Origin of the sequence: Burkholderia sp. WAC0059, from assembly GCF_002870125.1 — a bacterium.
GTDB lineage: Bacteria > Pseudomonadota > Gammaproteobacteria > Burkholderiales > Burkholderiaceae > Paraburkholderia.
Genome location: NZ_PNEO01000008.1, coordinates 112,974 through 169,762, shown reverse-complemented (window position 1 = coordinate 169,762; position 56,789 = coordinate 112,974). Strand labels below are relative to the sequence as shown.

Annotated in this window: 50 protein-coding genes, 3 tRNA genes and 1 riboswitch (1 of these 54 only partly in view); of the genes, 23 read left to right on the top strand and 30 right to left on the bottom strand. The window is 68.8% G+C overall.

From position 1 onward, the window contains the following. Positions 1-123 precede the first annotated feature (123 nt). Complete coding sequence (locus CY652_RS10560; RefSeq protein WP_102130645.1) at positions 124-1,329, top strand: MFS transporter; 1,206 nt, start codon at positions 124-126, stop codon at positions 1,327-1,329. Positions 1,330-1,446: 117 nt separating this feature from the next. Here CY652_RS10560 and CY652_RS10555 read toward each other — a convergent pair whose 3' ends face one another. After that, the gene (locus tag CY652_RS10555; RefSeq protein WP_102130711.1) at positions 1,447-1,989 is read right to left on the bottom strand and encodes a ferritin-like domain-containing protein; all 543 of its coding nucleotides are present in this window, start codon (positions 1,987-1,989) and stop codon (positions 1,447-1,449) included. 160 nt (positions 1,990-2,149) lie between these two features. Between CY652_RS10555 and CY652_RS10550 the strand changes: the two genes are divergently transcribed. Continuing rightward, positions 2,150-2,287 (top strand): entericidin A/B family lipoprotein, encoded by a 138-nt coding sequence (locus tag CY652_RS10550; RefSeq protein ID WP_102130644.1) that lies wholly within the window; start codon positions 2,150-2,152, stop codon positions 2,285-2,287. A 27-nt stretch (positions 2,288-2,314) separates the two neighbouring features. Here CY652_RS10550 and CY652_RS10545 read toward each other — a convergent pair whose 3' ends face one another. Beyond that, positions 2,315-3,253 (bottom strand): EamA family transporter, encoded by a 939-nt coding sequence (locus CY652_RS10545; RefSeq protein ID WP_102130643.1) that lies wholly within the window; start codon positions 3,251-3,253, stop codon positions 2,315-2,317. A 461-nt stretch (positions 3,254-3,714) separates the two neighbouring features. Then, a riboswitch (TPP riboswitch) is annotated at positions 3,715-3,844 on the top strand. A 140-nt stretch (positions 3,845-3,984) separates the two neighbouring features. Between CY652_RS10545 and thiC the strand changes: the two genes are divergently transcribed. The 5 genes from thiC to CY652_RS10520 all read left to right on the top strand — a co-directional run bounded on the left by thiC (position 3,985) and on the right by CY652_RS10520 (position 10,213). Beyond that, positions 3,985-5,916 carry a phosphomethylpyrimidine synthase ThiC gene (gene thiC, locus CY652_RS10540; protein ID WP_102130642.1) on the top strand — a complete coding sequence of 644 codons (1,932 nt, stop codon included), beginning with the start codon at positions 3,985-3,987 and terminating at the stop codon, positions 5,914-5,916. 199 nt (positions 5,917-6,115) lie between these two features. Further along, positions 6,116-6,340: a glycine zipper 2TM domain-containing protein gene (locus CY652_RS10535; protein ID WP_102130641.1), complete on the top strand. Its 225-nt coding sequence runs from the start codon at positions 6,116-6,118 to the stop codon at positions 6,338-6,340. Between the two features lie 338 nt (positions 6,341-6,678). After that, positions 6,679-7,173: a hypothetical protein gene (locus tag CY652_RS10530; RefSeq protein ID WP_258002267.1), complete on the top strand. Its 495-nt coding sequence runs from the start codon at positions 6,679-6,681 to the stop codon at positions 7,171-7,173. Positions 7,174-7,424: 251 nt separating this feature from the next. Further along, positions 7,425-9,023 carry an L-lactate permease gene (locus CY652_RS10525; RefSeq protein WP_102130640.1) on the top strand — a complete coding sequence of 533 codons (1,599 nt, stop codon included), beginning with the start codon at positions 7,425-7,427 and terminating at the stop codon, positions 9,021-9,023. A gap of 251 nt (positions 9,024-9,274) precedes the next feature. Next, a complete protein-coding gene (locus tag CY652_RS10520) occupies positions 9,275-10,213 on the top strand; it encodes a DMT family transporter (protein WP_102130639.1) in 939 nt (312 codons plus the stop codon). A 98-nt stretch (positions 10,214-10,311) separates the two neighbouring features. Here the strand turns inward: CY652_RS10520 and bamC are convergent, their stop codons facing one another. The 4 genes from bamC to CY652_RS10500 all read right to left on the bottom strand — a co-directional run bounded on the left by bamC (position 10,312) and on the right by CY652_RS10500 (position 14,137). Beyond that, complete coding sequence (bamC, locus tag CY652_RS10515; protein ID WP_102130638.1) at positions 10,312-11,556, bottom strand: outer membrane protein assembly factor BamC; 1,245 nt, start codon at positions 11,554-11,556, stop codon at positions 10,312-10,314. Positions 11,557-11,808: 252 nt separating this feature from the next. Continuing rightward, on the bottom strand, positions 11,809-12,375 hold the full coding sequence (locus CY652_RS24435; protein WP_180970518.1) for a hypothetical protein: 567 nt from the start codon (positions 12,373-12,375) through the stop codon (positions 11,809-11,811). A gap of 120 nt (positions 12,376-12,495) precedes the next feature. Further along, complete coding sequence (locus tag CY652_RS10505) at positions 12,496-13,356, bottom strand: D-amino-acid transaminase (RefSeq protein WP_102130637.1); 861 nt, start codon at positions 13,354-13,356, stop codon at positions 12,496-12,498. A gap of 214 nt (positions 13,357-13,570) precedes the next feature. Further along, positions 13,571-14,137, bottom strand: coding sequence for an acyloxyacyl hydrolase (locus tag CY652_RS10500; protein ID WP_102130636.1), 567 nt, complete (start codon positions 14,135-14,137; stop codon positions 13,571-13,573). Between the two features lie 516 nt (positions 14,138-14,653). On the opposite strand from CY652_RS10500, the gene CY652_RS10495 reads away from it, so the two are divergent. Next, positions 14,654-15,937, top strand: a complete 1,284-nt coding sequence (locus CY652_RS10495) for an acyl-CoA dehydrogenase family protein (RefSeq protein WP_102130635.1) — start codon at positions 14,654-14,656, stop codon at positions 15,935-15,937. A gap of 111 nt (positions 15,938-16,048) precedes the next feature. Here the strand turns inward: CY652_RS10495 and CY652_RS10490 are convergent, their stop codons facing one another. The 5 genes from CY652_RS10490 to CY652_RS10470 all read right to left on the bottom strand — a co-directional run bounded on the left by CY652_RS10490 (position 16,049) and on the right by CY652_RS10470 (position 23,420). Next, complete coding sequence (locus CY652_RS10490; RefSeq protein ID WP_102130634.1) at positions 16,049-17,905, bottom strand: ABC transporter ATP-binding protein; 1,857 nt, start codon at positions 17,903-17,905, stop codon at positions 16,049-16,051. A gap of 13 nt (positions 17,906-17,918) precedes the next feature. Beyond that, entirely contained in the window at positions 17,919-18,914 is a 996-nt protein-coding gene (locus CY652_RS10485) for an ABC transporter permease (RefSeq protein ID WP_102130633.1), read from the bottom strand. Positions 18,915-18,963: 49 nt separating this feature from the next. Then, entirely contained in the window at positions 18,964-19,944 is a 981-nt protein-coding gene (locus CY652_RS10480; protein ID WP_102130632.1) for an ABC transporter permease, read from the bottom strand. A gap of 70 nt (positions 19,945-20,014) precedes the next feature. Next, positions 20,015-21,622 (bottom strand): ABC transporter substrate-binding protein, encoded by a 1,608-nt coding sequence (locus CY652_RS10475; RefSeq protein WP_102130631.1) that lies wholly within the window; start codon positions 21,620-21,622, stop codon positions 20,015-20,017. Between the two features lie 490 nt (positions 21,623-22,112). Beyond that, a complete protein-coding gene (locus CY652_RS10470) occupies positions 22,113-23,420 on the bottom strand; it encodes an MFS transporter (RefSeq protein ID WP_374703649.1) in 1,308 nt (435 codons plus the stop codon). Positions 23,421-23,691: 271 nt separating this feature from the next. Here CY652_RS10470 and CY652_RS10465 point away from each other — a divergent pair, with 271 nt between their 5' ends. From CY652_RS10465 to otnI, 5 genes are all read left to right on the top strand, one after another. Continuing rightward, positions 23,692-24,534: a FadR/GntR family transcriptional regulator gene (locus tag CY652_RS10465; protein ID WP_102130629.1), complete on the top strand. Its 843-nt coding sequence runs from the start codon at positions 23,692-23,694 to the stop codon at positions 24,532-24,534. A 134-nt stretch (positions 24,535-24,668) separates the two neighbouring features. After that, the gene (gene denD, locus CY652_RS10460) at positions 24,669-25,649 is read left to right on the top strand and encodes a D-erythronate dehydrogenase (RefSeq protein WP_102130709.1); all 981 of its coding nucleotides are present in this window, start codon (positions 24,669-24,671) and stop codon (positions 25,647-25,649) included. 22 nt (positions 25,650-25,671) lie between these two features. After that, positions 25,672-26,973 (top strand): 3-oxo-tetronate kinase, encoded by a 1,302-nt coding sequence (gene otnK / locus CY652_RS10455; protein ID WP_102130708.1) that lies wholly within the window; start codon positions 25,672-25,674, stop codon positions 26,971-26,973. Continuing rightward, positions 26,970-27,638, top strand: a complete 669-nt coding sequence (gene otnC, locus CY652_RS10450; RefSeq protein ID WP_102130628.1) for a 3-oxo-tetronate 4-phosphate decarboxylase — start codon at positions 26,970-26,972, stop codon at positions 27,636-27,638. The genes otnK and otnC overlap by 4 nt, the downstream gene beginning before the upstream one ends. Positions 27,639-27,699: 61 nt before the next feature. Next, positions 27,700-28,476 carry a 2-oxo-tetronate isomerase gene (otnI, locus tag CY652_RS10445; protein WP_102130627.1) on the top strand — a complete coding sequence of 259 codons (777 nt, stop codon included), beginning with the start codon at positions 27,700-27,702 and terminating at the stop codon, positions 28,474-28,476. 110 nt (positions 28,477-28,586) lie between these two features. Here the strand turns inward: otnI and CY652_RS10440 are convergent, their stop codons facing one another. After that, positions 28,587-28,832 carry a hypothetical protein gene (locus tag CY652_RS10440; protein ID WP_102130626.1) on the bottom strand — a complete coding sequence of 82 codons (246 nt, stop codon included), beginning with the start codon at positions 28,830-28,832 and terminating at the stop codon, positions 28,587-28,589. Between the two features lie 368 nt (positions 28,833-29,200). Between CY652_RS10440 and CY652_RS10435 the strand changes: the two genes are divergently transcribed. Continuing rightward, positions 29,201-30,016, top strand: coding sequence for a formate/nitrite transporter family protein (locus CY652_RS10435; RefSeq protein ID WP_102130625.1), 816 nt, complete (start codon positions 29,201-29,203; stop codon positions 30,014-30,016). 140 nt (positions 30,017-30,156) lie between these two features. Here CY652_RS10435 and CY652_RS10430 read toward each other — a convergent pair whose 3' ends face one another. Next, complete coding sequence (locus tag CY652_RS10430) at positions 30,157-31,668, bottom strand: ATP-binding protein (RefSeq protein WP_102130624.1); 1,512 nt, start codon at positions 31,666-31,668, stop codon at positions 30,157-30,159. Continuing rightward, entirely contained in the window at positions 31,665-32,408 is a 744-nt protein-coding gene (locus CY652_RS10425; protein ID WP_102130623.1) for a response regulator, read from the bottom strand. Before CY652_RS10425 ends, CY652_RS10430 begins: the two co-directional genes overlap by 4 nt. 164 nt (positions 32,409-32,572) lie before the next feature. Between CY652_RS10425 and CY652_RS10420 the strand changes: the two genes are divergently transcribed. The 4 genes from CY652_RS10420 (at position 32,573) to CY652_RS10405 (ending at position 37,055) form a co-directional block, all read left to right on the top strand. Then, positions 32,573-33,778 carry an ABC transporter substrate-binding protein gene (locus CY652_RS10420; protein WP_102130622.1) on the top strand — a complete coding sequence of 402 codons (1,206 nt, stop codon included), beginning with the start codon at positions 32,573-32,575 and terminating at the stop codon, positions 33,776-33,778. 1 nt (position 33,779) lies between these two features. Next, positions 33,780-34,913 (top strand): FecCD family ABC transporter permease, encoded by a 1,134-nt coding sequence (locus CY652_RS10415; RefSeq protein ID WP_258002265.1) that lies wholly within the window; start codon positions 33,780-33,782, stop codon positions 34,911-34,913. After that, a complete protein-coding gene (locus CY652_RS10410; protein WP_102130620.1) occupies positions 34,910-35,728 on the top strand; it encodes an ABC transporter ATP-binding protein in 819 nt (272 codons plus the stop codon). Before CY652_RS10415 ends, CY652_RS10410 begins: the two co-directional genes overlap by 4 nt. A gap of 184 nt (positions 35,729-35,912) precedes the next feature. After that, a complete protein-coding gene (locus CY652_RS10405) occupies positions 35,913-37,055 on the top strand; it encodes a porin (protein WP_102130619.1) in 1,143 nt (380 codons plus the stop codon). Positions 37,056-37,126: 71 nt separating this feature from the next. Here CY652_RS10405 and CY652_RS10400 read toward each other — a convergent pair whose 3' ends face one another. Next, entirely contained in the window at positions 37,127-37,960 is an 834-nt protein-coding gene (locus CY652_RS10400) for an alpha/beta fold hydrolase (protein WP_258002264.1), read from the bottom strand. On the opposite strand from CY652_RS10400, the gene CY652_RS24650 reads away from it, so the two are divergent. Further along, positions 37,947-38,252 carry a hypothetical protein gene (locus tag CY652_RS24650; protein WP_219723723.1) on the top strand — a complete coding sequence of 102 codons (306 nt, stop codon included), beginning with the start codon at positions 37,947-37,949 and terminating at the stop codon, positions 38,250-38,252. The two genes, CY652_RS10400 and CY652_RS24650, sit on opposite strands and share 14 nt — an antisense overlap. Here the strand turns inward: CY652_RS24650 and CY652_RS10395 are convergent. The 3 genes from CY652_RS10395 to CY652_RS10385 form a co-directional block, all read right to left on the bottom strand. Continuing rightward, positions 38,249-38,710: a DUF2214 family protein gene (locus CY652_RS10395; protein ID WP_102130618.1), complete on the bottom strand. Its 462-nt coding sequence runs from the start codon at positions 38,708-38,710 to the stop codon at positions 38,249-38,251. The genes CY652_RS24650 and CY652_RS10395 overlap by 4 nt on opposite strands. A gap of 211 nt (positions 38,711-38,921) precedes the next feature. Beyond that, a complete protein-coding gene (locus CY652_RS10390) occupies positions 38,922-39,836 on the bottom strand; it encodes a hypothetical protein (protein WP_102130617.1) in 915 nt (304 codons plus the stop codon). 188 nt (positions 39,837-40,024) lie between these two features. Continuing rightward, on the bottom strand, positions 40,025-41,083 hold the full coding sequence (locus tag CY652_RS10385) for a glycosyltransferase family 4 protein (protein WP_102130616.1): 1,059 nt from the start codon (positions 41,081-41,083) through the stop codon (positions 40,025-40,027). A 639-nt stretch (positions 41,084-41,722) separates the two neighbouring features. Here CY652_RS10385 and CY652_RS10380 point away from each other — a divergent pair. Next, positions 41,723-43,561 carry an ABC transporter ATP-binding protein gene (locus CY652_RS10380; protein ID WP_102130615.1) on the top strand — a complete coding sequence of 613 codons (1,839 nt, stop codon included), beginning with the start codon at positions 41,723-41,725 and terminating at the stop codon, positions 43,559-43,561. A gap of 103 nt (positions 43,562-43,664) precedes the next feature. Here CY652_RS10380 and otsA read toward each other — a convergent pair whose 3' ends face one another. The 8 genes from otsA to uvrC all read right to left on the bottom strand — a co-directional run bounded on the left by otsA (position 43,665) and on the right by uvrC (position 50,244). Next, positions 43,665-45,113 (bottom strand): alpha,alpha-trehalose-phosphate synthase (UDP-forming), encoded by a 1,449-nt coding sequence (gene otsA / locus CY652_RS10375; RefSeq protein ID WP_102130614.1) that lies wholly within the window; start codon positions 45,111-45,113, stop codon positions 43,665-43,667. Between the two features lie 64 nt (positions 45,114-45,177). Beyond that, the gene (gene otsB / locus CY652_RS10370) at positions 45,178-45,930 is read right to left on the bottom strand and encodes a trehalose-phosphatase (protein WP_102130613.1); all 753 of its coding nucleotides are present in this window, start codon (positions 45,928-45,930) and stop codon (positions 45,178-45,180) included. Positions 45,931-46,148: 218 nt separating this feature from the next. After that, entirely contained in the window at positions 46,149-46,667 is a 519-nt protein-coding gene (locus CY652_RS10365) for a GNAT family N-acetyltransferase (RefSeq protein ID WP_102130706.1), read from the bottom strand. A 128-nt stretch (positions 46,668-46,795) separates the two neighbouring features. Then, positions 46,796-46,869 (bottom strand) — tRNA-Cys (locus tag CY652_RS10360). A 125-nt stretch (positions 46,870-46,994) separates the two neighbouring features. Then, positions 46,995-47,070 (bottom strand) — tRNA-Gly (locus CY652_RS10355). Between the two features lie 56 nt (positions 47,071-47,126). Continuing rightward, positions 47,127-47,202, bottom strand: a tRNA-Gly gene (locus CY652_RS10350). Between the two features lie 147 nt (positions 47,203-47,349). After that, positions 47,350-47,943, bottom strand: a complete 594-nt coding sequence (pgsA, locus tag CY652_RS10345) for a CDP-diacylglycerol--glycerol-3-phosphate 3-phosphatidyltransferase (protein WP_102130612.1) — start codon at positions 47,941-47,943, stop codon at positions 47,350-47,352. A gap of 105 nt (positions 47,944-48,048) precedes the next feature. Next, positions 48,049-50,244 carry an excinuclease ABC subunit UvrC gene (gene uvrC, locus CY652_RS10340; RefSeq protein ID WP_102130611.1) on the bottom strand — a complete coding sequence of 732 codons (2,196 nt, stop codon included), beginning with the start codon at positions 50,242-50,244 and terminating at the stop codon, positions 48,049-48,051. Between the two features lie 192 nt (positions 50,245-50,436). Between uvrC and earP the strand changes: the two genes are divergently transcribed. From earP to CY652_RS10325, 3 genes are all read left to right on the top strand, one after another. Further along, positions 50,437-51,639 carry an elongation factor P maturation arginine rhamnosyltransferase EarP gene (gene earP / locus CY652_RS10335; RefSeq protein ID WP_102130610.1) on the top strand — a complete coding sequence of 401 codons (1,203 nt, stop codon included), beginning with the start codon at positions 50,437-50,439 and terminating at the stop codon, positions 51,637-51,639. A 171-nt stretch (positions 51,640-51,810) separates the two neighbouring features. Continuing rightward, positions 51,811-52,368, top strand: a complete 558-nt coding sequence (efp, locus tag CY652_RS10330) for an elongation factor P (RefSeq protein WP_102130609.1) — start codon at positions 51,811-51,813, stop codon at positions 52,366-52,368. A gap of 406 nt (positions 52,369-52,774) precedes the next feature. Further along, positions 52,775-54,160, top strand: a complete 1,386-nt coding sequence (locus CY652_RS10325) for a sigma-54-dependent transcriptional regulator (RefSeq protein ID WP_102130608.1) — start codon at positions 52,775-52,777, stop codon at positions 54,158-54,160. A gap of 33 nt (positions 54,161-54,193) precedes the next feature. Here CY652_RS10325 and nagZ read toward each other — a convergent pair whose 3' ends face one another. From nagZ to recO, 4 genes are all read right to left on the bottom strand, one after another. Beyond that, the gene (gene nagZ, locus CY652_RS10320; protein WP_102130607.1) at positions 54,194-55,222 is read right to left on the bottom strand and encodes a beta-N-acetylhexosaminidase; all 1,029 of its coding nucleotides are present in this window, start codon (positions 55,220-55,222) and stop codon (positions 54,194-54,196) included. A 77-nt stretch (positions 55,223-55,299) separates the two neighbouring features. Continuing rightward, positions 55,300-55,695 (bottom strand): holo-ACP synthase, encoded by a 396-nt coding sequence (gene acpS / locus CY652_RS10315; protein ID WP_102130606.1) that lies wholly within the window; start codon positions 55,693-55,695, stop codon positions 55,300-55,302. Positions 55,696-55,813: 118 nt separating this feature from the next. Further along, complete coding sequence (gene pdxJ, locus CY652_RS10310; RefSeq protein ID WP_102130605.1) at positions 55,814-56,578, bottom strand: pyridoxine 5'-phosphate synthase; 765 nt, start codon at positions 56,576-56,578, stop codon at positions 55,814-55,816. Continuing rightward, positions 56,575-56,789: the 3' portion of a DNA repair protein RecO gene (gene recO / locus CY652_RS10305; protein ID WP_102130604.1), read on the bottom strand. The gene runs 667 nt beyond the window's last position; only the last 215 of its 882 coding nucleotides appear in the window; the start codon falls outside the window, past its right edge — the gene reads right to left on this strand; it ends in the stop codon at positions 56,575-56,577. Before recO ends, pdxJ begins: the two co-directional genes overlap by 4 nt.

Below are 56,789 nucleotides of genomic sequence, written 5' to 3'. Positions count from 1 at the left end.
TTGCGGTGAATGTCGGGCATATCCAGAACGCCGGGCGCCCCCAGCACGATCCGGCGCGCTCCGGTATGATCGGCTCGCCCGCAATCCGCCCGTGCCGCTGCCGGGCGTCATCGTTCACTATCCATGTCCAGTCCTGACTCCGCCTCCGCCGACGCCGACCGGTCCCTGCGCGGCCTGCTGCTCCTGCTCGCGACCATCGCGGGCATCTCGGTCGCGAACATCTATTTCAACCAGCCGCTGCTCGACGACTTCCGCAAGTCGTTCCCGTCGGGCGCCGCCTGGATCGGCGCCGTGCCGGCCTCGACCCAGCTCGGCTACGCCGCCGGCATGCTGCTGCTCGCGCCGCTCGGCGACCGCATCGACCGCCGCCGGCTGATCCTCATGCAGATCGCCGGCCTGTGCGTGGCCCTGCTCGTCGCGGCCCTCGCACCGAACATCGGCGTGCTGATCGGCGCGAGCCTCGCCATCGGCATCCTCGCCACCATCGCCCAGCAGGCCGTGCCGTTCGGCGCCGAGCTCGCGCCGCCCGAGGCGCGCGGCCAGGCGGTAGGCACCGTCATGAGCGGGCTGCTGCTCGGCATCCTGCTCGCGCGCACGGCGTCGGGCTTCATCGGCGAATACTTCGGCTGGCGCGCCGTGTTCGGCGCGTCGATCGTCGTGTTGCTCGTGCTCGCCGCCGTCATCGTAGCGAAGCTGCCCCGCAGCACGCCGACCTCGACGCTAAGCTACGGAAAACTGCTCGGCTCGATGTGGCATCTGGCCGTCGAGCTGCGCGGGCTGCGCGAGGCGTCGGCGACGGGCGCGGCACTGTTCGGCGCGTTCAGCCTGTTCTGGCCCGTGCTCACGCTGCTGCTCGCGGACGCGCCGTTCCACCTCGGGCCGCAGGTGGCGGGTCTCTTCGGCATCGTCGGCGCGGCCGGCGCGCTCGCCGCGCCTTACGCGGGCCGCTCGGCGGACCGGCGCGGGCCGCGCATGGTCATCACGATGGCCATCGGCCTCCTCGCGCTGTCGTTCGTCATCTTCGCCGCCTCGGGCTCGAGCCTCGTCGGGCTCGCAATCGGCGTGATCCTGCTCGATGTCGGCGTGCAGTCCGCGCAAATCTCGAACCAGTCGCGCATCTACGCGCTGCGGCCCGACGCGCGCAGCCGCGTGAACACGGTCTACATGGTCTGCTACTTCATCGGCGGCGCGGCCGGCTCGGCCGTCGGCGTCAGCGCGTGGCACGCGTTCGGCTGGACCGGCGTGTGCGTGGCGGGGCTCGCGTTCTCGGCGCTCGCGGCCTGGGTACACGCCAGCTCGAAGCGCCCCGCGTCGGCGGAAACGGCCTGAGGCGCGCCCGCGTCTTTGCTCGCCGCCCCCCCGCTTGCATCCCGGCTTGCATCGCCGCCCGCGCCCCGACTCGTTCCGGAGCGCGAGCGGTCGCCCGGCCGGACCGGCCGGCAACCCCTATTTGCCGTCGTCCAGCAGATCGGTCATGTCGTCGGCATGCTCCTCCTCGACGGCGAGAATCTCCTCGAAAATGCGCCGCGTGGTCGTGTCGCCGTCGCCGAGGTAGCGGATAATCTCGCGATACGTCTCGATCGCGATGCGCTCGGCCACGAGGTTCTCGCGGATCATGTCCGCGAGATCGGTGCCTTCGCGATACTCGGAATGCGCGCGCCGCGCGAGGCTCTCGGGCGCGAAATCGGGCGCGCCGCCCAACTGCACGATGCGCGCCGCGAGCTTGTCCGCGTGCTGCTGCTCCTCGGCCGCATGCTCGGCAAACTCGGCGGCCACGGCTTCGGACTCGATGCCCCTCGCCATGAAGTAATGGCGCCTGTAGCGCAGCGTGCAGACGAGCTCGGTGGCGAGCGCGTCGTTGAGCAGTTTCAGCACGGTCTCGCGATCGGCGCCGTAGCCCGGCGTAATCGGACCAAGCTCCGGATGGCGGCGCGCGTCTTCGCGCACGCGCTGCAGATCGATCTCGAACGAAGCGGCTGACTTCGGCATCGAATTCTCCTTGAACGGGTTGAACGGAATGGCCGTCAACCTGTCGCAAGGCACGAGCCCGAGGCGTTCGTCGCGATAAAAAGAGAAGAAACCCGCCATGGGCACGCAGCATGCTCGACAGTCCGTACCCAGCGTTTCCCATTGGACGGAGGACCGACTCATGAAACAGCTCATCGCATTGTTCACCCTCGTTGCCGCGGTGGCGACGATCGCCGGCTGCAACACCATGGCCGGCGCAGGCGAGGACGTCTCCGCGGGCGGCCACGCCGTGACGAACGGCGCCGAGCAGGCGAAGTAGCAAAGGTAGCAGCGAGCGCGACAGGCGCTATGCGCGCCGGCGCCCGGATGCGAACGAGATGCCCACGCTCGCGAGAATCAGCGCGGTCGCGAGCAGCGTCGGGCGCGTCACGGGCTCGCCGAGCAGCAGCGCGCCCAGCGCGATGGCGACGACCGGATTCACGTACATGCAACTGCTCGCGACGGCCGGACTCGTATGCCGGATCAGATAGCCGTACGCGACATAGGCGGCCATCGTGCCGATCAGCATGAGATACAGGAACGCGACGGCGGGCAGGACGTGCAGCGTCGACACGCGCTCGCCGGCAAACCAGGCGACGGTGGTCGAGAGCGCGCCGCCGAGCCCGATCTGCAGCGCCGTCGCGAGAAAGAGATCGGCGGGCTGTTTCAGGCGCGTGGCCAGGTGCGCGCCGCCCGCCCAGAAAATCGCGCTGAAAAGAATCGCGAGGCAACCGCCCGCCGAGCCGACCGCGCCGCCGCCGAGACTCAGGATCGCCATGCCCGCGAGCCCGAGCGCCACGGCGAACCACTCGGCCTTCGCGATCCGCCGCCCGGTCGCGGCGGCGATGGCGGTCGCGAAAAGCGGCACGGTCGCGATCATCACGGCCGCCGTGCCGGTGCCGACGGTCCGCATGCCGAAAGCCAGGAGCCCGCTCGACAGCCCCACCAGCATCGTGCCGACGACGGCCGCGTTGCGCACCTCGACCGGCGACGGCAGCACCGGACGGCGGCGCATCGCGAACGCGAAGAGGCCGATGCCGCCCAACAGATTGCGCAGGCCCGAAAGCAGCAGCGGCGGAAACGAGCCGAGCGCCAGATGCACGCCCAGATAAGTCGAGCCCCAGACGAGATAGACCACGGCGAGGGCCAGCGCGACGCGAGCGCCGCGCGAGCGCGGCAGGCGTACCGAGAGAAGCCGGTCCAGCAGCCTCGCGGCCGCCCCGCCCGGCAGACGCGGCGGCGCCATCAGCGCACCCGGTCCGGCCGAAGCGCGGATGCAAGCGCGCGCCGACGGCGGCCCGGCGGACAGGAAGCGGGACGCGCGAGACAGAGCGGCATGGCGGACGAAATCGACGGAAAAGAAAGGATGGGGCCAGTGCGCATCCGGCAGCCGGGATGGACCAGAACCCCACGGAGTCCCCGTAACCGGCCGGCCGCCCCGGCGTGCGATCGCCGGGAAAACCGGGGCGGCACGCAAAAAATGCAGGGGCGGCGAACGATTTTTCGCGCCCTCGCGCATACCGCGCAGCGCGGGAAAAACCGCGCCCGCCGGACGCGCAGCGCATTATGCAGCAAAGCCGGCGCGCACGGACAGGCCCGGATTCCCTCCGGCACGGTCCGTGCGCAGCGTCCAGCGCCAACGGGACGTTGCAGGGGCGCCGCCGGGCGATGGTTGCCAAGCCCGGCCGTCGGGGTGTATCGTGTGCCCTGCTTACGCGGGGGTCCTGCGTGGCGCGCCGCTCCGGTTCATTCCCGGGTTGCGTACCGCACGGGTGAGAAATACCCTTTGAACCTGATCTGGATAATGCCAGCGCAGGGAAGCGTCCGGATTTCGCCGCATCGCCAGACCCCATCTTCAGCGCGAAATTCGTTCACGTTCTTCATCAAGTCTCCTGCTAAGCCGCCGCCCCACTTTGCCTTGCATGGGATCGGAGTCAGGCGCCGGAGCGCCGACTCCGGTCGACACAGGAGAGATACATGAACGCCAATCCGAAATTCATTTCCGCCGACGCCCACGTCGACGCCGCCGCCGTCGCCCCGCTGCCGAACTCGCGCAAAATCTACGTGACGGGCTCGCAGCCCGACATCCGTGTGCCGATGCGCGAGATCTCCCAGGCGGACACGCCGACCGGCTTCGGCGGCGAGAAGAACCCGCCCGTCTACGTCTACGACACCTCGGGCCCCTACAGCGACCCCGAGGCGAAAATCGACATCCGCGCGGGCCTGCCCGCGCTGCGCCAGCGCTGGATCGAGGCGCGCGGCGACAGCGAGGTGCTGTCGGGCCTCACGAGCGCCTTCGGTCGCGAGCGCGCGGCCGACCCGGCCACGGCCGAGCTGCGCTTTCCGGGCCTGCACCGCAACCCGCGCAGCGCGAAAGCCGGCCGGAACGTCACGCAGATGCACTACGCGCGCCAGGGCATCGTCACGCCCGAGATGGAGTTCATCGCGATCCGCGAGAACCAGCGCCGCGCCGAATACCTCGAAAGCCTGAAGGCGAGCGGTCCGAACGGCGAGAAGCTCGCGCAGATGATGGGCCGCCAGCATCCGGGCCAGGCCTTCGGCGCCGCCGCGTTCGGCGCGAACGCGGCGAGGGAGATCACGCCCGAGTTCGTGCGCGAGGAAGTGGCGCGCGGCCGCGCGATCATCCCGGCCAACATCAACCACCCGGAAAGCGAGCCGATGATCATCGGCCGCAACTTCCTCGTGAAGGTCAACGCGAACATCGGCAACTCGGCCGTGACGTCCTCGATCGGCGAGGAAGTCGACAAGATGACCTGGGCCATCCGCTGGGGCGGCGACACGGTCATGGACCTCTCGACCGGCAAACACATCCACGAGACGCGCGAGTGGATCATCCGCAACAGCCCGGTGCCGATCGGCACGGTGCCGATCTACCAGGCGCTCGAGAAGGTCAACGGCAAGGCCGAGGACCTGACCTGGGAAATCTTCCGCGATACGCTCATCGAACAGGCCGAACAGGGCGTCGACTACTTCACGATCCACGCCGGCGTGCGCCTGCAGTACGTGCCGCTCACCGCGAACCGGATGACGGGCATCGTCTCGCGCGGCGGCTCGATCATGGCGAAGTGGTGCCTCGCGCATCACAAGGAAAGCTTCCTCTACGAGCGCTTCGAGGAAATCTGCGAAATCATGAAGGCCTACGACGTGAGCTTCTCGCTCGGCGACGGCCTGCGTCCGGGCTCGATCTACGACGCCAACGACGAGGCGCAACTGGGCGAGCTGAAGACGCTCGGCGAGCTCACGCAGATCGCCTGGAAGCACGACGTGCAGACCATGATCGAAGGTCCGGGCCACGTGCCGATGCAGCTCATCAAGGAGAACATGGACCTGCAGCTCGACTGGTGCGAGGAAGCGCCGTTCTACACGCTCGGGCCGCTCACGACCGACATCGCGCCGGGCTACGACCACATCACCTCGGGCATCGGCGCCGCGATGATCGGCTGGTTCGGCACCGCGATGCTCTGCTACGTGACGCCGAAGGAGCACCTCGGCCTGCCGAACAAGGACGACGTGAAGGAAGGCATCATCACCTACAAGCTCGCGGCGCACGCGGCCGACCTGGCCAAGGGGCACCCGGGCGCGCAGGTGCGCGACAACGCGCTCTCCAAGGCGCGCTTCGAGTTCCGCTGGGAGGACCAGTTCAACCTCGGCCTCGATCCCGACAAGGCGCGCGAGTTCCACGACGAGACGCTGCCGAAGGACTCGGCGAAGGTCGCGCACTTCTGCTCGATGTGCGGCCCGCACTTCTGTTCGATGAAGATCACCCAGGACGTGCGCGAGTTCGCGGCCAAACAGGGCGTCAGCGACGACGAGGCCCTGAAGAAAGGCATGGAAGTGAAGGCCGTCGAATTCGTCAGGCAGGGCGCCGAGATCTATCAACGCCAGTAAAGGCGGCGATGACGGCTTCGTCGGGCGCGGCTCCCGCGCCGCGCCCGACGCAAGCGCGGAAATACTTTCTTACGAACCAGTCGATTCGCTGACAAGCGCACACAACCGGATACGGGTTGCGTCGATACCATCGTGGCAGACGATCGGGCGGGCATAACAGGCCCACCCTGTCGTTTCGTCACGAAGGAAATCGAGCACCATGAAAACGTTCCGGCAGGCAGGCGCCGTGCTGTCCATCGCGGCCATCGCGTTTGCCACCACCAGTCTCTCCGGCTGTGCCCACATGAACCGGCGCGAACGCGACACGGCCATCGGCGCGGGCGTGGGCGGCGTGGCCGGCGCGGTGATCGGCGGCGGCGCGCTCGCCACGCTCGGCGGCGCGGCGGTCGGCGGCCTCATCGGCAACCAGGCCGGACGCCGGTAACGGGCAGTCCCCACGGCGCGCCACGGCGACGAACGCGGCCACGTACCGCGAACGCGCACGGGCCGCCCGAAGCAGCAACGAGAGAGAGAACCGCGCGGCGCGCTTCGCCCACGAAGTGCGCCGCGTTCCCATTGGAGGCGCGGAATGCATCGAACGCCTCTTCGGGCACGCCGGGTCCGGAAGCAGTCGGAAGCCGCGTTTGCAATCAACCGAAATATACGGTTGTTGGGCAACAACGCAAACGGCACACCGGACAGCGTATCCTCATATCCATCCCCGGCCGCCCGGGCGAGGGCTTTTGTGCGCCCTGCCGCTCGCCGGAACCCTGGAGTTACGCCATGTCTCGCCTGACCACGTCACTGTCCCTGCCGACGAACGGCGGCAGCATGCTGCGCGCCGTCACCGGCGCCGCCAGCATCGCCGCGCTGCTCGCGCTGTCCGGCTGCTACTACTATCCTCCGTACTATCCGGCCTACCCCGCCGGCGTGCCGACCGCCGCCACCGGGCAGTACGCCGCCGCGCCCGCGACGGCGGGCTCGGGCACGAGCGCGGCCACCGCCCCCATGCCCGCGGTGCCGGGCGGACCGTCGCCGGACGACGGCCAGTACCCCGGGTCGATCTACACCGCCCCGCCGATCGCGCCGGCCTACTACCCGGCCTATCCTGCCTATTATCCGGCCTACCCGGCCTACTATCCGTACGGCTATGGCGGCTACTACGGCTGGGGCGGACCCGCTATTTCGCTGGGCTTCGGCGGCTACTGGGGCGAGCGTGGCTGGGGCGGCGGCAGATGGGGGGGTGGCAGATGGGGAGGCGGCGGCTGGCGCCGCTGACAGCGCCGACAGGTTGTGTCGGGGGCCGAGAGGCCCCCTTTTTTTGGCTCACGTTTTCCCGGTTTGCCCGTAGTTTCCCTGCTTGACGTTACGACCCGGTTTCCTATCCTATTCAATTGGCGTTGAAAGCCATTCCGAAAGCCGGTCGACGCGCGCCGCGCGGGCACGCGTTACCGTCGTCCGAAGCACCACGCTACCCCGGCGCCCGGCACCATCGGCGCGCCGATTCAAACCAAGACCAAGGAGACGTGATGTTCCACCAGCTGCTGACTCCCATCGGCAATTCGCTATTCCCATCGTTCATCGTGGCAGCGCTGCCCATCGTCACCGTCCTCGTGCTGCTGGGCTGGGCGAGACGGCCCGCGTGGCAGGCCTCGCTCGCCGGCCTCGTGGTCGGCCTGATCGTCTCGATCTTCGTCTGGCAGTTTCCGGTCGGCCTCGCTTTCGATTCGGTCCTCTCGGGCGCCGTGTTCGCGCTGTGGCCGATCATGTGGATCGTCGTCGCGGCCATCCTGCTCTACAACATCGCGCTGCGCTCGGGGCGCTTCGAGGCGTTCCGCACGTGGCTGCTCGACAATCTGCCCAACGACCGGCGCATCGTCCTCGTCGTGATCGGCTTCTCGTTCGGCGCGCTGCTCGAGGGCATCTCGGGCTTCGGCACGCCGATCGCGATCGCGAGTTCGCTGCTCATCATGCTGGGCTTCCCGACGCTCGAGGCGCTCACGCTCACGCTGATCTTCGACACCGCGCCCGTGGCGTTCGGCGCGCTCGGCGTGCCGATCACCGTGCTCGGCGCGGTCACCCACCTGCCGGCCGAATCGCTCGCCCAGATGGTCGGCCGACAGTTGCCGTTCTTCTCGCTGCTGCTGCCGTTCTACGTGATCGGCATCTACGCCGGCGTGCGCGGCATGCTGCGCATCTGGCCCGTGCTGCTCGTCGCGGGCGGCAGCTTCTCGCTCACGCAGTTCCTCACGGCCAACTTCATCAACTACAGCCTGACCGACGTGCTCTCCTCGCTCGTCTCGCTGATCCTGACCGTCGCGTTCCTGCGCGTCTGGAAACCCGCGCCCGATCCGCGCTTCGAGATCAAGGTCGATCGCGCGAACGAGGTGCGCGGCGAAGTGAGCGGCGTCCAGGGCTGGTATCCGTGGCTCATCGTGTCGGTGGTCGTGATCCTCTGGACCATCGCGAAGGTCTACATGATCGGCGACGTGAAAGTGCCGTGGCCGGGCCTCGACAAGGCCGTGTACGTCACGCTCTACAAGCTGCCGTACGCTGCGGTGTGGGACTTCCAGCCGTTCACGACGGGCACCTCGATCCTCGTCGCCGCGATCATCACCGCGTTCGTCGTGCGCCTGAAGCCGTCGGAATTCGGCGCCGCCATCGTCGACACCTGGGTACAGACGCGCATCGCCATCCTGACGGTCGCGACCATCGTCGGCCTCGCGTTCCTGATGAACTACGCGGGGCTCACCTACACGCTCGGGCTCGGCGTCGCGTCGGTCGGCGCGTTCTTCCCGCTCGTCTCGGCCTTCCTCGGCTGGGTGGCCGTGTTCCTCTCGGGCAGCGACACCTCGGGCAACGCGCTCTTCGGCAACCTGCAGGTGGTCGCCGCGCAGCAACTGAACCTGAACCCGGTGCTGATGGCCGCGACGAACTCGTCGGGCGGCGTGATGGGCAAGATGATCTCGCCGCAGAACATCTCGACCGGCGTCGCGACCACGGAATACAAGGGCAAGGAAGGCCACGTGTTCGCGAAGACCTTCAAGCATTCGGTCCTGCTTACCGTGCTGCTCGGCATTCTCGTCTGGTTCCAGCAGCACGTGCTCACCTGGATGATTCCGCACTGACCGGGCGGAACCCCCGCGCGGGAAACGCTCGGGAAGCGCCAGCGGGCCGCGCCGGCCCGTTGGCAATCCAGCTCACATAGCCGTGAAAATCGCTCGTTTTACGCGCTCGGGCGCACTGTCTACCATAGGGATGCCACGACGATCGTGCCGCGTGCTCCCGCTCCCGTTGTCCGCCGCCTGATTGCGTCGTGAAGCGGCGGCAGGGCGTACCCGGCCGTCGTCGCCCTGCGCTTCCTTCACGGTGTCTTCCGATGCGTCCCGCCAATCTGGTCCAGTTACTCGTTCTCGCCGCCCTGTGGGGCGCCTCGTTCCTGTTCATCCGCGTCGGCGCGGGCGTTTTCGGCGTGGCGCCGCTGATGGCGCTGCGCGTCGGCATAGGCGCGTTGTTCATGCTCGCCGTGTTGTTCGCGCGCCGCCCGGCGCGCGAGACGCTCCGCACGCTGCGCGCGCGCGCATTCCCGCTCGTCGTGGTCGGCATCCTGAACTCGGCCGCGCCGTTCTGCCTGTTCGCGTATGCGGAACTCACGCTCCCGGCCGGCGTCACCTCGGTCATCAACGCGACCACGCCGCTATGGGGCGCGCTCGTCGCGTTCGTCTGGTTCCGGGACCGGCTCGGCGCACAGCGCGCCCTCGGGCTCGTGATCGGCTTCGCCGGCGTGCTGATGCTGGTGTGGGAACAGATCGCCGCGCCGCCCGCCTCCGCCAGCGCGCCGCCCGAGGCCGGCCTGCTGGCCGCCGCGGCCGCGCTCGGCGCGACCCTGCTCTACGGCATCGCCGCGAACTACACGAAGCGGCATCTGGCGGGCGTCGACGCGCTGACCGTCGCGGCGGGCACGATGACGGGCGCCACCGTCGTGCTGCTGCCGTTCGCCGTCGCGTCCTGGCCCGCCACGCCCGTGCCCCCGTCCGCGTGGGGCGCCGTCGCGGGGCTCGGCATCGCCTGCACGGGCGTCGCGTACATCCTGTACTTTCATCTGCTCGCGACGGCCGGCCCGGCTCGCGCGATGACCGTGACGTTCGTGATCCCCGTGTTCGGCATCCTCTGGGGCGCGCTGTTCCTGCACGAACCGGTCGCGCCGGCCATGCTGGCCGGATGCGCCGTCATCCTGATCGGCACCGGCCTCGCCGTAGGCGTCGTGAAGCGCATGCCCCGATGGCGGGTACGCGAAGTTCCCGGAACGGGGAAATAGCGGGACATAAAAAAACCCGCCTGCGGTTTGCGCAGGCGGGTTTTTCGTTTCCGGCGAAGTGTCGCGGCCCCGTCGCGAGACCGTGCGCCCCGATGGCCCTATTGCTGCAATTGGCCCTCCACGAGCGCCATGATTTCCTGGGCCGGCCGCGAGGTGTCGACCTTGCCGCTCTCGTCGACCACGGCCACGCGCGTCTGGGTTTCGGTCAGCGCGCGCACGTTGAGCCGGTACTGCTTCGCGACCTTGTCCTTGTGACCGTGGACCACCTGGCTCCAGAAACCCTGCGTGTCCGAACTCATGTCCTTCGGATCGACATAGCGAATGTAATAGATCCCGCGCGCGTGATCGCTATTGTCGACAGTGAAGTTCGCATTGTTGAGCGCGGTTCCGACGCGCTGCCAGACGTCGTCGTAGGACGCGCCGAGCGTCATCTCGGTTGACGAGTAGTCGTCTCCCGACGCGCCCGTCGGATCCGCCGGAGCCGGCGCCGCCGCGGCCGTCTGCTGCGCCGAGAGCGCGGCGTTCTGGGCCGCCTCGGCGGCGCGGGCCGGATCGTCGCCCGGCGTCGCCTTCGCGGCCGACGCCGCCACGGCCGCGTCAGCGATCTGCACGTCGGGCACGCCGGGCTTCGCGTTCGCGAGCGTGGTCATGAGCCGCTTCAGGTATTCCATTTCGAGGCCCGGATCGTTGGGCTTCGCAACCCACGTCGTAGACTCGTTATTCAGGCCGGTCAACTGCTGGCGCAGCCCCTTCTGGCTGATGAACACGTAGGTGCCGCCGTTCGGCGCCGACTCGAGACGCGTGCGGTACTTGTTGCGCTCGGCGGTCATGTAGGAATTGCCCGTCGCCCAGGTCAGCGTGTTGCGGATGATGCCGTCGTTGATCTGCGGGTGCGTCTCGTTCCAGTCCGTTTCCATCACGCCGTCGTTGCGCTGGTCGACCACGAGCAGAAAGCCCTGCTCGATCCAGAAGCGGCGAACCGCCGGCCAGACCTGGGCCGGCGCGCGACCGTCGATGACGAGCCAGCTTTCGGTGCCGTCGCGCTGGATGTGCATGCCGGGAACCGACGGCAAGACGGTATTTTCGTCCGGGGCCGGCGCCGTGGCCTGGACCTGCTGCAGCGCGGAGAGCGAAGTCGCGCCGCCCTGCGGCGGCAACGAGCGCTGGTCGGCATTTTCGTCGAGCATGTTCGGCGGAGCCGTCAGCGAGGCCTGCTGGACCTTCGAATCGCTGCGGTAATCGACTTGGCCCGTCGTCGACGGCGTGCTGCAGCCCGCGACCAACCCGCCTGCCATCAGAAATACGGCCGCCCGCGTGGCAAGGCGTTGATGCAAATTACTCATTTCGGGTCATCCCTCGCTACGCCACGGTCTGTTCCCGTGGATTAACCTGCTATTTTACCGGCCCCATGCCGCAAAGTACAAAAACCGGCTGCGGCACCATTTCGCGACCGATCTCGACGCATTCGGCCCCGCTTTCATCCGCTTGCCGTTACGACGTTGCCCGCTCGCGGCCATCCTGCCCCTACCCCGCCGTTATCCTGTGCCCTGACCGGCCGGTCGGCTCGCAGCGATCCGGCCTCTCGCCTGCGCCGGTCAACGCGCGGCCGGCGCGCCTGCATCCTGCGGATGAACCGGCGCGGCCTTCGCCAGCGCGGGCGGCGCGAGCCAGCGGAACGACGTCATGCCGGCCTCGCTGAACGTGCATTCAGCGGCGGTGGGCGTACGAACCGGTTGGCGCGCACGGGCGGCCCGCTTCGTCCCCCGCGCCGCCGAAGCGGCTGAAGCGGCTGAAGCGGCCGAGGCCGCCGGCGCTGCCGCCGCCCCGCTGGCGTCCTGAGCAGCGCCCGCGGCACTGGCAGCGGACGCCGGAGCGGCAGGCGCGGAAGCCGGAACCGGCGCCGACGCGGCGCTCGCCGCCGGCTGGCTCCCGGTCCGCGTCGCGGTCTGTCCGTGCGCCTCGGTCTGACCTTCGACCACGACGCGCTGACCCTGCCACGCCGTCGCCGTGTGCGTGATGGACAGCCGGTCCTGCGACACCTTCGCGAGCTGGCTGCGCATCATCTGTTCACATACGCCGGGATTGCGGTACTGCGCGCACCCTGCAAGCAACGCGACGATGGCCGCGAGGCCGACGGCGCATGAATTCCGTGTTTTCTTCATTGGAGTCCGTTCCGGAGCAGCCGCAATTGTAGCCTACGGGTCGCGGCGGACCGACATGTCGCCGGACCCGGCCGCCCTGCCCCGGCGAGCGGGCCAGTCGCCCCGGAACCGCGGAAAAAACTAGAAAAGCGCGGGACCGCGCAGGGCCGACTCGACATAGGCCTGCTGGAGCCTCAGCGTCAGCGGACCCGGACGGCCGTCGCCGATCACGCGGTCCTCGATGCGCACGACCGGCGTGATCGTGCTCGACGCGCTCGTGAGGAACGCCTCGCGGGCCTGCTGCGCTTCCTCCACCGTGAAGCGCCGCGCCTCGACGCGCAGGCCGGCCGCGCGCGCGAGGTCGAGCACCACCGCCTTCGTGCAGCCGGGCAGCACCGCATGCGAGTCCGGGCGCGACACCAGCGCGCCGTCGGCCGTGACGACGAATCCCGTCGACGACGCGCCCTCCGTCACGTAGCCGTCCTCGACGAGCCAGGCTTCGCCGAAGCCGCGCGCCTTCACGGCCTGCTTGGCGAGCACCTGCGTGAGCAGCATCACGGTCTTGATGTCGCGCCGCGCCCAGCGCAGGTCCGGCTCCACGCCGACGGCGATGCCCTCGCGCACGGACGCGGTCCCGAGAATCGGCTTTTGCTGCGTGAAGGCGACGAAGCTCGGCTTCAGATCGGGCGCGAAGCCGAAGTCGCGCTCGGCGGCCCCGCGCGTCACCTGCAGATAGACCACCCCTTCCTCGAGACGGTTGCGCCGCACGAGCTCGGCCTGCACCCCGGCGACGTCATCGCGCCCGAGCGGCATCGGAATGCCGACCTCGGCCAGCGAGCGCTCGAGCCGCGCGAGATGGAGCGCATTGTCGACGAGCCGGCGCGCGACGACGGCGCTCACCTCGTAGATGCCGTCCGCGAACAGGAAACCGCGGTCGAACACGGACACCACCGCCTCGGCTTCGGATACGAAACGGCCGTTCACGTAGATCTGTCTGGACAAGCGGGCCTCCCCGGCGCAACGTTGACGAGCGCTATTGTCGGGATAAAGGCCGCCTATGGCCAGGCAATTTTCAGGAGAAGGAGGATGGAAGACGCGGGGCGGGCAGGCGCGAACCGCGCGGGCCGTTTACCGGACCGCAGCCGGACCATAACCCGCGCGGCCCGGCGAATTGCCGCCGGCCCGGCGGGGCCTGCGCGGCAACCCGCGAGAAGCATCAGAAGTTGTACTGCAGGTAGATCTCGCTGAAGTTGATGCCGGGATTCGGACGCTCGAGGCCCGCGTTCGAGAGGTGCTGGAAGCGGAAGCCGGCCGCGTAGTTCTGGTGATCGCCGAACTGCGCGCCGACACCCACCATGTCCGCGAACTGGAACGAGCTCGACATCGTCCGGTCCGTGGTCTCGCGCACGTGCGAGAGCAGGCGCAGGCCCACGCCCGCTTCGAAGTAAGGCCGGATCCACCCGGCGTCCTTGATGATGCGGAAGACCGGCGTCGCCCCGAACTCCCAGATGTCGGGATGGACCGATCCCCGTTCTTCCAGATCCCAGTACGCCACGTGGGCCTCGCCGACCACCGTGAAGTGGAAGCCGAGAAAGTGCCACCAGCTAAGGCCCGGATCCCACACGCCGCCGATGTCCAGCTTCTTCACGTCGTGATCGGCCGTGCCGGCGGCCAGTTGCAGGCCGAACTGATCCGCATGGGCGAGCGCAGGAGCAAGCGAGAACAGCGCCACGGCCGCGCCGCGCACTACCCCTGTCCGCCATGCCGACTTCTTTTCTGTCATGAGTATCCCCGATACATAGTCATAGCCCGCAGCGCGCCGGCCCGTGCGCAAAAAGGCCGGCGGCCGGCGCACCACACCCCATGTGCCAGAACCGTCTGCGCCCCGGCGCCCCTGATGCGAGCCGATACGCCGTACCTCGACCAACCGTTCGCCGCCTGCCCGACGCGATTCCTGTACCCTTTCCTCGCCTGCCCGACGGCGGACGGCCGTAAGCGTAGCGGGTCCATCGCGGCAGATAAAGCTTCAAAGTCACAACGCATCGTTACCGACATGAATGATGTCAGCGCGGCCTGACCTCGCGCATGCCGGGGGCCCCAGGACAAACCCGAGGCCAGCGCAATTCTAGCCAGACCATTTTTTCCTCGCAGGCAGCCGGGTCTCGGCCGCGGCATGACCCTGTCGCGACGGCGCGACCGCATGGCGAACGCGTGATATCGATCGGACAAATGCTTCGTTGCCGCACGGCGCGCGAGCGCCCACGCTATCGGTTTCGGACCTTGCCCAATCGATCGAGCCATGACCGCTACCGCCTCCCCCCGCACGCACGCCGCCTCGTATCATGCCGACGTTCCGGACGTCGCCGACGCCGCAAGCCTCTTCGGCGACAACGAACTGGTCCGGCGCTTCGCGCCGGTTTTCGAACGCATCGCCGCCGGCGCGGTCGAGCGCGAACGCAAGCGCGAACTGGCCCGCGAGGCCGTGCAATGGCTGCGCGAGGCCGGCTTCACGCGGCTGCGCGTGCCGAAGCAATACGGCGGCGAAGGCGTCGGAATCGCCGACTACTTCGCGCTCGTGGTGCGCCTCGGCGAGGCCGATTCGAATCTGCCGCAGATCCTGCGCGTTCACGGCGGCTTCGTCGAGGCGCTGATCGAGAGCGACGACGAGACGTTGCGCGAAGCCTGGTTCTCGCGCATCGCGCGCGGCGAGATCGTCGGCGGCGCGGTGGCCGAGCGCACGGCCGTCACCAGCAACAGCGTGCGCGTCACCCACGGCGACGGAACGGTGCGGCTCGACGGCGAAAAGTACTACACGACGGGCTCGATCTATGCCGACTGGATCGACGTCGCGGCGCACGACGGGCAGACCGACGTGCGCATCCTCGTGCAGGCCGGCACGCCCGGCCTCGAACTCGTCGACGACTGGGACGGCTTCGGCCAGCGCCTGACGGGCAGCGGCACGACGCGCTTTCACGGCGTGGTGGTGCCCGCCGGGCAGCTCTACCGCCGCTTCGACGCCTCCGCGCCGCGCCGCAACACGCTGCTCACGCCGTACTACCAGATCGTGCATCTGGCCAACCTCGCGGGCATCACGCGCGCGGTGCTGCGCGACGCGGTCGACTTCACGCGGACGAAGACGCGCACGTTCGGCGTGCCGGGCGAGTCGAGCCCGCGCGAGAACCCGCTCGTGCAGCGCGTGATCGGCCGCCTCGCAAGCCTCGCGTACTCGACCGAAGCCGTCGTCTCGACGCTCGCGCGCGCCCTCGACGAAATCTCGGCCGCGCGCGCGGCGGGCCGGGCCGACACCGGCGCCTACGTGCGCCTCGACATCCAGGCGTTCGAAGCGCAGCAGATCGTCATCGAGCAGGCGCTGCAGGCCAGCACGCTGCTGTTCGAGATCGGCGGCGCCTCGGCGACGAGCGAAACGCGCCGCTTCGACCGCTACTGGCGCAACGCGCGCGTGCTCGCCTCGCACAACCCGGCGACGCTGCGCGAGGCCGTCATCGGCAACTTCTATCTGAACGGGGAAGGCCACGACGAGCGCTTCAACGTCGTGCCTTCCGGCACGGCCCGCGCGGCATGACAGCGATTTAACCGGTCAGTGACTGACGGCGAAAACGGGCCGCCTGCCGCAAGGTCTTTGCGGCAGGCGGCCCGTTTCGTTACGGAAGAAACCGGAGGGGGCAGAGGATGGTCAGGCCGCGCGGGCCGACGCTCCGCGTCCCGGAATCGCGTCGAGCAGCATGCGCGTATAGGGATGCTGCGGCGCGCGCCAGAGGTCGGGGAACGCGCCGGTCTCGACGATGCGCCCGCGCTGCATGACCTGCACTCGGTCGGCGATGTAGCGGACCACCGAGAGGTCGTGCGAAATGAACAGATACGAAAGCCCGAGCGCTTCCTTCAGCTCGACGAGCAGGTTCAGGATCTGCGCCTGGATCGAGACGTCGAGCGCCGACACGGGCTCGTCGCAGATCACGAGATCAGGTTCGAGAATCAGCGCGCGCGCGATGCCGATGCGCTGACGCTGACCGCCCGAGAACTCGTGCGGGAAGCGCCGCGCCGCCGCCTGCGGCAGCCCCACGCGATCGAGCATCGTCGCGATGCGGCGGGTCCGCTGCGCGCGGTCCGACACGCCGTTGACGACGAGCACCGTATCGAGAATCTGGCCGATCGTGCGGCGCGGGTTCAGCGACGCGTAAGGGTCCTGGAACACCATCTGCACGTGCCGGCGCAACGGCCTCAGCTCGCGCTCGGCGAGCGGCACGAGATCGGTGCCGTGCAGCAGGATGCGTCCGCCCGACGGCGCCACGAGCCGCAGGATCGCGCGCGAGAGCGAGGACTTGCCGCAACCCGACTCGCCGACGAGGCCGAGCGTCTCGCCGCGGCCGATCTGCAGCGAGACGTCGTCGACGGCGTGCAGAGGCGCGCCGCCGCCGCGCTGCGGATAGGTCACGCGCAGGTGCTGGACGTCGAGCACAGGCACGGGCGACGGCACGGCAACGGGACCATGCGCGAGGTCCGCCGCGCCGCCCGGGTTCGCCGGGCCGTTGGCAGATGCGGTGTCCGCCGAAGCCGGCGCCGCGTACGCCACGCCGTCCGGCGCTTCCGCTGCCGGCACCAGCCCGATCGCCGGCCCCGTCCCGGCCGGCCGGTCCTCTGCCTGCGCAAGCGCCCCCTCGCGAGGCCGGCGCGGCACCACGGTAAACGCGGGCTCGTCGCCCGTCTGGCCCGCGTGATGCCGAATCTCGGGCAGCGTTGCCGAGCGATAGTGCAGTTCGTCGTCGAGATTGAGCGACGCGTCGAGCAGCGCGCGCGTATACGGATGTTGCGGCGAGCCGAAGAGCTGCCCGACGCTGGCCTCCTCGACCTTGCGGCCGGCCAGCATCACGGCGACGCGATCCGCGTGGGCCGCGACGAGCCCGAGATCGTGCGTGATCAGCAGCAGCGCCATCGACAGCTCGCGCTTGAGCGTGTCGAGCAGTTCCAGCACGCGCGCCTGGATGGTCGCGTCGAGCGCCGTGGTCGGCTCGTCGGCGATCAGCAGTCGCGGGCGGCAGGCCACGGCCATCGCGATCATCACGCGCTGGCGCTGGCCGCCCGACAGCTCGTGCGCGTAGCTGTGCACGCGCTGCTGCGGCTGCGGCACGCGCACGAGATCGAGCAGTTCCACCGCGCGCGCCCAGGCGGCGGCCTTCGAAAGCGGCTCGTGCTGGCGCAGCACCTCGACGATCTGCGCGCCGACCGTCAGCACGGGATTGAGCGAGGTCATCGGCTCCTGGAAGATCATCGAGATTTCGCGGCCGCGCAGCGCGCGCACTTCGCGCGGCGCCAGCCCGAGCAGCTCGCGGCCCGCGAAGCGTACGCTGCCGCTCACCCGGCCCGGTTCGGGCACGAGCTGAAGCAGCGAGAGTGCGCTCGCCGACTTGCCCGAGCCCGATTCGCCGACGAGCGCCAGCGTCTCGCCCTCGGCGATGTCGAAATCGACGCCGCGCACCGCGAGGTGATCGCCGAAACGCACCCGCAGATCGTGCACTTCAAGCAGCTTCATGATTGACTTTCCTCCGTCAGGCGCGCCGGCGCAGACGCGGATTGAGCGCGTCGTTGAGCCCGTCGCCGAGCAGATTCAGCGCGAGCACGGCCACGACGATGGCCCCGCCCGGAATCGCGGTCAGATACCACGCCGTGCGCAGCGAGTCGCGGCCGTCGCCGATCATCGAGCCCCAGGTCACGACGTTCGGGTCGCCCATGCCGAGAAACGACAGCGACGACTCGATCAGGATCGCGCTCGCCACCATCACCGACGCCGTGACGATGATGGGCGGCAGCGCGTTCGGCAGGATCTCGCCGAAAATGATCCGCGCGTTGCCGAACCCCTGGCTGCGCGCGGCGAGCACGAAATCGGCCTCGCGCAGCGTGCGGAACTCGGCGCGCACGATCCGCGCGACCGTCGGCCACGACGCGATGCCGATGGCCGGCGTGATGATCGTCACGACCGGATGCCCGATCGCGACGATCACGATGACGAGCAGGAACGTCGGGATGGTCTGGAACAGCTCGGTCAGGCGCACCAGCACGTTGTCGACGAGACCGCCGAAGAAGCCGCCGAGCGCGCCGACGAGCGTGCCGATGACGAGCCCGATCACGGCCGCCGACACGCCGATCGCGAGCGAGACGCGCGCGCCGTGCGCGATGCCGGCCGCGACGTCGCGACCCATCGAGTCGGTGCCGAGCCAGTACTGCGGATCGGTGCCCGGCCATTCGAACGGCGCGGCCACCATGTCGAGCGGATCGCCGGGGAAAAAATGTCCCGCGGTCGCGGCGACGAACACGATGACGGCGAGCAGGATCAGCCCGGCGAGCGCCGACGGATTGCGCAAGAGCGCGTGCCAGACGCCGCGCGAGGCGCGCAGCGATCCGGCCGCGGCGGCCTGCGCCTCACGCGCACCGAGGCGCGCGACGAACCGGCTGCCGAGCACGGCGCCGAGCAGTTGCAACCGCCAGGACAGGCCGGCGGGCGCGTCCTCGCCCCGGGAAAGCAGATCGGGAGAATCGGGAGGCATGGCCGCTCCTTTCGGAAATACGGAATGTGCGGGCTCGATGGCGTCGGGCTCAGCCGATGCGCGGATCGAGCCACGCCTGCAGCAGATCGACCGCCGCGTTCGCGACGATCACGAGCAGCGACGAGAGCAACAGCACGCCGAGCAGCACGCCGAAGTCGCGCGCCATCACGGCGTCGAGCGCGAGCCGCCCGAGCCCGGGCCAACTGAAGACGGTCTCGGTGACGGCCGCGCCGCCGAGCAGCGTGCCGAAATGCAGGCCGGCCAGCGTGGTGAGCGGCACGAGCGCGTTGCGCAGCACGTGGCGCACGGTGACGCGCCACGGATGCAGCCCCTTGGCCTGCGCCGTACGCACGAAGTCCTGACGCTGCACTTCGAGCATCGCCGCGCGCGTGAGCCGCGCGTAGATGGCGATGAAGAACGTCGAGAGCGTGAGCGCCGGCAGCACGACGTGCTTTGCCATGTCGGCGAAGCGCGCGGAACCGTGCAGCGACGCGCCGATCGTGACGTTGCCGCCGCTCGGCAGCCAGCCAAGCCGCACCGAGAAGAACACGATGGCAAGCAGCCCGATCCAGAAGCCCGGCGTCGAGTAGAAGACGAGCGCGAGCACCGAGAGCACGCGGTCGGGCCACTTGCCGGCCCAGTGCGCCATCACGGCGCCGAGCGTCACGCCGACGACGATCGCGAAGCCGAGCGCCACGCCCATCAGCAGCAGCGTGTTGGGCAGCCGCTCCATGATGAGCTGCATGACGGGCGCGTCGAAGCGCGGCGAATAGCCGAGGCTCAGATGCGCGAGATTGTCGAGGTAGTGGCCGAGCTGGTGCAGCAGCGACTGGTCGAGGCCGAACTTCGCGCGCAGCGCGCGCATGGTTTCGGCCGTCGCCGAGCCCGACTCGCCGGCGATCACGTCGGCGGCGTCGCCGGGCATCAGCTTGAGCAGGAAGAAGTTCAGCACAACGATACCGAGCACCGTCGGCACCGCCTGCCAGACGGTACGTCGCAGCGTGGCGCCGAAGCGGGATGAGCGGCTCATCGTGTGTCCTCGTCCTTTCGTGTCGCGGGCGTCGGTCGAGCGCGGTTCGGGCCGGGTCTCGGTCCGGGGCTCAAGCCGACAGCCAGACGCCCGAGAGATTGCCCTCGAGCCCCTGCGCCGACACCGTGTGGTCGTGCACGCGGCGGTTCGCGAGCGTGACCATGCGCGGCGCCACGAGGTTCAGGATCGGCAGGTCGCGGTAGACGATCTGCTGGAACTGCCGGTAGAGCGCGACGCGCTTTTGCTCGTCGGTCTCGACCGAGGCCTGCTCCAGCAACTGGTCGACCTGCGGGTTGCTGTAATGCGGCGCGTTCGAGAACGGCACGCCGATGCGGATGTTCTGCGACCAGTACAGGCGCTGCACGCCGACGGCCGGATCGAACAGCGTGTTCACGCCGTTGCTGGCGAAGTCGAACGCGCGGTCCGTATAAACGCGCTTGAGGAACGCGGGCAGGTCCTGCGCGCGCACGGTCACGTCGATGCCGACGCGCTCGAGCGCCGACTTCACGTACTCGGCCTGGCGCGGAAGCATGTCGCCGTAGGGCAGATAGTCGTGCGTGAGGCTCAGGCGCACGCCGCCGTCCTTGCGCGGATAGCCGGCCGCGTCGAGCAGCTTTTCGGCCTGCGCCGGATCGAAGCCGTAGGGCGGCAGCGTCGGGTCGTGATAGGGCGAGGACGGCGTGATCGGCGTCGGCGAGATGTCGGCGTAGCCGTAGGCGACGGTGCGCTGGATCACGCGCGGATCAATGGCGTGCGCGATCGCCTGGCGCACGCGCAGGTCCTTGAGCACCGGATGCTGGAGGTTGAAATCGATCTCGAAGAGCGGCTCGAGGAAGCGGTAACCGCGCGTCTCGACGCTCAACTGCGGCAACTGGACGAGACGCGGCAAGTCGCTGAGCGGGACCGGGTCCTCGCTGCCCAGATCGAGCGCGCCCGTCTCGAACGCGGCCGAACGCGCCGCGCCGTCGGGAATCACCTTGTAGACGAGCTGGTCGATGTAGGGCCTGCCCGGCGCCCAGTAGTCGGGATTGCGCTCGTAGACGATGCTCGCGCCGCGCGTCCACGAAACGAAGCGGTACGGCCCGGTGCCGATGGGCGCGTTGTTGTGCGGGTTCGTCAGCGGATCGCCGGTGTCGTAGAGGTGACGCGCCACGATCGGCGATTCGCCGGCCGCGAACGCCTTGATCAGATACGGCGCGGGCTTCGAGAGCTCGATCACGACGGTCTGCGCATCGGGCGTCGTCACGTGCGTCACGTTCGCGAAGGTGCTGCGCCCGCGCGGATGGATGGTCTTCAGAAGCCCGATCGAGAATGCCACGTCGGCGGACGTGAACGGCTGACCGTCGTGCCAGCGGACGTTGCGGCGTAGCGTGAACGTGTACTTCAGGCCATCGGGACTCACGTTCCAGGCCGTGGCGAGTTGCGGCCGCGGGCTCATGTCGAAGTCGTATTCGAGCAGCCCTTCGAGCACCTTGGAGCTGACCGCGAGCGCCGGACCCGTGGTCTGGAAAATCGACACGAGGACCGGCGGCTCGGGATTGATGAGAACGTTGAGCGTGCCGCCGCGGCGCGGCGTGAGCGCGGCGGCGCCCTGCGCATGGGCAACGGACGGCAGCCCCGTCGCCGCGAGCGCGGCGCCGGAAGCAAGCATGAATTCTCGTCGGGTCAAGCCGGACATCTGCGAATTTTCCTGTGTGGGGCCGTCAGGACAAGCTGGCGGTCGATGGACGCGTTGCCGGAAGCGTCGAGGCGCCCCCGGCGTTCGAGAACGCAGATCGTAGCAATGGCAGCACGGCCGGCGAACGAATACATGCTGATATGGATATGAGCGGAACTGGACTAGGCGGGGTCACGACAACCGCTGGCCGCCCCCGGGCATGAATCGACCATGAGTCGGCTATGACCCGGCTATGGCCCGGCCACGACCCGGCACGGGATCATGTGCCCACCGCGCCGCTCGATCGATGGCGGGTAACGAACGACTTACGCGCGACTTACGCGAGCAAGATGTGGCAGCCGACCGCCGGATATCGGCGCTCGGCGAGAAAGGAAAAAGCAGAGGAAGAAGCGCAGGAAAACTGCCCGGGAAAAACGAAAAAGCCCTGAAAACAGGGCTTTTCGGAATCGGACCGGATACGCGCCGTTGCGCGCATCCGGCTTTGTCATGATCAGCGGTTCACCACGCGAGCCGGCACGGCGAACGTCAGCAGCGCACCGACGAAGAGCGCCCCGGCCATGACGTAGAGCCCGAGATTTGTGCTGTTCGTCACGTCCTTGATGAAACCGATCACATAGGGGCTGACGAAGCCGGCCAGATTGCCCCACGAGTTGATGAGCGCGATGCCCGCGGCCGCGGCCGAACCGCCGAGAAACGAGGTCGGCAGGCTCCAGAACAGCGGCAGCGTGCTCAGGCCGCCGATGGCCGCGAGCGTGAGGCCCACCATCGCGAGCGCCGGCTGGTTGCCGAACGCGGCCGAGAGAATCAGGCCCACACCGCCGACCACCGCCGTGAGCGCGAGATGCCAGCGGCGCTCGCGCCGACGGTCCGCGCTGCGCGAGATGAGCAGCATCGCCACCGCCGCCGCGCCGTAAGGAATCACGGTGAGCAGGCCGATCTGGAGCGGGTCCTTCACGCCCGTCGAACTGATGAGCGTCGGCAGCCAGAAACCGACCGTATAGAAACCGCAGATCATGCAGAAGTAGATGACCGTGAGCAGCCACACGCGAGCGTTCGTGAAGACCTGCAGCAGCGAGTGCTCGCCCTTGTGCGCCGAGTCGGCGCGAATTTCGGCTTCGAGCAGCCCGCGCTCGTCGTCCGTGAGCCACTTCGCCTTGCTGATGCCGTCGGTCAGCACGAAGATGGCGGCGATGCCGACCGCGATCGAGGGCAGCCCTTCGATGAAGAACAGCCACTTCCAGCCCGCGAGGCCGAGCCAGCCGCTGAACGAGTGCAGCACGATGCCCGAGAGCGGGCCGCCGATGAGCCCCGAGAGCGGCACGGCCACCGCGAACGCGGCGAACATCTTGCCGCGCCGGTGCGACGGATACCAGTACGAGAGATAGAGGATCACGCCCGGATAGAAGCCCGCTTCGGCGAGGCCGAGCAGGAAACGCATCACGTAGAAGCTCATCGGCGTGGTGACGAACACCATGGCCGACGAGATCACGCCCCACGTGATCATGATGCGCGCCATCCAGAGCCGCGCGCCGACCCGGTGCAGGATCACGTTGCTCGGAATCTCGAGGATGAAGTATGCGATGAAGAAAATGCCGGCGCCGAAACCGTAGACCGCGTCGGAAAAATGCAGGTCGGCGGACATCTGCAGCTTCGCAAAGCCGACGTTGACGCGGTCCAGATACGCCACGAGGTAGCAGAGCATCAGGAACGGCACGATGCGCCAGGTGACTTTCGAATAGGTTCGCGCCTCGAGCGCCTGCGGGCCGACCGGCGCCGCGGTTTGAAGTGAATCGTTCAGCACTGCCTGTCTCCTGGGCGGCCCCGGCAGGCCGCCGTCTATTTCTCTGACCCGGTCGCGGAGCGCGCGAATCCGTCGCGTCGCGTCCGCTACCGACCTTCTGCGGTTCCGCATTCTGCTATCTACGTCTATCCCTATGTACGCCTATATTTGTATGATGAGCATACATAGTACGTGATGCGTGGTCGATCATAGGTAAAAAGTGATAACGTGTCAACGCACCGTCAAAACGATCGAATCAACGCAGGATCAACGCCAGTCCGCCTCCGCCATGGGTATTTCCCCTCCCCCGTCCAACCCGTCCGTCGCGTTCGACCCGCCGAAGATCACGACGGGCGGCACGCTCGCCGACCGCGTGACTGCCGTGCTGCTCGAGAAGATTCGCAACGGCGAATTTCCGGCCGGCGCGCGCATGCCGACCGAGCAGGTCATCTCCGAGCGCTTCGGCGTGAGCCGCACCGTCGTGCGCGAGGCGATCTCGCGCCTGAAGTCGGACGGCCTCGTCGAAGTCCGCCAGGGCAGCGGCACCGTGGTGCGCGAACCCAATCGCACCACGGCGTTCCGGCTCGACATCGACCCGAAGGATTCCGTCGAGGCCGTGCTGCGCGTCACCGAATTGCGCCGCGGCATCGAGGCCGAAGCAGCGGCGCTTGCCGCGCAGCGGCGCACGCGCGCGCAACTCGCCGACATCCGCCGCGCGCTCGCCGCCATCGAAGCCGCCGCGAAAAAGCAGCGCGACGGCGTGGACGAAGACCTCGCGTTCCACATCGCGATCTCGCGCGCGACGGGCAATCCGCTCTACCCGTCGCTGCTCGAATTCATCAGCCAGTTCACTCACGCGGCGATCCGCGTGACGCGGACCAACGAGGCACGCCGCGACGACTTCTCGGCGCAGGTGCGCGACGAGCACAGCGCGATCTTCGAGGCCATCGCGGCGCAAGACCCGCTCGCGGCGCGCCGCGCCGCGCTCACCCACATCGACAACGCGGGCCGGCGCATCCAGGAGGCCGATCCGTCGTTCTGGGCGACGGGCGGCACGGCCGCCGCGCAACCGCTCCTTAACGAAGAAATCAACGAGAAGAAACCGACGGCGAAGAAGAAGCCGCGCAACTGAAAAATGCGGCGGCACAGCACGAAAAAACCGGGCTGACGCGTCCGGCATGTTTGCCTCGCGCGCCGGCCTCATATAAGATCATCATACAACTTTGAAGGCGGCGCTCCTCGCCGCCTCGGGCCATGGAGACAGACATGAAGATCGTGGTAACAGGCGCAGCGGGCTTTCTCGGACAACGGCTGATTCGCGCACTGCTCGCGCGCGGCGAACTCGCGGGTCCGTCGGGACGCGCCGAACCCATCGAACAGATCACCGCGTTCGACGTCGTGCCGCTCGCCGGCATCGACGACCCGCGCGTGCGCCCCGTCGCGGGCGACATCACCGACCCCGCCCAGCTCGAAAAGCTCGTGACCGCCGAGACGGCGAGCGTGTTCCACCTCGCCGCCATCGTGTCGGGCCAGGCCGAGCAGGACTTCGACCTCGGCCTGAAGATCAACTTCGACGCGACGCGCGCCGTGCTCGAACGCATCCGCTCGCTCGGCACGAAAGCGCGCTTCGTGATGACGAGCTCCGTCGCCGTGTTCGGCGGCGCGCTGCCCGCCACCGTCGAGGACAGCCAGGTCTGGGCGCCGCAAAGCTCGTACGGCACGGAAAAGGCCCTCGCCGACCTGCTGCTCGCCGACTACAGCCGGCGCGGCTACGTCGACGGCCGCAGCCTGCGCATGCCGACCATCGTCGTGCGCCCCGGCAAGCCGAACCGCGCGGCGTCGAGCTTCGCGAGCGGCATCATCCGCGAGCCGGTCAACGGCGTCGACGCCGTCTGCCCGGTCGCGCCCGACACCGTGCTGTGGCTGATGTCGCCGAACCGCGCCATCGACAACCTGATTCACGGGCACGACCTGTCCGGCGAGCGCCTCGCGAAGGGGCGCGTCATCAACATGCCGGGCCTGTCGATTTCGGTCGAAGCGATGCTCGCCTCGCTGCGGCGCGTGGCCGGCGACGACGTCGCGCGGCGCGTGAAGTTCGAGCGCGACCCGGCCGTCGAGCGCATCGTCAACTCGTGGCCCGGCAACTTCTCGGCCGACTACGCGCGCGCGCTCGGCTTCGTCTTCGACGAGGGCTTCGACGACGTGGTCCGCGCGTTCATCGCGGAAAATCCGGCCGTCGCCGCGTAAGCCGCCGAATCGAGTGCCGATCATGACCCAACCGTCCACCGCCCTGCTCGGCTGCATCGCCGACGACTTCACCGGCGCCACCGACCTCGCGAACATGCTCGTGCGCGGCGGCATGCGCACCGTGCAGACCATCGGCGTGCCCGACGCGCCGCTCGACGTGCCGGCCGAGGCCGTCGTCGTCGCGCTGAAGTCGCGCACCGCGCCGCGCGAACAGGCCGTCGCCGAATCGCTCGCCGCGCTCGCCTGGCTGCAGAAGCTCGGCTGCCGGCAGTTCTACTTCAAGTATTGCTCGACCTTCGATTCGACCGACGAAGGCAACATCGGGCCCGTCGCCGAGGCGCTGATGCACGCGCTCGGCACGCGCTTCGCCATCGCCTGCCCGGCGTTTCCCGAGAACGGCCGCACCGTCTATCGCGGCAACCTGTTCGTCGGCGATTTGCTGCTCAACGAATCGGGCATGCAGAACCATCCGCTCACGCCGATGACCGACGCGAACCTCGTGCGCGTGCTGCAACGGCAGACCGCGACGAAGGTCGGCCTGCTGCGCTACGACGCGGTGCAGCAGGGTCCGCAGGCCGTCGCGGCCGCGCGCGCGGCGCTCCTCGACGAGGGCGTGGGTCTCGCGATCGCCGACGCGATCTCGGACGCCGACCTGTACACGCTCGGCGCAGCCTGCGCCGACGACGCGCTGCTCACGGGCGGCTCGGGCCTCGCGCTCGGCCTGCCCGGCAACTTCGCGCGCGCGGGCCTGCTGCCGAAGGCGGCCGACGCCGAACGGCTGCCGGCCGTCGACGGGCTTTCCGCCGTGCTCTCGGGCAGTTGCTCGCGCGCGACGCAGGCCCAGGTCGAGCACTGGCGCAACGCGGGCCGGCCGGCCTTTCGCGTCGATCCGCTCGCGCTCGCGAACGGCCAGCCCGTCGTCGACGAGGCGCTCGCGTTCGCCGCGCAGCATCTGCAACGCGAGCCCGTGCTGGTCTACGCGACGAGCGCCCCCGACGAGGTGGGCGCCGTGCAGCAGCAGCTCGGCGTGGCCGCCTCGGGCGCGCTCGTCGAGGCGGCGCTCGCCGGCGTCGCGCGCGGCCTCTTCGACGCGGGCGTGCGCCGCTTCGTCGTCGCCGGCGGCGAGACCTCGGGCGCCACCGTCCAGGCGCTCGACGTCAAGGCGCTGCAGATCGGGCCGCAAATCGATCCGGGCGTGCCCTGGACCGTCGCGCCCGGCAAAACGCCGCTCGCCCTCGCGCTGAAGTCCGGCAACTTCGGGACCACCGCTTTCTTCGAAAAGGCGCTGGCGCAATTCGACTCGCTCGCTCACCACCACTCATGAACGCACCGTCCACTCCCGCTTCCGGCGTCACGGCCGAAAACCGGCTGCGCGAGGAGATCGCCCGCATCGGTGCCGATCTCTACTCGCGCCGCTACACGGTCGGCTCGGCCGGCAACATCAGCGCGCGGCTCGACGACGGCTGGCTCATCACGCCGACCGACGCCTGCCTCGGCCATCTCGATCCGGCCGCCATCTCGAAGGTCGATCGCGACGGCCGCTGGGTGAGCGGCGACAAGCCGTCCAAGACGCTCGCGCTGCATCGCAGCGTCTACGACCACAATCCCGACATGCACGGCGTCGTGCATACGCACTCGACGAACCTCGTCGCGCTGACGCTCGCGGGCGTCTGGCGCGAAACCGACGTGCTGCCGCCCATTACGCCCTACTACGTGATGAAGGTGGGCCATCTGCCGCTCATTCCGTATCACCGTCCCGGCGATCCGGCCGTCGCCGAGCGCGTGCGCACGCTCGCCAACGAAGTGCGCGGCGTGCTGCTGGAGCGGCTCGGTCCGGTGGTCTGGGGAACGAGCGTCTCGCAGGCCGCCTGGGCGCTCGAGGAACTAGAGGAAACCGCGAGCCTGTGGCTCATGACGGAGCCGCGCCCGGCCCCGCTCACCGACGCGCAGATCGACGAGCTGCGCACGACCTTCGGCGCGCGCTGGTAGCGGCGCGGACACCGCCCGCCGCCGCGCCCGGCCCTTCAACCGCATACGGAAACCGACGACCATGCCACGCTTTGCCGCCAACCTGACGATGATGTACCGCGAACACGACTTCCTCGAACGTTTCGGCGCCGCAGCCGCCGACGGCTTCAAGGGCGTCGAGTACCTGTTCCCCTACGACTACGCCGCGGCGGACCTCGCCGCGCGGCTGCACGAGCACGGCCTCACGCAGGCGCTGTTCAACGCTCCGCCCGGCGACTGGGCGAAGGGCGAGCGCGGCATCGCCTCGCTGCCGGGCCGCGAGGACGAGTTCCGGCGCGGCATCGAAACGGCCCTCGCCTACGCGCAGGCGCTCGGCAACGACCGGATCCACGTGATGGCCGGCCTCCTCGGGGCGAACGACGACCGCGCGCGGCACCGCGACGTCTACGTCGGCAATCTCGCCTACGCCGCGAAGGAAGCGGCCGCGCACGGCCTCACTGTCGTGATCGAGCCGATCAACACGCGCGACATGCCCGGCTACTTCCTGAACCGCCAGGACGACGCGCATCAGGTTTGCCGCGACGCGGGCGCGCCGAACCTCAAGGTGCAGTTCGACCTGTACCACTGCCAGATCGTCGAGGGCGACCTCGCGGCGAAGCTGCGGCAGACGATGCCCAACGTCGGCCACATCCAGATCGCCGGCGTGCCGGACCGCCACGAGCCCGACGAGGGCGAGGTCAACTATCGTTATCTGCTCGGGCTCATCGACGAGCTCGGCTACGCGGGCTGGGTCGGCTGCGAATACATTCCGAAGGGCAAGACCTCGGAAGGACTCGGCTGGCTGCGCGAATGGCAATGAAACGGGTAGAAAAACAGGCTATAAAGCGGTAAACGATGCCGCCCGGCACGGTTGCCGCCGTGCGCTCCGGCACGCGGCGGCGCAAGGCGGCCCTAACCGCCCCCCTTCGCTCACGATCCGTCGGGCGGCTCCGACAGGCGGCTCAGCAGGTTTTCCTTAGTCGAACGAAAGCCCTTCAGCAGGTGCTCGGATACGTTCGAGTTCAGCCCGCCGACATAAGCCATTTCCAGATACGCCGCGGCGACCTTGCGACGCTCCTCGTCCGCCGTAGCCAGCATGCCGGCCGTCAACAGCTCCAGCGCCGTGATGCGGCCCAGCAGATAGTTGAAGCGGTTCTCGATGTCTTTCGCGCTCATGGAAGCCCCATCGTTCGAAGAGATCCGGACGATTGTGACACGATGCCGCGCTCTCCCGCCCCCGCCGGCGAATCGCCCACCCGAACCCGGCCCGAACGGCATGTTCCGGGCGGCCTGCCGGATGCATTTCCGGCCCCATTCCGGCCCCTTTCAGACTCGCCGGCCGGGCCTCGCCGCGTTGGTCTTACGCATCATTTCGGCATAAAAGGATTACAGAATTCGTAAAGAAAAAGGAGCACAGTCCGAACCAGACGGGTCCAGCCGCGATTTGTTGGAGGCAAGCGATGCCGGCCGACTTATCATTAGCCGCGCGACCCTTTGACGCACAATATGACGGTCGAAGGATTCAACCTATTTCTGGAGCAGTAATGTACGCAGACAGCATCGACAAATTCGCCAAGGTAGGCGCCCACAAAGCCGAGGCGATCCTGCGCTCGCCGATCGCCTTCCTGATCGGCGCCGCCATGGCCGGGGCCTACATCGGCTTCGGCGACATCCTGATGTTCTCGGTCGGCTCGCACGTCGGCCCGGCCTACGCCCACCTGATCATGGGCGCCGTGTTCGCCTGCGCGCTGACGATCGTCGTGTTCGCGGGTTCGGACCTCTTCACCGGCACGGCCATGTATATGCCGTTCGCGCTCTTCCGCGGCGAAACGGGCCTCGGCGGCGTGGTGCTGGTGTGGGTCGTCTGCTGGATCGGCAACCTGATCGGCGCGGTCATCCTCGCCGTGATCCTGCATGCGGCCGGCGGCGGCGTGCTGCTGACCGACGGTGCCGACACGTTCTTCAAGGCCGTCGAAGCGAAGATGAGCGCCTCGGGCCTCGCGCTGTTCTCGCGCGGGCTGCTCTGCAACTGGCTCGTCTGCCTCGCGATCTGGATGGCCGCGCGCACCAACAACGACGGCGCCAAGCTCGGCCTGATCTTCTGGCCGGTGTTCGCGTTCGTGGCCAGCGGCTTCGAGCACAGCGTCGCGAACATGTTCGTGTTCGCGCTCGCGCTGATCGGCGACCATCCGGCCACCATAACGTTCGCCGGCGCCGTGCACAACGAAATCTTCGTGACGCTCGGCAACCTCGCCGGCGGCGCGATCTTCATGGGCCTCGGCTACTGGCTCCAGGAAGGCGGCATCGGCCACCCGTCGAAGGCCCGTCTGCCCGCGACGAGCAACGCCAGCGTGAACTGAGCATCCCGCGCGTCCTCTTCGCCGCGCCGGCGCACGGAGCGGTGAAGACCGGAGCGCTGCCGTAAAGAAAGAGGGCCGGCTTCATGCCGGCCCTTTCGTTTTCGAGTCGCGGGTTGGCGAGGGTCTCGCCGCAGCGGCCGTCATACGCCTTCGTCCGGCCCGCCGTCGTTGCGCTGCGCGCTCGCGGCCTCGCGCGGCAGCGTCAGGATCGCGTCGAGCCCGCCCTGCGCCCGGTTGCGCAGCACGAGCGTGCCGCCGTGCGCGACCGCGATCGTCCGCGCGATGCTGAGCCCGAGCCCCGTGCCGCCCGTCGCCGCGTTGCGCGAACCCGCGACGCGGAAGTACGGCTCGAACACGCGCTCGAGCATTCCCTCGCCGTGAATGCCCGGCCCGTCGTCGCTGACGACGATGCGCAGCTCGCGCACGCTATCTTCGACGCACACCGCCGCGCGGCCGCCGCCGTAGCGGATCGCGTTGTCGATGAGGTTCTGCAGGCAGCGCTTCAGATTGCGCGGATAGCCGGGCACGGGGCGCGCGGCCCGCCCTTCCACGCTCACCGCCTCGCCGGCTTCGGCATAGTCGTCGCCGAGCGCGCGCAGCAGCGAATCGATGTCGACGTTGTGCCGCGCCTGCGTGACCTCGACGCCCTGCACGAATTCGAGCGTCGCCTGCACCATCGCCTCCATGTCCGCGAGATCGGTGCGGAACCGCTCGCGCGCCTCGGCGTCGCCGAGCATCTCGGCGCGCAGCCGCAGACGCGTGATCGGCGAGCGCAGGTCGTGCGAGACGGCCGCGAGCACGCGCGTGCGCGTGCCGATGCTCTCGATCAGTTGCTGCTGCATCGAGTTCAGCGACCGGGCCGCGCTGCGCACCTCGAGCGGCCCCGTTTCGGGCAGCGGCGGCCGATGGATGTCGCGGCCGAGCGCGCGGGCCGCGTCGGCCAATTGGCGCAGCGGCCCCACCGCGAAGCGCACCGCGACGAGCGCGAACGCGAACACGGCGAGCAGCCGCACGAAGTAGATGCGCAGCAGATAGTCGAGCACGAGCGCGTGCGGCTCGAACACCATGCCGGCCTGCCCCTCGAGGCCGTGCGCGTCGAGCCAGGTGCCGTCGGCAAGCTGCGTCTCGACGCGGAACTCGCCCATCGGCATGCACGAATCGAACAGCGCGAGGATGCCGCGCGGCCGGCCCCGGTCGTCGCGCAGGCGCGCTTCGACAAGACGCACCGGCACGCCGGCGCCGAGCCGCTCGCGCATCACGCTCGCGAGCAGATCGCGCGTCGCCCGCCCGGCAACGTTGAGCGGCGGCTCGGCTGCGGGCCCGTCGATCAGCGTGAGCGTGTAATGCGCGTCGCCGAGCCGGCTCGCGAGCGCGCGACGCGCCTCGCGGTCCGTCGTCGCGTCGAGAAGCCGGACGCTGTCGGCGAGCCGGCTCGCGAAGAGCCGCACGGGAATTTCGAGCGCGCGGTTGTCGTGCGTCTCGAACCAGATCGTGCTCGTGAGCAACTGGCCCGCGAACATGCCGGCCACGAGGATGATGACGAGCCGGCCGAAGAGCGTGTGCGGCCACGCGTACGACCGGCATGCCCGCGCAACGGCGCGCGCGCGGGCGGCCCAACCCGTCCCGTCGTCCGCGGCGGTGCGCGACTTCATTCGTCGTAGGACACGCTGGCCGTCAGCATGTAGCCTTCGTTGCGCACGGTGCGGATGAGCGTGGCGTTGCGCGCCGTGTCGTGCAGATGCTGACGCAGGCGGCTCACGCAGACGTCGATGGCGCGGTCGAGCGGCGTGCGCTCCTTGCCGAACACGCGTTCGAGCAGGTACTCGCGCGAGAGCGGCCGGTTCGGATGGTCGAGCAGCGTGCGCAGCGTCCGGTAGTCCGATCCGCCGAGCGTGATCACGACGCCGTCGGGCGAGAGCATCTGCTTCATGCGCGTGTCGAGCCGCCAGCCGGCGAAGACGATCGTCGCCGCCTCGTCGGTCTGCGGCCCCGGCCCGTTCGTGCCGCCTGCGCCGTTCGGCGCCGGATCGCGGCGCGTGCGACGCAGCACGACCTTGATCTTCGCGACGAGCTCGCGCGGATCGAACGGCTTGGGCAGATAGTCGTCGGCGCCCATCTCGAGGCCGAGGATGCGGTCGAGCAGGCCGCCGCGCGCGCTCAGCATGATGACGGGCACGTGCTGGCGCCGGCGCAGTTCGCTGCACAGGTCGAGGCCGTCCTCGCCCTCGAGCATCAGGTCCAGCACGATCAGGTCGACGCGCGCGGCGCCGAGCGCCTGCCACATCTGCGCGCCGCCCGGCACCGCCGTGACGCGGTAGCCCATGCTCTGCAGATAGTCGAGCAGCAACTGGCGGATGTGGGGTTCGTCGTCGACGACGAGTATGTGATCCATCGTTTTCGTTTCTCTTGCGTCGTTGTCCGTTGCCGTCGCCGGTCGGCACGCCAACACATTCCATTACAAATCGGGCTTGCGCCAACACACCGCCATTACATCCGGCTGCTACATTTGCGGCCACGAATAGCAATCATTCTCGTTTAAGCGAGTATATCCCGTCCATGTCGCCTTTCCGTCTCTCCGCCGTGCGCCAGCCCGTGCGCGCCGCCGCGTCGGCGCTTGCCGCCGTCTTCCTGTTCATGCTGGCGCCGCACGGCGCGCAGGCGCAGAACGCGCCCGGCACCGCCGCGCCGGCCGCTGCCGCGACCGCGCCGCAGACCATCACCGACCTGGCCGGCCGCACCGTGCGCATTCCGGCCGCCGCGCCGCAACGCATTCTACTGGGCGAAAGCCGGCTGCTGATGGCCGTCGCGCTGCTTGAAGGCCAGCACCCGCTCGCGCACATCGTCGGCTGGCAGGGCGACCTGCCCGCCTTCGACCCGCAGACCTGGCAGTCCTACGCCCAGCGTTTCCCGCAGATCACGAAGATCCCGCTGATCGGCGGCGACAGCGAAGCCAGCGTGAGTCCCGAGAAGGCCCTCGCGCTCAGGCCCGACGTCGCGATCCTCAGCATCGTCGGCGAAGGCGCGGGCGAGCACAATCCGCTCGTCGACCAGCTCGAGGCCGCCGGCACCACGGTCGTGTTCGTCGACTTCCGCGTGCATCCGCTCAAGGACACGCTGCAAAGCATCAAGGTACTCGGCGCGATCCTGCACCGCAACGCCGAGGCCGCCGCCTACAGCCAGTTCTACAGCGCGCATCTGCAGCACGTCGAGCAGGTCGTGAACCGCATCCCCGAGAACCAGCGCCCGAAGGTCTTCGTCGACCTGCTCGCGGGCGCCTGGGGAGGCGGTTGCTGCCACACGGCCGGCAACGGCAACTTCGGCGAGTTCGTCACGGCGGCGGGCGGGCGCAACATCGCCGCGCCGCTCGTGCCCGGCGTGCTCGGCGACGTCAGCATGGAGGAAGTCATCGCGGCCCAGCCGGACGTCTACGTCGCGACCGGCAGCCACTCGAAGCCCGGCCAGATCGCGCTGCGCGTCGGCGCGCTGACGAGCGAAGCCGACGCCGAACGCAGCCTCGGGCAACTCGTCTCGCGCCCCGGCTTCGACGCGATCAAGGCGATCCACGACGGCCGCGCGCACGGCCTGTCGCACAACTACTACGACTCGCCCTACAACATCGTCGCCATCGAGGCGCTCGCGAAGTGGTTCTATCCGCAGCAGTTCAAGAATCTCGACGTGAGCGCCACGCAGGCCGAGCTCTATCGCCGCTTCCTCGCCGTGCCGCCGACGGGCACCTACTGGATCGACAAACCGGCGAACTGACGTGAAGACGACTCCCCCGATGCCGGCCGCGCCCGTCGACGCCGGCGCGGCGGCCCCCGAGCGCCGCGGCGCCACGCAGCTCGACACAAGCCGCGACGCGGCGAGCGTGCGCCACTACCGGCGCCTCACGCGCCGCCGCTTCGGCTGGCTCGTGCTCACGTTCGCGCTGATCGTCGCCTCGCTGCTCGCCGACTTCAACACCGGCCCCTCGGGGCTGCCCGTGAGCACGCTGCTGCGCACCGTGTTCGATCACACCTCGGTCGACCTCGGCACGCGCGTGATCGTCTGGCAGATCCGCCTGCCCTACGCCGTGATGGCGTTGCTCGTCGGCGCCTGCCTCGGGCTCGCGGGCGGCGAGATGCAGACGATCCTCGACAATCCGCTCGCGAGCCCCTACACGCTCGGCGTGTCGGCCGCCGCCGCGTTCGGAGCCTCGCTCGCGATCGTGCTCGACGTCACGATTCCGGGCATTCCGCAGGCCTGGATCGTGTCGGCCAACGCGTTCGTGTTCGCGCTGCTCTCGGCCGCGATCCTCGACGCCGTCGCGCGCTGGCGCGGCATGAACGCCTCCGGAGTCGTGCTGATGGGCATCGCGCTCGTGTTCGCCTTCCACGCGCTCGTCTCGCTCATGCAGTTCGTCGCCTCGGCCGACGCGCTCCAGGGGCTCATATTCTGGACGCTCGGCTCGCTCGCGCGCGCCGACTGGCCGAAGATCGGCGTGCTCGCGCTGGCGCTCGCCCTCGCGCTGCCGTTCTCGCTGCGCAACGCCTGGAGGCTGACGGCGCTGCGCCTCGGCGAAGACCGCGCGGCAAGCTTCGGCATCGACGTGCGGCGGCTGCGGCTCGGCACGTTGCTGCGCGTCGCGCTGCTCTCCGGGCTCGCCGTCTCGTTCGTCGGCACGATCGGCTTCGTCGGCCTGATCGCGCCGCACATCGCACGCACGCTGTTCGGCGAGGACCATCGCTTCTACCTGCCGGGCAGCGCGCTCATCGGCGCGCTGATGCTCTCGCTTGCCTCGATCGCCTCGAAAGCGCTGATCCCGGGCGTGCTGATTCCCGTGGGCATCGTCACGGCGCTGGTCGGCATTCCGCTCTTTCTCGGCATCGTGCTGCGCGCACAGGGAGGCATGCGATGAGCGGCCTCGCGATTCGCGATTTGAGCGTGCGCTACGGCCGACGGCTCGTCCTCGATGCGCTCGCCGCCGACGCGCTGCCGCGCGGCGAGCTCACGGCGCTGCTCGGCCCGAACGGCAGCGGCAAGTCCACGCTGCTGCGCGCGCTCGCTGGCCTCGCGCCCGCGAGCGGCGGCCGCCTCGCGCTCGACGGCGAGCCGCTCGAGCTGTCCGTCTCCGGCGCGCGCTCGCACAGCGTCGTCTATCTGCCGCAGGCGCTGCCGGCCGGCGTGCGGCTGCAAGTGCTCGAATCGGTGCTGGTGGCCTGCCGCGCGACGCGCAACCCGGGCCTCGGCTGGAGCGGCGCCGCGAACGAGGCCGACCTCGGCCACGCCTACGACATTCTCGAACGCCTCGGCATCGGCGCGCTCGCCCAGCAGCGGCTCGACCAGCTTTCGGGCGGCCAGCGCCAGCTCGCCGGCATCGCGCAGGCGCTCGTGCGCGACCCGCAGGTGCTGCTGCTCGACGAGCCGCTGAGCGCGCTCGACCTGAATCACCAGTTCCACGTGATGCAGTTGCTGCGCGCCGAGACGCGCCGCCGCAACATGGTCACGGTCATCGTGCTGCACGACATCAACGCCGCGATGCGGCTGTGCGACCGCGCCATGCTGCTGCATCGCGGCGGCATCGTCGGCTTCGGCCGTCCCGCCGAAGTCGTCACGCCGCAGAGCCTCGAAGCCGTTTTCGGCGTCCGCGCCCGCATCGAGCCGTGCTCGCGCGGACACCACCAGATCCTGATCGACGGTCTCGCCGGTCAGACGGGTATCGCCAGCCACTAGAGTCGTAGCATGGCCGACGGAACGCCCCTCGCGTTCCGTCGGCCATGATCCGGACTCCGAATCACCAGCCAGCCGCCCAATCGTCCCGATGCGTCACACAAGCCCCGCCGGCCGGAGCGGCGGGCGACGCGTCGCATCGGTTCCGGGGTCGTCCCGGGGTTCATCTTTTCGACTTTCAGGGCACATGAAAAAAACCTTTGCGATCGCCGTGCTGGCGACCGGCTGCGCGAGCGGGGCCTACGCGCAAAGCAGCGTCTCGCTGTACGGCATCATCGATTCGGGGCTCATCTACACGAACAACCAGGGCGGCGCGGCGAACTGGCAACTCGCGAGCGGCGACGTGACCGGCAGCCACTGGGGCATCGCCGGCCACGAGAACCTGGGCGGCGGCAACAGCGCGATCTTCCAGCTCGAAAACGGCTTCAGCGCGACCAACGGCACCTTGCGCCAGGGCGGCCGCGAGTTCGGCTTCCAGTCCTACGCGGGGCTCTCGAACACGCGCTACGGGGCCGTCACGTTCGGCCGCCAGTACGATTCGGTCGTCGACTACGTGGCGCCGCTATCGTTCACGGGCATCCGGCCCGGCGGCAACAACCTGAGCGCGCATCCGTTCGACAACGACAACCTGAACAACTCGTTTCGCGTGAACAACGCGGTCAAGTACACGAGCGCGTCGTGGAACGGCATCCGGTTCGGCGGCCTCTACAGCTTCTCGGACGAAGCCGGCGGCTTCGCCGACAACCGGCTCTACAGCTTCGGCGCCTCGTGGGACCACGGCCCGCTGCGCGTCGCCGCCGCCTATCTGCAGGCGAACAATCCAGGCAGCGCAAGCAACGCCGGCGGCGCGATCACGCTCACGGAGCGGACTTTCATCGCGGCGCTCCAGCGCATCTACGGCGCCGGCGCCAACTACGACTGGGGAGCCGCGCGGCTCGGCTTCGTCTGGACCCGCACGCAACTGGACGGCCTCGCGACGATCAACGGCTCGAACGGGCTCGGCCTCGCGGAGAACGGCAGCGGCGCGGACTTCGACAACTACGAGATCAACGGCAGCTACCGGCTCACGCCCGCGCTCGTGCTGAACGGCGAATACACGTTCACCCAGGCCAGCCTCTCGAACGGCAGCGGCACTCACCATCCGTCGTGGAACGAGGTCTCGCTGCAGACCGACTACTTCCTCTCGAAACGCACCGACGTCTATTTGCAGGCCAGCTACCAGCACATCGCGAGCGACGGCTCCGGGCTGACGGCCGACATCAGCGGCCAGGGGCTCTCGTCGTCGGATCAGCAGGTGATCGTCGCGGCCGGCATGCGACACCGCTTCTGACGGCGGCCGGCCGGCAACACCGGTCCGGCGGGCGGCGAGCGTCGATATCGCGAGGACGAGCGGCCGCCCGGCTACGCGTCCCGCGCGCCGAAGAACCAGTCGCGCAGCAGGGCATTGACGGCGTCGGCCTGCTCGTACTGGACCCAATGCCCCGCATCGGGAATCCTGGCAAAGACGTGCTTCACGCCCTGCGCATTCAGGGCCGCGGAAAACGTCTCGGGCTCGGCGGCGGTCACGTCCTCGGCGCCCCAGATCAAGAGCGCCTCGGCGCCGCTCTCGCGCAACCGCGCGGCCAGGTCGCTCGTGAGCGAAATGCCCCGGCTATGAAAACGCGTATGCGTACAGGCGTCCTCGTACGAGGCCAGCGCGACGGCGTCGGCCCGGGCCGGATCGTAAAGCATGAACGACCGCAGGTTCGCCGCCAGCCGGCGGCTGCGCTCGGCGGCCGAATCGGCCTTTTTCCAGTTGAGCAATTCGGGATGCGGCCGCCGCGGACCGCCGTGGCCGGCGCTGCCGGCCAGCGCAAGCCGGTTCACGGGCCGCCGGCAGGCGAGCGTGGCGGCCACCATGCCGCCGAACGAGAAGCCCGCCAGATCGACGCTCGTCCGCGCGCCGACGAGCCCGTCGAGCGATTCGAGCGTCGCCGCGAGCAATGGCTCGATACCGGCATCGGGCGGCAACGCGTCGGAGTCGCCATAGCCCGGCAGGTCGGGCACCCAGACCGTGCGGCGGTCCATCAGCGCCTCGACGTTGCGGATCCAGTGAGTCCAGTTGCCGTGCCCGCCGTGCACGAGCACGAGCGGCGCGCCGCTGCCGAAGCGCCGCCATTGCATCTGCGCGCCCGATTCGAGCCGGTAACTGACGCGCGAGCCCAGGGACTCGACGCGCGCGATGCCGTCGGACATCCGCGCCGCAGCCGATCCGGCCGCCGGATTCGATTCCGCCATGATGTGTTTGCCTTGCCGTTCACTGTCGAGGAAAAGGAGCGCGCCGGAGCAACGCCGCGTGCAGAACCTGTACCTGCACCAGCCGGCCGGCGCGCTTTGCGCGGCGCTGGCACGGCTGGCGGACGAGGCCCGTTCGACGAGTATCGCGCAAATGCTGCGCCGCCGCAGCGGCGGGGCCGATCGTCCGCGATCCAACCACGACCCACCCGCGATCCGCCCGCAATCTACCCGCAACCCGCCCGTCGGCTAACCGCCCGCTCCGGCGGCGATGCCCCGCGCCATGCCGGACGCGGCGAAGACCATCACGACGAGCAGCACGGTCTGGATCGTGCCGATCCGCGCGAAACGCGGCGCGACGGAAAAATCCGGCACGTCGCCGCGGCGATACGCGGCGCGCCAGCGGATCAGCGTCATCATCGGCGAGATTTCCAGCAGCAGGATCAGCACCAGCGCGGCCATCTTGAGATGAAAGAGCGGTTCGTGCAGGTAGTACGCCGCGCCCTTCTCGAAGCCGCCGAACGCGCGCATGCCGCCCGTCACGATCAGCACGAGCGCGGCGATGCCCCAGACGTTGTCGGCGCCGAAGACGGCCGGCAGGTTTTCGGTGGACGTGCAGCGTCTCAGGCCCTGTGAGCGCAGCAGAATCGAGGCGAGCGCGAAACCGAACGCAAGCAGATGAACGGCGGCGAGCAACCAGCTAACGATCATAGGTATCTCCCCTCTTTCGAAACCGGGGCGGCAAGCCCAGCCGGGCAGAGGCGCCGGACGGCGGCATCAGGGTCGAACCCGCCAGGGCCTGTTCACGCCAATCAATAACAGGCCCTTCCGGCGGGCCGCCCCGCGACGAACACGCCCAAAATCAGGGGAATGTGCCCTGAAGACTCGACCGCCCGTCAGAGGCCCGCGCCGGCCCGTCGGATCACGCCTGCCTGAGCGCCGCGTCGAGCGCGCGCGCCGCCGTCCGGTCGCCGTCGCTGACGAGCGGCGCGCGAAACACCGTCTGGCGGTTGTGGCCCGCCGCGGCCGGCGAATTCCACAGCAATTCGACCTTCGGCCGGCGCGGCCAGACAAGGCGCTTGCCGGCCTTGCGCGAAGCGGCGCCGGAAACGGGCGCGGACCGTGTTTCGCCCCCGGCCCCAGCCCCGGCGGAACCGGCCCCGTCGTCGCACCTACCGTCGCTCCCGTCGTCGGCGCGACCGCCGGTCGGCTCCGCCCTGGCCACCGTACCGCCCGGACTCGCATAGGCGGCCTCGGGCCAGCGCACCGACAGCTCGCGCGCGTCGTACTGGCCGACCTTGCGGCTTTCCGCCCAGACGACGGTGGTCCGCGTCGCCGAATCGAGCGAGATCGCGTAGCGGCCGATCGCGAAGCGCCGCGCCGCCACGTTGGTCCGCCACAACGCGCGCGGCCGGCAGATCCAGACCACGGCGACGTAGAGCACGGGCGCGGCGACGAGCCAGCCGTTGGTCTCCGCGATCGCATGCAGCACGCGCTTCCAGCCGGCCGTCCAGACGAACGCGCCGATCGACCACGCGGCGAACAGGAAGCCGAGGAGCGCAAAGAGCCGCAGCGCCTGCCGCAGCCATTGCGGCAGCGGATGGAACGGCCGTTCCGCGCGGGCGCGGGCGCCGGGCAGAAAGACGATCAGGAACAGGAAGACGAGATTGATGCAGGCCCAGGGCGACGACGCCATGCCGGTCAACGCGGCCAGGATATCCATCTGCGACATCGAAAACAGCCAGCGGGCGAGGATCACGAGCCCGATCGCGCGCAACGCGAACAGCGTCCCGGCCCCCGCTACTGCGGCCGCGCGCGTGTCTTTCGTTCCCGCCAAGGCAATCTCCTGTCGTCATCGGCGCCGCGCGTCCCGCGCGGCACGGCCATTATAGGGACATTGTCGCGTGCCCTCACGCGTCGCGCCGGACGCGACAACGCCCCGGTGCCGAAGGCACACGGGGCGTTGTCCTGCCGGTCGGCCGGGACCGCCGTCGACCCGCATCGGCGCGGGCCGGGCGGACACCGTCAGCCGGCCGCGCGCAGCATGGAGCGGCGCTTCTGGCGCAGCAGCTCCTCGTACACGGCGACGTAGTTCTGCGCCATCACCCGCGACGAGAAACGCGCCTCGAACGCCTTGCGCACGTTTTCGCGCGGCAGCGACGACAGGCGATTCAGCGCGGCCACGGCGCTGATCTCGTCCTCGACGACGAAGCCCGATACGCCGTTCTCGATCACTTCCGGCACCGAACCGCGGTTGAACGCGATGACGGGCGTGCCGCACGCCATCGCCTCGATCATCACGAGGCCGAACGGCTCCGGCCAGTCAATCGGGAACACGAGCGCGTGCGCGCCGCCGAGGAACTCGGCCTTCTGCGCCTCGCCGATCTCGCCGATGTACTCGACGTGCGGCAGCGCCATCAGCGGCTTGATCACCTCGTCGTAGTACGCGCGGTCGGCCTTGTCGAGCTTCGCGGCGACCTTCAGCGGCAGGCCGGCCTTCCCGGCGATGCGGATCGCGCGGTCGAGCCCCTTCTCCGGCGAAATCCGGCCGAGGAACGCGAGGTAGCCGGGCTGGACGTCGGTGCGCGGCGTCAGGAGGTCGAGCGGCAGACCGTGATAGACGGTGCCGAGCCAGTTCGCCTGCGGCAGCGGAATGCGCTGGTTGTCGGAAATCGACACGACGGGCGCCTCGTTGAACGAGCTGAATACCGGCTGCAGCTCCGGCAGGTCGAGGCGGCCGTGCATCGTCGTCAGGAAAGGCACCGGCTGGCGCGAAAACAGCGAGAACGGGTAGTAGTCGATGTGGAAGTGCAGCACGTCGAACTCGTCGGCGCGGCGGAACACTTCCTCGAGCAGCAGCATGTGCGGCGCCACCGTGTCGCGAATCGTCGGGTCGAGGCGCAGCGCCTGCGGCCAGAATGCCTCGAGCTTCGCCGAGGTCTGCGAATCGCCGCTCGCGAACAGGGTGACGTCGTGCCCCTGTTCGACGAGCGCCTCGGTCAGATAGGAGACCACCCGTTCCGTGCCGCCGTACAGCTTGGGAGGAACCGCCTCGTGCAACGGAGCAATTTGAGCGATTCGCATAGTGGTGAACTCCTTTCCTCGTAATCAATCGGGCAAAGTGACTGCTGGTTCGGGCCGGCGCCCCGCATAGCGCGTGAGTTCCCAGCCAACTGGATAACGGCACGCGCCGCGAAATGCGCAGGGTGTCTGGCCGTCCGGGCCATCGAAAAGTAGTCCCCGGGCGTCCGCGTGCGCATTATGCGTGCCGAACCGGCGCCGCGGCCCGAACATTTCAGAAACTTTACGTTGTTACAGGCGGGAAACACTTCGCAACCCGCTGTTTTAAAAGATAGTTTCAGAGTGGACCCGGCAGGCGGCAAGCTGTTCCGGCGGTTTCGGATTCCCTTCGCGCGCAGCCTGGGCGCCCCGCATCCGGGCTGCCGGCTCCGGCAATCGCGACCTGGGCAGGCCGGCTCCGCGGAAAATTGGTCATTGTATCTCCAAAAAGATCGTCAATCGCGTTGAACCTCTGTAGCAACAACGTGTCCGGCAAACGTACACATCGCAACGGCATCGCGATAAGATGCGCGTCCCGCACGCCATAGGCGATGCGCCTTGCCCAATGGATGTTTACAATGCCGAAACGTCCACGGCTGCCGTAACGCCGCTGTTTCCCGATGACCCTGCACGGGGTTGCCCCGTCCACGACCATCCGCCCAATTGGAACATCTCACCATCGCCCAGCGTAATGCCCACAACGCGAAGCTCTCGAGCTTCGCGCAGCGGCCGCTCGCGTTTCTTTTCCGTTTCATCCGCCGCCATCCGCTCGCGCACGCCATCGTGCTGGCCAGCGTGTTCGCGGCCGTCGGCTGCGCGCTCGCCTCGCAATACGCGATCAAGCACCTCATCGACGTGCTGGGCGGGGGCCGCCATCATCCGGGTCCGCTGTGGAGCGCGTTCGCGATCCTCGTCGGCCTGATCGCCGCCGACAACCTGCTCTGGCGCATCGGCGGCTGGTTCGCCTCGCATACGTTCGTCGCCGTGACGGGCGACCTGCGCCGCGACCTGTTCCAGTACCTGAGCGGACATTCGCCGACCTATTACGCCGAAAAGCAGCCGGGCACGCTCGCGAGCCGCATCACGGCCACCTCGAACGCCATCTACACGGTCGAGAACACGACGGCCTGGAACGTGCTGCCGCCGTGCATCGCCGTGATGGGTGCGATCGTCATGATCATCAGCGTGAACCCGCTGATGGCCGCGGGCCTGCTGATCTGCTCGGCGATCCTCTCGGTGATCCTCTACAAGCTCGCCGGCCGCGGCTCCGCCCGGCACCATTTCTACGCGACGCGGGCGGCGGCCGTGGACGGCGAGCTCGTCGACGTCATCAGCAACATGGCCCTCGTGCGCGCGTTCGGCATGACCTTTCGCGAGCAGAAGCGCTTCGCCTCCACGGTCCAGGACGAGCTCGACGCGCGCGAGGGCAGCCTGCTCTACCTCGAGAAGCTGCGCCTGCTGCACGCGGTCATCACCGCGCTGCTCTCGGCGGGCCTGCTCGGCTGGGCGCTGCTGCTCTGGAACCAGGGCCGCGCGACCTCGGGCGACATCGTGCTCGTCAGCTCGCTCGGCTTCACGATCCTGCACGGCACGCGCGACCTCGCGGTGGCGCTCGTCGACGTGACCCAGCACATCGCGCGGCTCGCCGAGGCCGTGCAGACGCTGCTCGAACCGCACGGCATGCCCGACCGCGACGACGCGACCGAGCTCGTGCCGCAGGGCGGCCGCGTCGCATTCGAGAGCGTCACGTTCGCCTATCCGGGCCGCAAGCCGATCCTCGACCATTTCGACCTGAACATCGCGCCGGGCCAGCGCGTCGGCCTCATCGGCAAGTCGGGCGCGGGCAAGACGACCGTGCTCGCGCTGCTGCAGCGCTTCTACGAGGTGCAGGGCGGCGCGATCCGGATCGACGGCCAGGACATCGCCTCCGTCACCCAGGAAAGCCTGCGCCGTACCATCGCGCTCGTGCCGCAGGACATCTCGCTCTTTCACCGCTCGATCTACGAGAACATCGCGTACGGCCGGCCCGACGCGAGCCGCGAGGACGTGCTCGCGGCGGCGCGCGAGGCGCGCTGCGCCGAGTTCATCGAGGCGATGCCCGAAGGCTACGAGACGATCGTGGGCGATCGCGGCGTGAAGCTCTCGGGCGGCCAGCGCCAGCGCGTCGCCATCGCGCGTGCGATCCTCAAGGACGCGCCCATCCTGCTGCTCGACGAGGCGACCTCGGCGCTCGACAGCGCCTCGGAGGAAGCGATCCAGCAGGCGCTCGACCGGCTCATGGTGGGCCGCACCGTCATCGCGATCGCGCACCGCCTCTCCACGCTGCAAAACTTCGACCGGATCATCGTGATGAGCACGGGCAAGGTGATCGACGACGGCAACCCCGACGAGCTGCGCAACCGTCCCGGGCTCTATCGCGACCTGCTCGCCAAGCAGCACGGCAAGGGCGCGACGCTGCACCTCGGCGGCAAGAAAACGGACGAAAAGCAGCACGTGGCCTGATCGGCCGCACAAACGCACAAACGACAGGGCCCGCTTCGTCGACCGAAGCGGGCCCTTGTCCGTCGCATGAGTCACCTGGGCATGAGGGCGAAACCTCTACGCCCTATCCTGCCGCCGCCGACGGCTCCGTGCGCGCGCCCTCCCCCTCCGAAGACCCGGCTTGCGCCGTGCCCGCCCCCGCGAGGTCGCGCATGAACCGGTCGCGCCAGACCGACACGTTGTTCTCGCGCAGTTGCGCCATCATGTCCCGATACCGGGCCACGCGCTCGGCAAGCGGCATCGCGAGCGCGGCGGCAAGCGCGTCCGCCATGCCGTCGATGTCGAGCGGATTGACGATCAGCGCGCCGCCCAGCTCCCGGGCCGCGCCGGCGAAACACGAAAGCACCAGCACGCCCGGGTTCTCCGGGTCCTGCGCGGACACGTATTCCTTCGCGACGAGGTTCATGCCGTCGCGCAGCGGCGTCACGTACCCCACGTTGGAGGCGCGGAAAAGCGCCGCGAGCACGGCGCGCTCGTACTGCCGGTGGATGTACCAGATCGGCGTCCAGTCGAGCTCCGCGAAACGTCCGTTGATGCGCCCCGACTCCGTCTCGAGCCGCAGCCGGATGTCCTGATAGGCGTTCAGGTCGGCGCGCGTGGGCGGCGCGATCTGCACGAACGACACCTTGTTGCGCTGGGCGGGCCGCTGGTCGAGAAACCGCTCGAACGCGCGGAAACGCTCGACGAGCCCCTTCGAGTAGTCGAGCCGATCCACGCTCATGACGACCTTGCGCCCGTGCAGCGTCGCCTTGAGCGTACGCACGGGCTTGCCGCTCTCGCCGGCGCGGGCGAGCTCGGCGATTTCGTCGGGATAGACGCCGATCGGGTAGGACGACGCGCGCAGCGACCGGCCGAACGCCCGCACGCGCGTCAGTCCGTCGGCTTCCGGGCCGGCCGTGCCGTCGGCCTCGTTGACGATGTAGTCGCAAAACGCGCGCAGGTCCGGCTGGGTCTGGAAGCCGAGCAGGTCGAACGCGCAGAGCGCCTTGACCAGTTCGCGATGCGGCGGCACCGCGAGCAGCACCTGCGAGGCCGGAAACGGAATGTGCAGAAAGAAGCCGATGCGATTCTTCACGCCGGCCGTGCGCAACGCCTCGGCGAACGGGATCAGGTGATAGTCGTGAACCCAGATCACGTCGTCCTCGCGCAGAAGCGGCACGAGCTGCCGCGCGAGCCACGCGTTCACGCGGCAGTAGCCGCCGAATTCGTTGCGGTCGTACTGGACGAGATCGGGACGATAGTGGAACGCCGGCCAGAGCGTCGCGTTCGAGAAGCCGCGATAGTACTGGTCGTAATCGCGCCGCAGCAGCGGGACCGTGGCGAACGTCACCGGGCCGCGCTCCTCGAGCTGGATCTGCGGCTGCCCCGCGCCGAGCACGTCGCCGCTCCAGCCGAACCACATGCCGCCGGTTTCCTTGAGCGCGTCGTAGACGCCCACCGCGAGACCGCCCGCCGCCGGCCCCCCTTCGGAGATCGGCGCGACGCGGTTCGACACGATGATCAGGCGGCTCATGAGAGGCGGGCTCCGTGCGAAGAAAAGAAAAGCCGGCCGCCGCGCGCGACGATCGCGCCCGCCCTCATGCCCGGCGCGCCGCCGCGACGACGGCGGCCAGCCAGGCGACGAGCGCGTCGACGGACTCGACCCGCGCCTGCGCGATCGTGTCGCCGTCGCCGACCTTGATCGACAGCCCGCCCTGCGCATTGGCGACGGCAAAACCCTTCTCGTCGGTCAGATCGTCGCCCGCGAACACGGGACGGCGGCCCGCGAACGGCGGCTCGTCGAGAAACGCGCGCAGCGCGCGGCCCTTGTCGACGTCCTTCGGCTTGATCTCGTAGACCATCTTGCCCGGCTGCAGCACGTAGGCGTCCGCGTAGTCCGCGACGAGACGCCCGGTCGCCGCGCGCGCAGCCGGCTCGTGCTCGGGCGCGTTGCGGTAATGGAGCGCGAGCGCCGCGCCCTTGACTTCGAGCAGCATGCCGGGATGGGCACGCACCACGTCCTCGAGCACGCGCTCCATGCGCAGGAGCCGTTCGTCGTCGAAGCCGACGCGCTGCGTGTCGCCGTTCGCGTCGCGCCGCTCCGCGCCGTGCAGGCCGGCCACGGGCAGGTCCGGCATGCCGAGGAAGGCATCGATGCTGTCGATGCCGCGCCCCGTCACGATCGCCACGGCGCCGTGCGTCAGGCGGCGCAGCTCGCCGAGCAGCGCCAGCGTCTCGGGACGAACCTGAACGCCGTCGGGCGTCGGGGCGAGTTCGACGAGCGTGCCGTCGAAGTCGAAGAAGAATGCCGTCTGGGCAGGCGGCAGGACATCCGGAAGTGCCTGTTGCATTGCGTGATCTTTGCCCTCGGCCCGCTCGGCCAGGTGGGTGCCCGACGAACGCCGGTCGACCGGCGCCGCGCCGGAATCGTGGTGACAGATACCCGGGAAAGCCTGCGAATCTTACCGCGCATCGGCCAAATTTTCGAGAAAGTAAGGTTTGCCGACCGGCCCGCATCCGGCGTGCCATCGGCGGAAACGGGCCGCGCGCGACGGCATGCGGGCCAGGATCAGAACGTCGAACGCATCCAGACGTGGGCAATGCCGTCTTCGTCGTGCACGTCCGAAATCGGCGTAAAGCCGAACGCGCCATAGAATTTCTGCAGGTGCGCCTGCGCGTGCAGACGAATCGGCACGCCGGGCCACTGCTGTGCGACATGTCCGAGCGCGCGTTCGAGCATCGCGTTGCCAAGTCCGATGCCGCGAAACGCGGCTGTCGTCAGCACGCGGCCGACCCTGACGTCGGCCGCCGACGCGTCGCGCGCACCGGAAGCCTCGGGCGCATCAGGCAACAGCACGCGCAGATAGCCCGCAAGCGCGCGACGCCCGTTCGCGGAGCCATACGCGAGCAAATGCCAGGCCCCGGGGTCGAGACCGTCGATGTCGCCGTAGACGCAGTTCTGCTCGACCACGAAGACCTCGGCGCGGGCCCGCAGCATCTCGTAGACTTCGACGGCGTCGAGCGTTTCGAAGGCTTTCCAGCGCCATTCGAGATGAGCGGACGACAACGCGGGATTCGACTGGATCATGACGGCTTCGCGCGGCAAAGGATGAGGCCGGCATTATGACGCGACAACGCGGACCGCGAACGGCGCACGAGGGCCGAGGGAAAGGACGAAAAAAGAAAAAGCCACCCGCAGGTGGCTTTCTTCGAATCTGGAGGCGCGAGCCGGAGTCGAACCGGCCTACACGGCTTTGCAGGCCGCTGCATAACCGCTTTGCTATCGCGCCAGAAGCGGAACTGCCGGCTTGGCCGCGGAAACAGGGTGCCCGCAACGGCCCGACAGAGGTTGAATACGTGGCCTTCTTACGGCCCGCCAAACAAAAAGGGAAGCGCTGCTGCTTCCCCGGGTATCTGGAGCGGGAGACGAGTCTCGAACTCGCGACCTCAACCTTGGCAAGGTTGCGCTCTACCAACTGAGCTACTCCCGCATGGTCCTGCATGCGACGACGTCACGGCAAACGCGGAAAAACGGGCATTCCGGATCTGGAGCGGGAGACGAGTCTCGAACTCGCGACCTCAACCTTGGCAAGGTTGCGCTCTACCAACTGAGCTACTCCCGCACTGCATGCGCATTGCATGATTACCGCCTTCCTGCACCTTCTTTCCTGCTGCCGATCCGGCACAAAAATCCGCCGCACCGGAGAAACGAGATTATGGATAAGGCGCCAAAATGTGTCAAGCCCTTCCGCGCGCCGGCGCATCGGCGCTCAGGCCCCGCCGTCGCCGCGCTCGCGAATCTGCGGCCACGCGAGCTTCATGTAGTAGAGCATCGACCAGATCGTCAGGAACGCCGCGACGTAGATGAGCCACATGCCCCAGACGCGCGTGTCGAGCGTCAGGATGCCGAGCGGCAGCGGCGCGTAGAACAGCAGCATCGGAATCGCGACCATCTGGCAGGCCGTCTTGAACTTGCCGAGCGAATTCACCGCGACGCTCTTCGACGCGCCGATCTGCGCCATCCACTCGCGCAGCGCCGAAATCGCAATCTCGCGGCCGACGATGACGAGCGCGATCGCCGCGTCGAGGCGCGCGAGCTGCACGAGCACGAGCAGCGCGGCCGTCACCATGAGCTTGTCGGCCACGGGGTCGAGAAACGCGCCGAACGACGAGGTCTGGTTCCATTTGCGCGCGAGAAAGCCGTCGAACCAGTCGGTCAGCGCCGCGAGCACGAACACCGCCATCGCCAATGCATTGCGATGCATCGGGCTCAGCACGGTGTCGGGCAGGTAGAACACGCCGACCACGAGCGGGATCAGGACGATCCTCAGCCACGTCAGAAAAATCGGGAAATTGAACGGCATCGGCGGGTGCGGTCAGTCAACGGAGTTGCAATTGTGCCGTGTCGCAGCACCAGTCACAAGCAACTGTAAGCGGACGCGGAGCGGATCGCCGCCGTTGCCGCCGGATCAATGTAGCTGCCGGTAGATCTGCTCGGCCAGCGCGCGCGAAATGCCGTCCACGCTCGCGAGGTCGTCCACGCTCGCCGCCATGACGCCACGCAGGCCGCCGAACCGCGCGAGCAAACGTTGCCGGCGCTTCGCCCCGACGCCTTCGAGCTCTTCGAGACGCGAAGTCTGGCGCGTCTTGCCGCGCTTCGCGCGCATGCCCGTGATCGCGAAGCGGTGCGCCTCGTCGCGAATCTGCGCGACCAGCATCAGCGCCGCGCTTTCCTTGCCGAGTTCGAGCGGCGCGCGGCCGTCGGCGAACACGAGCGTCTCGAGCCCGACCTTGCGTCCCTCGCCCTTCGCCACGCCGACCAGCATCGACGGATCGAGGCCCAACTCGGTGAACACCTGGCGCGCGATCTCGACCTGGCCCTTGCCGCCGTCGATCAGCACGACGTTCGGCAGCGTGCCGCCGGCCGCGACCGGCTCCGCGCCGCCGGACGGAGCGTCCGGCCCGTCCTCGCCCGTCAGCGCGCAGTCGGCCTCGTTGCGGGCCGACTGCGCGAGCATCTTCTCGTAGCGCCGCGTGAGCACCTGGCGCATGGCCGCGTAGTCGTCGCCGGGCGTGATGCCCGCGATGTTGTAGCGCCGGTACTCGCCCGACTGCATCTTGTGGTGGTGATAGACGACGCACGACGCCTGGGTGGCCTCGCCCATCGTGTGGCTGATGTCGAAGCATTCGATGCGCAGATGCGCGAGATCGTCGGGTTCGAGGCCGAGCAACTGCGCGAGCGTGCGCGTGCGGGCCTGCTGCGAACCCTGCTCCGAGAGCAGCCGGGCCAGCGCGAGCCGCGCGTTCTGCTCGGCCATCGCCAGCCAGGCGCGCTTTTGGCCCTGCGGCTGACGCAGCAGCGCCACGCGATGCCCGGCCTGCTCGCCGAGCACGTCGATCAGCTCGCGATTCGCCGGCGGATGGCTGACCACGAGCACCGGCGGCACGCGATTGCCGAGGTAATGCTGGGCGATGAACGCGTCGAGCACCTCGGGCTCGATGCCGGCGCCGCGCGCGAGCGCTCCGGTTTCGCGGTCCGGTTCGTCCGTCTCCGCGAATTCGGCCAGGTTTGCCGCGCCGGCATCGTCCGCCCCCGCCTCGGGCGGCAAATCGTTGGCGATCCCGAGCGGGTCGGGCCGCACGTCGTCGAGCATCCCATCGGCCGCCTCATCGTCCAGCCCCGTTTCGCGGCCGTCCGCCTCGTCCGCGCCCAGGGACGACGGCGGTATTCCCGCGCTCGCGCTGCCGCCCGGCAACGCGAGCCCGACGCCGCCCTCGTCGTCGGTCAGCGCGCTTTCCACGTGCGCCGGGAAATACGCCTTGTCGCCCAGATGCCGGCCGCCGCGCACCATCGCGAGATTCACGCAGACCCGGCCGCCCAGCGCCACCACGGCGAGAATGTCGACGTCGCTGTCGCCGCCCGTCTCGATCGCCTGCTGATGGAGCACCGTGGCAAGCGAGCTCATCTGGTTGCGCACGGCCGCCGCCTGCTCGAACTTCAGCTCGGCGGCGAACGCGTGCATCTTCTGCTCGAGCTCGTTCATCACCTCGCTCTGCCGGCCGAGCAGGAAACGCGACGCGTTGCTCACGTCGCGCGCATAGTCCTCCTCGCCGATCGCGCCGACGCACGGCGCCGTGCAGCGCTCGATCTGATGCAGCAGGCACGGCCGCGTGCGGTTGTTGAACACCGAGTCCTCGCAGGTGCGCAACTGGAACACGCGCTGCAGGATCTGGATGCTCTCGCGCACGGCCGAGGCGCTCGGGAACGGGCCGAAATATTGATTGCTGCGATCCACGGCGCCGCGGTAATAGGCCATGCGCGGAAAGCGGTGGCCCGTCAGCTTCAGGTACGGATACGACTTGTCGTCGCGAAAAAGGATGTTGTAGCGCGGCGTGAGCGCCTTGATGAGATTGTTTTCGAGCAGCAGCGCCTCGGCCTCGGAACGCGTCACCGTGGTCTCGATGCGGGCGATCCGCGTCACCATCAGCGCGATGCGCGGCGACGCCAGAGTCTTCGTGAAGTAACTCGAAACGCGCTTCTTCAGATCGCGGGCCTTGCCCACGTAGAGCACCGTGCCCTGGGCATCGTAGTAGCGATAGACGCCCGGCAGGTGCGGCAGTTGCGCGAGCGCCTTTTTGGGTTCGAAAACGTCGGAATCGGTCATCCAGAATCGGGGGGCGGCCACGGATGCCGCGCCGGATCGCGCGGCCCGGACGTGGCCGCGGGCGTGCTTTAGAATCGTCAGTTTAGAACATTCCGCGTCTGCCCGAGCCCGGCGCACGGTCCGCGGCAATGGCCCGCCCTGCGGGCCGCGTGTCGTGCCGCCGGCGCCCGCGCACGGCATCGCGATGCGCCCATGTCCAACGCCACCAATCCATCCAGCCTTGCCGCACCGACCGCGCCGCCGTTCGCCTGCGACATCTTCTGCGCGGTCATCGACAACTTCGGCGATATCGGCGTGTGCTGGCGTCTCGCCCGGCAGTTGGCGGTGGAGCACGGCTGGCAGGTGCGCCTCTTCGTCGACGACCTGCACGCGTTCCAGAAACTGTGCTCCACGTTGTCGACGGAGCAGGCCGTGCAGACAGTCGAGGGGATCGAAGGCATCACCGTCGAGCACTGGCGCGAACCGTCCCACGCGGGCGACACGTTGCGCATCGCCGACGTCGTGATCGAGGCGTTCGCCTGCGAGTTGCCGGCCGTCTACGTCGCCGCGATGGCCCGGCGGGCCCGTCCGCCGGTCTGGCTGAACCTCGAATACCTGAGCGCCGAGGACTGGGTGGCCGATTTCCATTTGCGTCCCTCGCCCCATCCGCGCTACGCGCTCACGAAAACGTTCTTTTTTCCCGGCCTCGGACCCGGCACCGGCGGCGTGCTCAAGGAGCGCGACCTCGACGCCGCGCGCGCGGCCTTCGAGAACTCGCCCGAAGCGCGCGCCGCGTGGTGGCATCGCGCGACGGGCGGGCCGCCGCCGGAGCCGGAGGCGACAGTGATCTCGCTCTTCTCCTACGAAAACCCGGCCGTCGACAGCCTGCTCGCCCAATGGCGCGACGGCGCGGCGCCGGTCGTGCTGCTCGTGCCGCAGGGCCGTATTTCGGGGGCGCTGGCCCGTTTCTTCGGGCTGCCGTCGTTCGGCGCGCTCGCCCATGCCCGGCGCGGCGCGCTGCGTGCGCACGGCCTCGCCTTCACCGACCAGCGCGGCTACGACTCGCTGCTCTGGGCCAGCGACGTCAACTTCGTGCGCGGCGAGGATTCGTTTGTGCGCGCGCAATGGGCGGCGAAGCCTTTCGTCTGGCATATCTACCCGCAGGCCGACGACGCGCATCTGCCGAAGCTCGACGCCGCGCTCGACCACTACGCGCGCGCGCTGCCGGCGGCGCCGCGCGAAGCGCTGGCCCGCTTCTGGCACGCATGGAACGGCGGCGGCACGCCCGACTGGGCCGATTTCGCCCGGCATCTGGCCGGACTGCGCGAACGCGCGGCCGCCTGGGCAGTCGAACTCGCGCAGGCCGGCGACCTCGCCGGCAATCTGGCGAAATTCGCAAAAAATCAGTTAAAATAAGCGGTTATCCAACGGCAGCCGGTGTTAGAAAGGAAGAAAAGAGGGGACGCAGGAGAGGGATCAGGAACCCGCAGCGCAGTCGAGCAACATTTACTGCCTTGCGCCGCCGCCCTGCGACGCTCGCCGTTGAGCAACACCCGAACTACCTACATTCTGGACAGGACTGTTTTTATGAAGATTGCACAGGAACTCCGCACCGGCAACGTCGTGATGATCGGCAGCGACGCGATGGTCGTGCAGCGGGCCGAGTACAACAAATCGGGCCGCAACGCCGCCGTCGTCAAGATGAAGTTCAAGAACCTGCTGACGGGCGCGGGCATGGAAACGGTCTACAAGGCCGACGACAAGTTCGACGTCGTCGTGCTGGACCGCAAGGAAGTGACCTACTCGTATTTCGCCGACCCGATGTACGTGTTCATGGACGCCGACTACAACCAGTACGAAGTCGAAGCCGAGATGATGGGCGACGCGCTCCACTACCTCGAGGACGGCATGGCCTGCGAAGTCGTGTTCTACAACGAAAAGGCGATCTCGGTCGAACTCCCGACGACGCTCGTGCGCGAGATCGTCTACACGGAGCCGGCCGTGAAGGGCGACACGTCCTCGGGCAAGGTGCTCAAGAACGCGAAACTGAACACGGGCTTCGAACTCCAGGTGCCGCTCTTCTGCAACATCGGCGACAAGATCGAAATCGACACGCGGACCAACGAGTACCGCAGCCGCGCATAATCGCCGCAGCTTCGTGCTGCGCCGCCGCGAAAAAAAGAAAGCGCCCTGCCGGGCGCTTTTTCTTTTCGGCACGAGCGTGTATGTTTGAGACTCTTGTGGGAAAACTTTACCGGGTCGTTCGTGCCGCGCCGGTCCGCTCGCCCTGCCGTGGTCCGGTACGCCGTGCTGCCGGACCGTTCCACGCTCGTGGCATGCTCCCTGCTTGATCGCATGAGACGGGATCGGCCCGACCGATTTCTTTCGATGTCCCAACGACGAGGACTGCTATCCAGACCGCATCGAGCCGCCCCGGCGAAGCGCGCATGCCGCCGTGCGCAGCCGGCGCGCGCCGCGACCGCCGCGCGCGCGTACGGACTGCGCGCGGGATCGCGGCCCGTTCCCGATTCTCCGTAATGCCGCGTCTACCATGCCACACGCACTGATTGTCGAAGACGACCCCAACAGCCTGTCCGGCCTGTCCGCGATACTCGCCGCCGACGGCTTCTCGGTCGACACCGCCGGCACCTTCGCCGACGCCCGCGCCGCGCTCGCCCGCTTCATTCCCGACGTCGTGCTCGTCGACCTGAACCTGCCCGACGGCAGCGGCCTCGAACTGCTCCAGCACCTGCCCGCGCAGCCGCCGGGCGGATCGCTGCCGGTCATCGTGATGACGGGCAACGCCACCGTCGAGAGCGCCATCGAAGGACTGCGGCACGGCATCTGGGACTATCTGCTCAAGCCCGTCAACATCCCGCGCCTGCGCAGCCTGCTCGCGCGCATTCCCCGCCCCTACGAGCTGACCGAGGAAGTGCGGGCGCTGCGCACGGCACTGCGGCGCATCGGCCGCTTCGGACCGATGCTCGGCCGCAGCAACGTCATCCAGCACGTCTACGACGCGCTCGAACAGCTCGCGCCGACCGAAAGCGCCGTCCTGATTCACGGCCAGGCCGGGACGGGCAAGGAAGTGGCCGCGCGCACGCTGCACCAGCTAAGCCGACGCCGCAAGGGGCCCTTCGTCGTCTGCGACGGCCGCGCCGTCGCGACCGGCGCGGCGTCCGGCCGGCCGTTCGCGAGCGTGCTGTTCGGCCACGAGCCCGGCGCGTTCAACGGCGCCGAGCAGCGCGAACCCGGGCTCGTCGATCAGGCGAGCGGCGGTACGCTGTTCGTCGACGAGCTGACGAGCCTGCCGCTCGACGGGCAGATCGCGCTGCTGCGCGCGCTCGACTCGCAGACCTTCATGCGGGTCGGCGGCAGCAGCGAGGTCGGCACCGACTTCCGGCTCGTGGCTTCGACGCGCGCCGCGCCGCGCGAGGCCGTCGCGCAGGGCTTGCTGCACGCGGACCTCTGGCTGCGTCTCGACGCGGCGGCGGTCGCGCTCCCGCCGCTGCGCGAGCGCGACGACGACGCAGCGCTGCTGGCCGAAATCTTCGTCGACGAGCTGAATCAGGACACCCATGCGCGCGGGCTGACGGGCACGACGCGACGCGTCTCGCCAGCGTTCATCCGCGAATGCCTGACCTACGACTGGCCCGGCAACGTGCGCGAGCTGCAGGAGCGCGTGCAACGCGCCTGGCATGCCTCGGACGAAGTGCTGGAGTCGCTGCACGCAGGCGAGAACGGCACGGCCGGCACGCGCGAGCTGAACGGTGGACGGGTGCAGGTGGCCGTCGGCACGCCGCTGGCCGACGTCGAGGAAATGCTGATCCGTGCGACGCTCGACGCCGTGGGCGGCACCCGGCATCGGGCGGCGTCGCTGCTCGGCATCAGCCCGAAGACGCTCTACAACAAGCTCCAGCGGATGCGATTGAATTGATGAACGGCAACGGGCCGAGAGAGCCCGTTCGCGTCACGGCAGCGTGCTGCGCAGCAGCGCCTGGGCGGCGAGGTAAGCCGGCTCGGCGATCAGCCGCTCCCAGCGCAGCGCCTTGCCGCGCGGCCTCAGCCGGCGAATGCGCCGGCTCGACGCCCGGGTCCGCCCGAAGTGCAACGCGTTCAGTACCTGTTCGGCCTCGTCCGGCCGATTGCAGATCAGCACCATGTCGCAGCCGGCCGCGAGCGCGGCATGTGCCGCGTCGGTCGGCGTGCCGCCTTGCCGCGCGGCCTCCATCGAGAGATCGTCGCTGAAAATCGCGCCGGTGAAACGCAGCCGGCCGCGCAGCATCTCCTGAAGCCAGACGCGCGAGAAACCGGCGGGTTTCGCATCGACCTGCGGGTAGATCACGTGCGCCGGCATCACGGCCGAAAGCGAAAGGCCGAGCCAGTCGTAGGGCATCGCGTCCTCGCCCATGATCTGCGCGAGCGGCCGGTCGTCGACGGGCACGGCGACGTGCGAATCGGCCTCGGCGAAGCCGTGTCCCGGGAAATGTTTGCCGCAGTTCGCCATCCCGGCCAGCGCGAGCCCGTGATTCAGGCTTTTCGCGAGCAGCGTGACGACGCGCGGATCGCGATGGAACGCGCGATCCCCGACCACCTTCGAGTGCCCGTAGCCGAGATCGAGCACCGGCGTGAAGCTCAGGTCGATGCCGCATGCGCGCAATTCGCCCGCGAGGATGTAGCCGACCGCGGTCGCGACCTTGGTGGCGAGCAGCACGTCCTTGTCCCACAGCTCGCCGAGCCGGCCCATCGGCGGCAGCACCGTGAACCCGTCGGAACGAAAGCGCTGCACGCGGCCGCCTTCGTGATCGACCGCGATGAGCAGGTCCTCGCGCACGGCGCGAATCGCGTCGGTCAGCGCGACGAGCTGCGCGCGGTTCTCGTAGTGGCGGGCGAACAGGATCACGCCGCCCGTCATCGGATGGGAAAGCCGTCGCACGTCGTCGTCGGTCAGCGTCGTACCGACCACGTCGAGCATGACGGGTCCGGGAATGTTTTTCATCGGATACCAAGCAATGCAGGAGGAAAAAAAGGAATCGCGCGGCCGTGCCTGGGCCGCGCAGCGGGAAAAGCAGCCGGTCAGTCGACCTCGGCGATCACGAACGAGACGGCATAGTCGCGCTCGTCGGTAATCGTCACGTGCGCGCGGATGCCCCGCTCGTCGAGCCATTGCGCGAGCTCGCCCGAGGCGACCGCCACGGGCTTGCCGCTCGGCTCGTTGAGCGTCTGCAGCGCGCGCCACGTCATCGGCCAGTGGATGCCGAGGCCGATCGCCTTCGAGAACGCCTCCTTCGCGGAAAAGCGCGTCGCGAGAAACGCCAGTCCGCGCGCCGCCGAACGCGCCGCGCGCGCCTCGTAAACGCGCAGCTCGTCGGGGCCGAGCACGCGCTTCGCGAAGCGGCCGCCGGTCCGCTCCATAACCGCCGAGACGCGGCTCACCTGGATGATGTCGGTTCCGATGCCGTAGATCGCCATGCCGCTCCTCTTCCGTTGTCCCGAGGCTCGTCGCCCGCCTTCGCGCCCGGCCGTTGCGCTGGCCGATGCCGGCGAGAAACCGGGCCGGGCGGGGTTGCCCGGGGCCTCGATCGACTCGCTACGCGCGCGCGCCGAGACGCGCCGCGACCATGATCGCCCTCATTTCGCGCACGGCGTTCTCCCAGCCCGCGAAGATCGCGTGCGCGACGATCGCATGGCCGATGTTCAGCTCGGCGATGCCGTCGATCGCCGCGATCTGCTGGACGTTCGTGTAATGCAGGCCGTGCCCCGCGTTGACCTTGAGCCCGAGGCCGATGCCGCTGTTCACGCCGCGCACGATGCGCTCGTATTCGCGGGCCTGCTCGCCGGCGTCGCGCGCCTCCGCATAACGGCCTGTGTGCAGCTCGACCACGGGCGCGCCGGCTTCCTGCGCCGCGCGTATCTGCGTCTCGTCCGGGTCGATGAAGAGCGACACGCGAATGCCGGCGTCCGCGAGTTGCCGGCACGCCGCGCTCACGGCGTCGAACTGGCCGGCCACGTCGAGCCCGCCCTCGGTCGTCAGCTCGACGCGCTTCTCGGGCACGAGGCAGACGTCGTGCGGCTTCACTTCGCAGGCGATGTCGAGCATCTCCCGCGTCACCGCGCATTCGAGGTTCATGCGCGTGCGCAGTTGCGTGCGCAGCGTGCGCACGTCCGCGTCGACGATGTGCCGGCGGTCTTCGCGCAGATGCAGCGTGATAGCGTCCGCGCCCGCCTCCTCGGCCAGCAGCGCGGCGCGGACCGGATCGGGATAGGCCGTGCCGCGCGCGTTGCGCAGCGTGGCGACGTGATCGATGTTGACGCCCAGTTCGATCGCGTCGGGAGAAGTCAGAAAGAAGCTCATAGATTCTGCAGGTCGATCAGGATCTGGCGGGTGGCAAGCGGCGCGCCGCCGAGGTAAGTGTTGAGCAGGAAGCGCATGAGCGCCTTGCTCTGCGCGGCGGTCTGGGGCCGGCGGTAGTCGTCCTCTTCCATGTCGAGCAACGTCTGCCCGGAGAGCACCGGCCAGTGGCCGGGCCACTCCGGCGCCGCGCCGTCCGTCTCGCGGACGTCGC

Excerpts from the sequence above, each read along its gene's own strand:
- CY652_RS10560 (WP_102130645.1), top strand. The coding sequence starts at position 124 with ATGTCCAGTCCTGACTCCGCCTCCGCCGACGCCGACCGGTCCCTGCGC.
- CY652_RS10555 (WP_102130711.1), bottom strand. The coding sequence starts at position 1,989 with ATGCCGAAGTCAGCCGCTTCGTTCGAGATCGATCTGCAGCGCGTGCGC.
- CY652_RS10550 (WP_102130644.1), top strand. The coding sequence starts at position 2,150 with ATGAAACAGCTCATCGCATTGTTCACCCTCGTTGCCGCGGTGGCGACG.
- CY652_RS10545 (WP_102130643.1), bottom strand. The coding sequence starts at position 3,253 with ATGGCGCCGCCGCGTCTGCCGGGCGGGGCGGCCGCGAGGCTGCTGGAC.
- thiC (WP_102130642.1), top strand. The coding sequence starts at position 3,985 with ATGAACGCCAATCCGAAATTCATTTCCGCCGACGCCCACGTCGACGCC.
- CY652_RS10535 (WP_102130641.1), top strand. The coding sequence starts at position 6,116 with ATGAAAACGTTCCGGCAGGCAGGCGCCGTGCTGTCCATCGCGGCCATC.
- CY652_RS10530 (WP_258002267.1), top strand. The coding sequence starts at position 6,679 with ATGTCTCGCCTGACCACGTCACTGTCCCTGCCGACGAACGGCGGCAGC.
- CY652_RS10525 (WP_102130640.1), top strand. The coding sequence starts at position 7,425 with ATGTTCCACCAGCTGCTGACTCCCATCGGCAATTCGCTATTCCCATCG.
- CY652_RS10520 (WP_102130639.1), top strand. The coding sequence starts at position 9,275 with ATGCGTCCCGCCAATCTGGTCCAGTTACTCGTTCTCGCCGCCCTGTGG.
- bamC (WP_102130638.1), bottom strand. The coding sequence starts at position 11,556 with ATGAGTAATTTGCATCAACGCCTTGCCACGCGGGCGGCCGTATTTCTG.
- CY652_RS24435 (WP_180970518.1), bottom strand. The coding sequence starts at position 12,375 with ATGAAGAAAACACGGAATTCATGCGCCGTCGGCCTCGCGGCCATCGTC.
- CY652_RS10500 (WP_102130636.1), bottom strand. The coding sequence starts at position 14,137 with ATGACAGAAAAGAAGTCGGCATGGCGGACAGGGGTAGTGCGCGGCGCG.
- CY652_RS10495 (WP_102130635.1), top strand. The coding sequence starts at position 14,654 with ATGACCGCTACCGCCTCCCCCCGCACGCACGCCGCCTCGTATCATGCC.
- CY652_RS10485 (WP_102130633.1), bottom strand. The coding sequence starts at position 18,914 with ATGCCTCCCGATTCTCCCGATCTGCTTTCCCGGGGCGAGGACGCGCCC.
- CY652_RS10480 (WP_102130632.1), bottom strand. The coding sequence starts at position 19,944 with ATGAGCCGCTCATCCCGCTTCGGCGCCACGCTGCGACGTACCGTCTGG.
- CY652_RS10475 (WP_102130631.1), bottom strand. The coding sequence starts at position 21,622 with ATGTCCGGCTTGACCCGACGAGAATTCATGCTTGCTTCCGGCGCCGCG.
- CY652_RS10465 (WP_102130629.1), top strand. The coding sequence starts at position 23,692 with ATGGGTATTTCCCCTCCCCCGTCCAACCCGTCCGTCGCGTTCGACCCG.
- denD (WP_102130709.1), top strand. The coding sequence starts at position 24,669 with ATGAAGATCGTGGTAACAGGCGCAGCGGGCTTTCTCGGACAACGGCTG.
- otnK (WP_102130708.1), top strand. The coding sequence starts at position 25,672 with ATGACCCAACCGTCCACCGCCCTGCTCGGCTGCATCGCCGACGACTTC.
- otnC (WP_102130628.1), top strand. The coding sequence starts at position 26,970 with ATGAACGCACCGTCCACTCCCGCTTCCGGCGTCACGGCCGAAAACCGG.
- otnI (WP_102130627.1), top strand. The coding sequence starts at position 27,700 with ATGCCACGCTTTGCCGCCAACCTGACGATGATGTACCGCGAACACGAC.
- CY652_RS10440 (WP_102130626.1), bottom strand. The coding sequence starts at position 28,832 with ATGAGCGCGAAAGACATCGAGAACCGCTTCAACTATCTGCTGGGCCGC.
- CY652_RS10435 (WP_102130625.1), top strand. The coding sequence starts at position 29,201 with ATGTACGCAGACAGCATCGACAAATTCGCCAAGGTAGGCGCCCACAAA.
- CY652_RS10430 (WP_102130624.1), bottom strand. The coding sequence starts at position 31,668 with ATGAAGTCGCGCACCGCCGCGGACGACGGGACGGGTTGGGCCGCCCGC.
- CY652_RS10425 (WP_102130623.1), bottom strand. The coding sequence starts at position 32,408 with ATGGATCACATACTCGTCGTCGACGACGAACCCCACATCCGCCAGTTG.
- CY652_RS10420 (WP_102130622.1), top strand. The coding sequence starts at position 32,573 with ATGTCGCCTTTCCGTCTCTCCGCCGTGCGCCAGCCCGTGCGCGCCGCC.
- CY652_RS10410 (WP_102130620.1), top strand. The coding sequence starts at position 34,910 with ATGAGCGGCCTCGCGATTCGCGATTTGAGCGTGCGCTACGGCCGACGG.
- CY652_RS10405 (WP_102130619.1), top strand. The coding sequence starts at position 35,913 with ATGAAAAAAACCTTTGCGATCGCCGTGCTGGCGACCGGCTGCGCGAGC.
- CY652_RS24650 (WP_219723723.1), top strand. The coding sequence starts at position 37,947 with ATGCCGTCGGACATCCGCGCCGCAGCCGATCCGGCCGCCGGATTCGAT.
- CY652_RS10400 (WP_258002264.1), bottom strand. The coding sequence starts at position 37,960 with ATGTCCGACGGCATCGCGCGCGTCGAGTCCCTGGGCTCGCGCGTCAGT.
- CY652_RS10395 (WP_102130618.1), bottom strand. The coding sequence starts at position 38,710 with ATGATCGTTAGCTGGTTGCTCGCCGCCGTTCATCTGCTTGCGTTCGGT.
- CY652_RS10385 (WP_102130616.1), bottom strand. The coding sequence starts at position 41,083 with ATGCGAATCGCTCAAATTGCTCCGTTGCACGAGGCGGTTCCTCCCAAG.
- otsA (WP_102130614.1), bottom strand. The coding sequence starts at position 45,113 with ATGAGCCGCCTGATCATCGTGTCGAACCGCGTCGCGCCGATCTCCGAA.
- otsB (WP_102130613.1), bottom strand. The coding sequence starts at position 45,930 with ATGCAACAGGCACTTCCGGATGTCCTGCCGCCTGCCCAGACGGCATTC.
- CY652_RS10365 (WP_102130706.1), bottom strand. The coding sequence starts at position 46,667 with ATGATCCAGTCGAATCCCGCGTTGTCGTCCGCTCATCTCGAATGGCGC.
- pgsA (WP_102130612.1), bottom strand. The coding sequence starts at position 47,943 with ATGCCGTTCAATTTCCCGATTTTTCTGACGTGGCTGAGGATCGTCCTG.
- uvrC (WP_102130611.1), bottom strand. The coding sequence starts at position 50,244 with ATGACCGATTCCGACGTTTTCGAACCCAAAAAGGCGCTCGCGCAACTG.
- earP (WP_102130610.1), top strand. The coding sequence starts at position 50,437 with ATGTCCAACGCCACCAATCCATCCAGCCTTGCCGCACCGACCGCGCCG.
- efp (WP_102130609.1), top strand. The coding sequence starts at position 51,811 with ATGAAGATTGCACAGGAACTCCGCACCGGCAACGTCGTGATGATCGGC.
- CY652_RS10325 (WP_102130608.1), top strand. The coding sequence starts at position 52,775 with ATGCCACACGCACTGATTGTCGAAGACGACCCCAACAGCCTGTCCGGC.
- nagZ (WP_102130607.1), bottom strand. The coding sequence starts at position 55,222 with ATGAAAAACATTCCCGGACCCGTCATGCTCGACGTGGTCGGTACGACG.
- acpS (WP_102130606.1), bottom strand. The coding sequence starts at position 55,695 with ATGGCGATCTACGGCATCGGAACCGACATCATCCAGGTGAGCCGCGTC.
- pdxJ (WP_102130605.1), bottom strand. The coding sequence starts at position 56,578 with ATGAGCTTCTTTCTGACTTCTCCCGACGCGATCGAACTGGGCGTCAAC.